Source organism: Streptomyces sp. HPF1205, assembly GCF_020400825.1.
Lineage (GTDB): Bacteria > Actinomycetota > Actinomycetes > Streptomycetales > Streptomycetaceae > Actinacidiphila.
Genome location: NZ_JAINVH010000016.1, coordinates 1 through 56822, shown reverse-complemented (window position 1 = coordinate 56822; position 56822 = coordinate 1). Strand labels below are relative to the sequence as shown.

Genomic DNA, 56822 nt, shown 5'->3' with positions numbered 1-56822 from the left:
TGGACGAACAAATCTGGCGTATGCACACAGTCATCCGACGCGGGCTCCGGGCGGACGAGAACTGGACGGACCTCCAACAGCCCGTCCTCGAAGCCCAAGGAGCCTTCATCAACACTGCTCGACTGCAGCTTGCCCGCGACGGCGTCGCCCTGGACCGGATGACGGGGAAGCCCGCTCCCGACGATCCCCTTTGGACGCGGTAGCCAGCCGCAGGACGCAAGTGCCCGGTTGCGGTCAAGCGTAAGCGTCAGCTCCCCCAATTTTTCCCGTTTGAGGGGAAAAGTCACTGAGCCTCTTTCATCCTGAGTTTTCGCAGGTGAGGAGGGTGTGGGCGGCGGCGATGAGTTTGCTGATGCGGCGGGGGCTGCAGCGGGCGGCGCGGTCAGCGGACCGGGCGCAGCACCATGTATCTGCGGCCGTAGGCGAAGAGCCTCGTTTCACCCACCCGATCACTGTCGGCCACCGCCGCACGGTACTTCACGCCGTCGACGTAGAGGTAGCTTCCGTTCTCGATGCCCGGGGTGTCGAACACCGACCGGGGAATGCCCGTGCCCCGGGTCCATGAGGCGCGTTCCTCGCGGGTGAGCCAGAAGACCGGCTCCTTCGGCGGCCATGCCGGGACGACCTTCACGTCCTCCAGGGTGCCGGTGGCGGCACCGGCACCGGTATTGCCGGCCTCCCAGGCGATCAGGCCCGGCACGCCGTGGTAAGTCAGGAAGAACGTCTGCTGGATCGGGTCGGTCAGCCCGAGGGGGCCTGCCTCGGCCAGGAGGGCGGGAACGATCCGGTGCCGGTAGAGGTCCAGCACACTGAGCACGGTTGCGCCGTGTGTCGTCCGCGCCTCGTCGATGATGTCGAGCGGGTCGACGCGCTGGAACGTCCTGAAGGCCACCAGCGTGGACAGGTCACCGTCGAAGGCGGGGCGGGCGCGGACCGCCGGCCGGGTCGGCAGTTGCGCCTGGAGAACGGCCTCGGGGCCATGGCTCCGAAGGGCGTCGACCAGGGCCGCCAGCCATTGCGCGCGTTCCACCGAGTTTGCCCCCCGGTTCGCCGGGGTGGTCTCGTAGGCCGCGAACTGCTCAAGGGCGTCCGCGCAGGCACCCGTCATCAGGCGGGCGCCCCAGTCCTGCACGGAACTCCCCACCGTCGCCATGCGAATCCGGGCCGCGCTGCGGACGTACTGCTCCTGGCGGTCGAGGGCGACGTGCTCGTCAGGGCGGCGCAGGTAGGCGAGGACCAACCCGAGTCGGGCGTCGTCGGACCGCACCTCCTGACTGATCCCCCTGAGCAGGTCACCGGCCGGTGCCACGTGGAGCTCCAGTTCGTGCAGCAGGGTGACCGCCGCCTGGCCCGGGTCCGTTCCCTGGCCCGCCATCACGGTCACCTTGATGAACGACTCGTGCGGCGCGAGTATCATCTGGGGCTTGAGCAGGAGCGCCTCCGCGATCAAGGTGCCCTGCGGGGCCCGGGGCGGACTCACGAACACACCGGTGGACCCGTGCACGTCGACGCCCGAAGCGAGTGCGTCGATGAATAGGTGGCAGGTGAGGTTTCCGTCGACCAGGTCGAAAAGTTCACGTAACTGCGGGCTGAACGATTTCCGATTGTCGATCAAGGACTGCAATGACGATTTGACGGCGGCGGGAACGGCAGGCTGCCCACTGAACTTCATCATTTTCCTGACAATAGCCTCGACCGGAGGCGCTGAACAGGCGGCCGACGCCGATGCGGCGAGAATACGGAAAAGCGGAGGCCACCCTTTCACTTCCGGCCCTGAGTGAGCCTCTTTCATCCTGAGTTACCGCAGGTGAGGAGGGTGTGGGTGGCGGGGATGAGTTACCTGATGCGGCGGGGGCTGCAGCGGGCGGCGCGGAAGAGCTTCCAGGTCTTGAGTTGTGCGAAGGCGCGTTCGCCTGGTGCTCGCAGGCGGGCGTGGTCGCGGTTGTACTGCTGGTAGTGGGCGGGGCTGTTCGCGGTGACGGTAGTAGGGGGTGCGGACGGTGGCGCCGGCGCCTTGGTAGGCGCGGTCGGCCAGGACTAGGAGCTCGCGTGTGAGGCAGGTCTGGATGATGTCGTGGGCGCGGGCTGCCGTCAGGTCGTGGGCGCGGCCAGGAAGAGCGCGCGAGAACCACAGCGGGGCGCCGTTTGGTGCGGCGATGACCTGCACGTTCATCCCGTGCCGACGGTGCTTTTGGGAGTAGTACGGTTCATCGGCTGCGAGGCGGCCGGTGGGTATCAAGGTGCCGTCCAGGATGACGAAGTCGCCCTCGCCCAGCCCGACCAGGGCTTCGCGCAGTCCCGGGGCCCGGGCGGCCAGGACCTCGACAGTCTCGTCGGCATAGCGCCAGGCCGTGGCTTCGGAAATATCGAACCCGGCCGCCAGTTGCGCGAACGTCTCGTTCTTGCGCAAATACGCGAGTGCCAGCAGTACCTGCTTGAAGCAGCTCAACTTGCGCCAGCATGAGCCAAGTTCACGCCTTCTGGCGTAGATGAGCCACGACACGTGCTCTACGAGTTCGTGCGGCACGTCGAGCACGGAAGGATACGGAACCAACGAGGCCCCCCGGTCGAAGCATGGTGCGTAGAGAACACCAACGCAACGACCAGGAGCCTCGCCTCGCCATCACACTCCCACCGACCTGCCCATTTCCCCCCTCAGGCACAGGTTGAAAGACCCTCGCTAAGGGGGCCGCCCTCATACGGTACGACCACCGAGTCACGTGCCCCTGCACTACGTCACAACCGGCAGCGATACGAGCCCGCGGACCAGGCGGGTGCGGCGCCAGGTCAGCTCGTCCGGAGGGACGGCGAGGCGGAGGTCGGGGAAGCGGGTCAGGACGGCCCGCAGGGCCAGCTCGGCTTCCGCCTTCGCCAGGGGTGCTCCGAGGCAGCGATGAACGCCATGGCCGAAGGCGAGATGGCCGGCGGCGTCCCGTTCCAACGCCAAGTGGTCCGGTGCGGGGTAACGAGCGGGGTCGCGGTTGGCCGCCCCGATCGCCACCTGGACCGGGACGCCCGCCGGGATGCGCGTGCCGCCGAGAGTGAGTGGCTGTGTGGTGTACCGGAAGGTGGCCGTACTCACCGGGGAGTCGTAGCGGAGCAGTTCGTCGAGCGCGCCCGGGATGTCGTTGGGGTTGGAGCGCAGGTGGGCCAGCTCCGCCGGGTGTTCGAGGAGGGCGAGCAGGGCGGTGCCGATGAAGTTGGCGGTGGTCTCGTGGCCTGCGACGAGCAGGAGACAGGCCAGGGAGACCAATTCGTCCTCGGTGAGATGGTCTTCGCCGTCGCGGGTCGCGATGAGGCGGTCCAGGAGCGAGTCGCCCGGACGCTGCCGTTTGCGGGCGATCAGGTCGATCATGTACTCCGCCAAGGCGTGCGAAGCCGCGTCGATACGGTCCGGGCGACCGTCGGCGAACAGGTCGGCCGACCAGCGCCGCACGTCAGCGCGCTCGGCCTCCGGGACGCCGAGCAGCTCGCAGATGACGATCACCGGCAGCGGGACGGCCAGCCCGGCAATGGCGTCGGCCGGGCCATCGGCGGGCCACTGGCCCAGCAGCGCATCGGCGGTGCGGGCGATGAAGTCGCGCAGTCCCGCCACGGCCCCGGTCGTGAACGCCCTGGTGACCAGCGCGCGCAGGCGGGTGTGCTCGGGCGGGTCCGTAGCCACCATGCTGCGCGCGACGGCGGGGTGAAGCCGGCGCTTGGAGTTCTTGTCGGCGAAGAAGGCGGCCGTGTCCTTCGACAGCCGGGGATCGGCCAGGGCCTGGCGGGCCTCGGCGTATCCGGTGACGAGGTAGCCGGCATGTCCGCCGGACCCTACGGCTACCTCCTGCACGGGACAGGCCGCGGCGACCGTACGGGAGGAGCCAGGGCTGCCCGGCGTGCGGGGAGCTGGCGCGGAGGTGGTCACGTCGTCACACTCCAACGTGGCGAATCGGCGTCGAGGACGGAGTACGGCCGGCGCCGCGGGCGTAAGCGTCGGCGACAGCCACGAGCCAGTCGGTCTCAGCCCGCAGGTCCCCCTCACGGGGGAAGGAGCTCGACATGGCCACGGCCTCGGCCGACTCGGCGCGTGGCCGACCGGAGCGCAGCCCGGCCAGTGCTGTCCTGGTCAGCTCCGCTTCTACGAAAGCGGCGCCGCGCCTCGTCCCGGCCTCGACGCTCACCTGCAGGGCCTCCAGAACCTCTTGCGAACGGTACGGGCGCAGAGCAAGCAGGCCGTCGCTGATCTCGACGACTCGTCGCTGCAAGAGGAAGCCGGGGTCGTTCATGTCACCACCATGATCGGACGCAGGCAGCACGATATGCGGCACGGCAGCCGTCAAGTCACTCCACAGAGGCTCCAGGGCGACAAACGAACGAGTCTCCCAGCGTCGTCGCCGGGCTTGGTTGATCGGATAGACCACAGCCGGCAGCGTCAGCCCGACGCCGATGAACAGAACGGCGAGCGCGGGCGCACTCACGCTGAACACGCATGGCGGAGCAACCAGGGAGGAGCAGTGCGGCTCGTCCCTCTGTACCAGATGCAGCCCGAGACCGAGTGACATCAGGACGGTCGCTTTGTAGGCGGAGTAGACCAACCCGAAGAAGCAGCCGGTCGCAGCCAGGCGGAGCCCGAACCGGATGCTGACGCGGCGAGTCGACCTCGACTGCCGCAACGCCTGGCGCAGGAAATCGACGATGGCCAGGCTCAGGTAGGAGATGAACAGTCCCAGGTACAACGCGTATGCCTTGCCTGAAGGGGCGGTCAGTCCTTCCCACATCACGAGCCCCGTCATTCCAGCGAGCAGGGCAGCGGCAACGATGAGCCGCAGCCGGATACGACGGCGGGCTTCATCAGGAGTCAGGTTGACCTGGAAGGAAGCAGCCACAATCGAGGTGGCAGCGCCCATCGAGGCGGAGTTGCTCATCAGCCGGGACAAATGCGGAAATGCTGCGTCGGCCGCCTGCGCAACGAATGGTGTGTAGACGAAGAAAGCAAGCGCACAGGAGAGCAGCAGCATTCCAATGGCCAGGCTTCCAGCAGGTCGTGGGCCACCACGACCCACAAACCAGTAGGTGGCGACCACAGACAAGAGGACAGCCATCGCAACAAACAGAGCGTTCACAAGCAACGATGACGCCCTTTCCTGAAGGGTTGCGCGAGCAGGGCATCCCAACTATCGGCGCCTTGTGCGGGTTCCCGCGACGGCGCGTCCCGTTCTTGATACATCCTGTGACGAACCAGGCTCGCGAGCAGCTCGGCCTCGCGTTCGTCAGTGGAGGAATAACTCGTGCGCCCCGACATACGAAGAACCAAGGTAGGGTCCACGCCGATGGCATGGGCCGTGGTCGCGTCCACCTCCAAGCTCCCCGGATGATCCATCAGCACATGCATCAACTCATGAGTGATGATGTGACGCTGGTGATGGATCGACGCGCTCCCCTCGTAGAAAACGAGGTCGGCATGAGGCGTCTCCAAGCGCACTCCACAGGGCGCCTCGGTCGCCCCCAAGGTGTCCAAGGGCTTCAGCACGATGAGTTTTCCGCGTCGCGCGGCGATGGCATCACGTAATTCACGAGTCGTGAACCCGTACGGCAGACGCAAGCGGTCAATCTGCCGTTCATACGATCCGCGCAGTCGGTTGCTGTCGAGCACGGTTCCGCCGACCTCTCACTACCTGAGAACTGACTCACGTTTGCCGGCGAGGATACGGTCACTGCCCATACTGGTCAGCGCGAGTCGCCCAGAAACAGTATCCGAACGTTCGGCATGGTCGTCGAACCGAAAGCAGAAGCACCACTCAGGCGGAGCAGTGGCAAGCTACAAGCTATTAATACAGGGATTATCTGACGTCAGCGGCAACGGTGGGTAGACGCGATGACTGTCACGGCCACCCCGAGCACCTCGACCTCACTGCGCGTGTCGCTTCGGCCGGTGGCGAGGGCTGGACTCCACCGTCGCGGAAGCGGTGGCCAAGACGTGCAGCTCGGCCTTCGGGACGGGACATGATGGACCTGCGTTCCCCGATGCTCCCTGCATGGTCACGAGTAGGCCCGCGTTCGCAGCGCGGGTCGGAAAGGAACACGTGCTCAGCGCAGTGAATGCCGATGGCGCCTCCGGCTCCACGAACCACCAAATCCTCCGCGAGGGCGCCCGCCGACTGCTCGCCGCCCTGTCGGAGGTGGAAGCCCACCAGTACATGGCCGAGTGGGCGGCCGGGGCATGAGCGACCGCGGGAGATGCCCGCTGCTGTTCCTGGACGTCGACGGGCCGCTCCTGCCGTTCGGTGACGGCCCGCAGTACGAGTCGGCGGGCCCCGCATCGAGTTCACACCTGGCACGGCTGGACCCGCGGACAGGACCACGGCTGGCGGCATTGCCGTGCGACCTGGTCTGGGCCACAACCTGGGGGGAAGAGGCGAACACCGAGATCGCACCGCCTCTCGGCCTACCGCGGCTTCCCGTCGTGAACTGGCCGGAACCCTCCGGCGCGGATGAACGCGAGGATCAGTGGTTCGGACTCCACTGGAAAACCCGGACCCTGGTTGCATGGGCGGGCGGACGCCCCTTCGCCTGGGTCGACGACGAGATCACCGACGCCGACCGGGACTGGGTGTCCACCCACCACCCCGCCCCCGCCCTCCTCCACCCCATCGCGTCGTCCCGAGGGCTCACCGACGAAGACTTCCGCATCCTCGACCAATGGCTACGGGCCGTTTGAGATTTCCGGTCGTCGTCGCCGACCGAGTTCTCAACCCGGCTGGCGCCACGGCCGGTCAAGGCACGCGGCCAGAGCCACCTCGCCCACTTCGCAGCGTGGCCGAAATGCGGTTGTCCGATAAAAGTTCTGGTCATGTGGGGGACCGACTGCTCCAGAGAGCGTCTCTTTCTGGCATAGCCTGATCACTGTAGGTATCTGGCGTGTCCTGTGGGGGGCTTGTGGCGATCGAGTTACCCGGGCCGGTGGTGTCGTTCCTGAGCGTCGTCGGGATCAGCTGGCCGAACGTGAACGAGGACAAGGTGCGGGAGTTCGCCTCCCACATCCGGGAGTTCGCCTCCGCGGTGGACACCACCCACCAGCAGGCCACGGCCACGGTCAACCAGCTCGGCGCCCACTACAAGGGGGCCTCGTACGAGGCGCTGCTGGCGGCGTGGGGCGAGAAGTCCAACACCCACATGGCCGAGCTGGTCAGCCTGTGCCACGGGGTGGCCACCGCCCTGGACGTCGCCGCGGGCGTGATCGTGACGATGAAGGGCGAGTGCATCGCCGAACTCATCGGCTTGGCCGCTGCGTTCGTCGCCGAACAGGCAGCCGCGGTGGAAACCCTCGGCCTGTCCGAGGCAGCGGCGGCGGCGACGGTGAAGCTGGCCGAGAAGGCCGTGCAGGTCTTGGAGGACCAGCTCACCCAGTACATCATCGCCGAGGTCATCGAAAAAGCCCTCGACCCCCTGGTCGAAGCCGTCGGCAAGGCCGCCAGCGGGCTGATGTTCAAGGCCGCCGAGGACGCCCTCGGGGTGGACACCGACGGCTGGGACGGCGGGCCCGGCTTCGAGATCCACCCCACGATGCTGACCTTCCACGCCACCACCATGCACGGCCACGCCGACACCGTCGCCGGCCACGCCAAAACCCTGCAGACCAAGCTGGCCGGGGTGAGCTTCCAGTGACCAACCGCATCGTCGGCGCCCTCGAACACGCCGCCACCAAACTCGGCAAGACCCTCGGCGAAGACGCCGGCAAAGCCGTCAAAGACCTTTACCACTCCACCGGCCACAACCTCACCGGCATCGCCGAGGACACCGCCGCCGCCGACCTCAAACACGAAACCAACCTGCGCAACCTCATGCGCGACAGCAAACAGCCCTCCGTCCACGCACCCCACGAAGTCAACGACCCAGCGCACCTGCCGCACGAGGACGGCCACGAGCCGCCGCTGGGCGGCGAGCACGCCCCCGGCCAGCCCTCGGAGGGCAACAGCGGCTGCACCACCGGCGGCGACCCCGTCGACGTCGTCTCCGGACAGATGATCACCTCCGCCACCGACATCGACCTGCCCGGCCTGCTGCCCCTGACCCTGCGCCGCGCCTACGCCTCCGGCTACACCGCAGGCCGCTGGTTCGGCCCCGGCTGGGCCTCCACCCTCGACCAGCGCGTCCAGATCGACACCGACGGCATCCACTACGCCGGCCCGGACGCCGAGATCCAGCACTACCCCCTGCCCACCGACACCACCCCGTCCGTCCTGCCCGAACGCGGCACCCAACACCCCCTGACGTGGGACCGCGACACCGACACCATCCGCATCCACGACACCGCCACCGGTGTCACCCGCCACTTCGGGCCGCCGGCGCACGACCCGTACGCCCACACCCGCAGCATCACCGCGCTGACCGACCGCAACGGCCACCGCATCGACTACATCCCCGGCCCCGACGGCCTCCCGGCCGAGGTCCGCCACTCCGGCGGCTACCGCATAGCCGTCGACACCACCACCCCCACCCCCGCCGGGCCCCGCATCGCCGGTCTGCGCCTGCTCCACGACGACACCAGCACCCAGATCCTCCAGTACGGCTACGACGGCCGCGGCCGCCTCACCGGTATCACCGACTCCACCGGCCTGCCCCTGACCTACGCCTACGACAACCACGACCGCATCACGTCCTGGACCGACCGCAACAACCACTGGTACGCCTACGAATACAGCCCCGACGGCCGCGTCACCCGCGGCCACGGCCCCCAAGGCGCCCTCGAAGCCCACTTCACCCACGACACCGCAGCCCGCACCACCACCGTGACCAACAGCCTCGGCCACACCACCACCTACCACTACGACCGCCACGGCCACCTCACCCAGACCGTGGACCCACTCGGCGGCACCGTCCACACCACCTACGATCCCTTCGGCCGACTGCTCTCCCGCACCGACCAACTCGGCCACACCACCCGCTACACCCTGGGTCCGAACGGTGAGCGGCTGCGCATCGACCGCCCCGACGCCACCTTCCTCGCCACCCGGTACGACGCCCACGGTCTGCCCGTCGAGATCATCGGTCCCGATGGTGCGGCATGGCAGCAGGCGTACGACGCGGTGGGCAACCGTACCGAGGTGACCGATCCCGCCGGCGCCGTCACCCGGTATGCCTACGACGAGTCCGGCCGGCTCACGGCCGTCACCAACGCGCTCGGCCACACCACCACCGTTGTCTGCGACCGGGCCGGCCTGCCCGTCCAGGTCACCGACCCCCTCGGCGCAAGCATTCACTACCACCGCGACGCGTTCGGCCGCATCACCCGCATCATCGATCCCCTGGGCAACGCCACCAGCCTCACCTGGACGACCGAAGGCAAGCCGCTCACCCGCACAAATCCCGACGACGGCATCGAGAGGCGCACCTACGACGCCGAGGGCAACTGCCTCGCCTACACCGACGCGGCAGGAGGCGTGACCCGGTACGAGTACACCCACTTCGCCCAGCCAGTGGCCCGCACCGGCCCGGACGGCGCACGATGGGTCTTCACCCACGACACCGAGCTTCGGCTGCGCAGCGTCGTCAACACGCAGGGCCTGTCATGGACGTACGACTACGATCCCGCAGGTCGCCTCACCGCCGAGACCGACTTCGACGGCCGCACGCTGGCCTACAGCTACGACGAGGCCGGCCGGCTCACCGCCCGGGCAGACCCTCTCGGCGACATCCGGTTCGGTTACGACGCGCTCGCCAGGCTCACCGCCCGGACCGCCGCGGGCACGCAGACCACATTCGCCTATGACGCCGCCAGCCGTCTCCTCCAGGCAACCGGCCCCGACGCCACGCTGACCTACCAGCGCGACAGTCTCGGCCGGGTCACCTCGGAAACCTGCAACGGGCGCACCCTGACTTATGCGTACGACGCGCTGGGCCGCTGCACCGCTCGTACCACCCCCACCGGGGTGACCAGCACATCCAGCTATGACGCGGCGGGCAACCGCACCGCGTTGGCAGCCGCAGGGCACCTGCTCCAGTTCACCTACGACGAGGCCGGCCGCGAGACCACCCGCCAATTCGGTGCCGCCACTGTCATGCACAGCGACTTCGACGCGCTCGGCCGCCTGAGCACCCAGTCGCTTACCAGCGACGGCCGGCGCATGCACCACCGCAGCTACACCTACCGGGCGGACAGCAATCTCCTGGCCGTCGAGGACGACTTCGGCGGCCTTCGCGCCTTCGACCTCGACCCGGCAGGACGTGTCAGCACCGTCCGCGCCGACGGCTGGACCGAGCGCTACGCCTACGACAGCGACGGCAACCAGACCGATGCCTCATGGCCCGCCGCGCACGGCGCCGAGGAAGCCACAGGCCTACGCACCTACAGCGGAACCCGCATCATCCAGGCCGGCCGCATCCGCTACGAACACGACGCCAACGGCCGCGTCACCCGGCGCCGCAAAGCCCGAATATCCCGCAGGCCCGACACCTGGACCTACGCCTGGGACGCCGAGGACCGCCTCACCCACGTCACCACCCCCGACGGCACCATCTGGCATTACCGCTACGACCCGCTGGGGCGCCGGATCGCCAAGGAGCGCCTGACAGCCGACGGCGAGGCAGCCGAAACGACACACTTCACCTGGGACGGCCCCACCCTGGTCGAGCAGACCTCCGTGGGCGGAAGCCTTGCCCAGCCCGTGACCCTCACCTGGGACCACGACGGTGTGCGCCCGCTCGTCCAGATCGAGCGAATATCGGCAGCCGACGCTCCTCAAGACGTCATCGACGAACGGTTCTTCGCCATCGTCAGCGACCTCGTCGGCACTCCCACCGAACTCGTCGACGACACCGGCCGGACCGCCTGGCGCGCCCGCTCCACCCTCTGGGGCGCCACCTCGTGGCCGCGTGACAGCACCGCCTACACACCCTTGCGGTTCCCCGGCCAGTACTTCGACGCCGAGAGCGGCCTCCACTACAACGTCTTCCGCCTCTACGACCCGGAAACCGCCCGCTACACCGCTCCGGATCCCCTGGGGCTGGCGCCGGCGCCCAACCCGGTCGCATACGTCGACAACCCGCACACCTCCGCCGACCCCCTGGGGCTGGCGTGCTACGACGTCGAACGAGTTCCCGAGGACGAACTCTCCACACTGTTCCACTACACCAACGAATCCGGACATGACGCAATTGTGGAAAGCGAGGAGCTGTGGCCCTCGCTCAAGGAGCACAACCCCAAGGACGCCCGGTTCGGCGACGGGCAGTACCTGAGCAACATCCAGCCGGGCAGCAAGACGTCCGGACAGCTTTCCTACGCCTTCCTGCGCGTGCCGTATGCGGGGCGGAAGTACACTCACTACGTGGAAATCGACGTGCGGGGTCTGGAAGTCATGAGGTCCGTGGAACGGCCGGATGTCTTCGTCATCCCGAACTCGGGAAATCTGGACCTGGCAGGGCGGATCGTCAACCACGGAAAGAACTGACCAATTGTCCATGGAATACTGGAAAGTAGAATGGCACCACGACTTCACCGAAGAGCCTGTCGTGCTGTTCAGCGAGATCGGTGACGACGGGTACGAGATCCGTAAAGTCCAGGTGTACCGTGACGGACGCATCCTGAAAGCGGACGAAGCACACGAGCACGCGCTCATCGGTCTCAGCGAGATCCCCGTCGGTGACATCGCCGACGTGGCAGCTCAAGCGGAGTTCTCCGCCTGGGTCATCTCCAAGTGCGAATTCGACAAGCTCTGGGACCAAGCCGTCTGGCCCGAGTCCGCCTCCCCCTCGTAGGAGTGTGCGTCCGAGTGCAACCGGCCTCGCTCTTGCATGAGGTCCGCAGGTAAGGCGACGGACTTGCATGCAAGATCGCGGCTAATCCCACCAGAACCACCAATCGGATCGCCCCACCAGACCGGTCGCGTAATCAGGAAACGTCGTCGGCGGGTCATCGACGATGCTGTGCGCGGTGGACAACACGTGCTCGCATGCGAGCAATTCTGCGTCCTGCAGACTTTGAGGCGGCCGGGCGACCGAGACATGCAGCGAGTTCCCGCAGGCCGACACCACTTGCGCACCGAACCGCTCCTCCCAACTGCGCAACAACGCACACACCAATGGCACCGGGGCTTGCGACGACCATTCCAGGAGCGCCGGGAGATCCGCACTGCGCCGGGCGGGAACAAGTGCGAGACGGCAGTCCTTGAACTCATGCCACCCCGTGGCGACCAGACGGCCGACAGTGCGCCCAGCCGCCTGTGCCGGCGTAAGGCTGTCAGCGGCCACCGCTACCGGCGGGGCCAGCCCCGGCCAGTCCTCGAAGGGCGGCCCAGGATCGCGCGGCCAAGCCTCGACGCCCTCCGGAACATCCTCGGCCGCGGGTACGGCGCCCGACCAGAGCGGCAGCCTGCGCCGGCGGTATTCGGCGAATGCCGCGGCCAGTACCGGTTCCAAGCGGATCGCATCCGCCTCGGCCAGGTACGACCGAGCCGGGGTACCAGGCCAGCACAACAGCGGGAACAGCCCCGTGACCTCCTGCTGATCCAGCAGGAGGCTCCACAGTCCTTCGATGTCCTCGGGCAGATCGTCCGAGATCCAGATGCCGGCTGAACCTGGAAGCTCGGAGCGGCCGGGGGGCAATCCGTCAGGCAAGGTGAAGGTCACGGCCTGACGGTAGACCTTGCCACTGACGCTCCGAGGAGGAAACCAAGATCCACTTGGCAACAGATCCCGGCTGCCCTCACCCGGGAGCTGTTCAGGATTCTTCGAAACTGCAGCCGTGACAGCGACTCGCTCTCACCACGTCTACCGGCCGCTGATCCCGAAGGGGTCGGTGATGTCGAAGGAGTGCGCTCCGGGGTGGCCGGCGAATTCGCAGCAGGGCTCGCGGCCGGGTGCGAGGCTGGTGACGTCGCAGTCCAGCAGCACTACGACGGCCGAGGGCTGGTGGCCGCGGATCCAGTTCGCCCACACCGCCCCGGAGCCGGTGCTGCCGACGTCCATGACCAACGCGTAATGATCGCCCGTGCTGTGGTGCTGGAGGGTGCAGCGCAGGTGCTGCTCGACGTCGGCGACCTCAGCGGTCCCAGCGGGCGCAAAGGCCAGGGCGGCTGCGGCAAGGTGGTGCGGAAGGCTGGTTCGTTCCCCGCAAATGGGAACCCGGAGAGCGGAGGGCCGCGGGCGAGGGGGCTGTGTTGCGTCGGTCATGGGTGCGGAGGCGTTCCTTCGAGGAGTCGGGCTGTCGGGTCCGAGGGCTTCACCGGTGATCGGGCCCCTCGGTGGCGCTGGTACCGCCGCGGTAGTGGTGGGCGAGGGCGTAGGCGTTGAGCGCGTGGCGGTGGGCGTTGGGCGTCGCCCAGTGGCGCCAGGCGCGTGCGAACGGGGTGGGTTCGCGGTGGATGTGCAGGTCGGGAGGTGCGGCGGCACGGGCGCCGGCACGCAGTGCTGAATCGTGCAAGGGGTAGAGGGCGTAGTCGCCCGTCGCCTGGGTGGCCGCGATTGCAGCCGGGCCGGGCCCGATCCCGGAGATACGAGCGAGCGCCACGGCGAGTTTGAGCGGTGGCATCGCCGGCCAAGCGGCGGGGTTGCGGCAGAAGGCGTCGGCTGCCGCATGAAGGGCACCGCGGTGGGCCAGTGCGCCGGCTGCGGCGAAATCCTCTGTGGCCAGCCGCGAGACCGTGTCAGGATCGGGGACGGTGGCCGCCGGACCGGTCGGGGTGGCGTACGTACGGCCGTGGGCGGTGGCCCAGCGTCGGTAAGCGTGGCGCGCCCGTATGCCGGGTGCCCCTCGGCTGAGCACTGCCGCAGTGATCGCGTCCCACGGGTCGGTGGGGACCAGAACGATCGTGCCCAGCATGGACAGGGAGCCGCTGAGCAGTGCGGGAGCGACGTCGGGCAGTTCGTCCGGCTCGATCCGCCTGGTCATGGGTGGCGGACCGTGTCCTTCGAGGAGCGTGAAGGCGAACGGTCGGCCGGCCTTCCAGGCGACGTGCCAGACGGACGTACTTCGCTTGATGAGTCGGCCGGTCGTACCGTCACTCTGCCGGTACCAAGCCGGGTGGTCGGCGAGCAGGGTGCAAGCCGTCTCGTCGAGCGGGTGCCGATCCTGCCTGGAACGCTTCGTGGGCCGGGGTTCGCTCTCGCGCGCGGAGCTCGTGTCGTGCTCCGCGCTCAGGACGGCCTCGATCTCATGGAGGACCGCCGCCAGCGAACTGATGACGGCTCGCGCGTGGCTCAGGTGCTCGTCCCCTTCGATCCCCGGACGCTCGGCCAGCGAATGCGCGGCATCGGACACCGCGACGCGGGCCCGGTCCAGAGCGGCTTCGGCGCCGCTGTCTACGAGGGCCGTGCCGTACGAGGGCCGCGTATCCGCTGCCCGATCGGTCAGTGGCCGGCCGGCATGGCTGGCCGGCCGGCTGGCCGCGGGAGTAATGGCGCGATCGGGAGGTCCGGTGCGCTGACGAGGCACGGGGAGAGGCACGCTGAGGCTTTCTGCGGGCGCGGGCGTATGGGTAATGGGGGTAATTGAGCCGGATCATGACGGTCCGTACGGAAGAGCTCGCCGCAGCGCTCCCCACTTCACGGCAATGCGCTCAGGCGCGCCCACACCGTCTTTCCGGAGCGATGCCGGATGACGCCCCATTGCCCGGCGGTGAAGGTGTTCACGAGCTGGAGGCCACGGCCGCCTTCCGCCTCGTCGCTGGGCACGTGCATGAGCGGCATCCCGGCCCCGGCGTCGTCGACCTCCAGGTGGAGCTCACCGTCGGGCCGGCGCTCGAAACGGGTCTCGATCCGCTCCTGATCGCCGCGGACGTGCACCACGGCGTTGGTCAGAAGTTCGGACAGCACAAGGCCCGCCTCGTGGGCCAGGTCGTGCATTCCCCAGCCGTCGAGAACGGCGAGGAGTGCTCGGCGGGCGTCCGGCACCGACTCCGGAACGTACGGCCAGCGGTGGACGACGGCCTTCGGCACGTCAGATGGGGGTGAGGTCATGGCAGGTGCCTCTGCAAAGGGTGGCGAAGATGCCGACGCGACTCGTTTCCGCGCGTCGGCCTTGTAATCACCCTCTACCTCTGCGTAATCGGCTCCAAGGACACTTCACCTGCTCCTTACTGCGCAAAGCAAGGACACTTTTCGTGGCTGACTCAGCGTGGCGGAGCCATTACTGTGCTGACATGCCCAGAAAGCGCAACCAGGTGCTGCGGGACCTCATGGCCAGGCGCGAGCTGACCCTGGAGAGGCTCGCCGAGGACCTGTGCGAAATGGCGCTCCTGCTCGGCCGCGAGCCGGTGACCGTATGGCCCAGGCACGTCGGGCGGTGGTTGTCCGGAGAGGTGACCTGGCCGTGGGACAAACACCGCGAGCTGCTGGAAGCGGTCTTCGGTCAGCCCGCGGAGGAACTCGGCTTCGTGCCGCCGCCCGGCTACGAGCGCAGTACGGTGCCCTTGCAGACCTCGTCGGACGGAACTCCAGTGCTACGCCGCCACTTCATCATCGGACTGGGTGCCGCCATCGCCCTCCCCTCCCTCCCGACCGCGGGCAGGCTGGGACACACCGACGTGGACGCGGTCCAGACCGCGATCACACAGCTCCACGCACTGGACGACCAGCACGGCGGGGCGGAGCTGGCGGAAGTCGCCGGCGCCTACGTGAGCCACGTCGAGCAGGCCGCGCGCACCTGCACGTACGGGGGCACCGTCCAGGCCCGCCTCCACCGGGCCGTGGGCGAACTCGCCGCCTCAGCGGGCTGGTTCGCTTACGACGGAGGCCGGCACGAGGACGCGCGCCGCTGGTGGGACCTGGGCATCCGGTACGCCACCCTCGCCTCCGACGCGATGCTGCAGGCCCGGATCTGGTCGTACATGGCCCGGCAGGCGTGCGATCTCGGACACGGCAGCGAAGCCGTGGCCCTCGCCCGCGTCGCCCTGGACCGTACCGGCACCCGGCGTGACCCCCGCCTGTCCGCTCTCCTGCATGCCCGCGTCGCCCTGGGGCACTCCCTCACCGGTGAGCGTTCGCGGACGGCCCGATCCCTCCACCGCGCCGACCTGGCCCTCGACCGGGCGCCCGATCAGACCATGCCGTGGCTCAGTTTCTGCGGGCCGGCGGAGCTGGCCGGTCAGGTAGCCCTGTGCGACTACAACCTGGGGCGCTACGAGGACGCCGCGCAGCGCGACGTCGACGCCCTCGGTCTGCTGCCCAAGGGCTTCGGCCGCAACAGTTTCGCCACGCAGGTCTCCCTGGCCCGCAACTGCCTCGCCGCCGGCCGCGCCGAGGAAGCCCTCGAAGCCGGCCACCGCGCCGTGGACCTGCTGCCCAGCGTCAAGAGCCCCCGCTGGGCACGGCACCTGGCGGACTTCGCCCACGCCGTCAGGCGGCAGGGTCCGACCCCGGCAGCGGCGGACTTCGCCGAGCGCTACCAGGCGGCGGTCGCATGACCACCCCGCGCGTCATGACCGTCACCCACTACACGCCCGCCGAGTTCCCAGGTATCCGCCAACAACTCCTGGACGTCTACGCCGAGGTGTACGCGGTGGAAGCGCGGACCGACCCGTTCTTCTCCCTGCCGCGCTTCGCCGCCCGCCTCGACGGACACGCCCGTCATCCCGGCTGGGCCTGCGCCATGGGCGAGATCGGCGACGAGGTCGTCGGCTACGCCTACGGCCGCCCCGATTCCGAGGACGAATGGCGCACCATGACCACCGTCACCGCACCCGAAGTACGCGACTACGGCGTCGGCGGGAACATGTTCGGCCTGTGCGAGATCATGGTCCGCGCCCCCTGGCGCGGCGCGGGCGCGGCCCGCACCATCCACGACGAACTGATGCGGGACCGCCCCGAACCCCGCGCCTCTCTCCTCGTCGAACAATCCCACCCTCGCGTCCGAGCGACCTACGAACGTTGGGGATACCAGGCGGTGGCCACCTCCCGGCCCTACCCCGACGCACCCGCCTACGACGCGATGGTCCTGGACCTCAGCGCCGCGCCGGCCGACTGACGGGCCGCCCCGTCAGGATCCGGTGCCGGATCGCGGGAGTACGCCTGCCTCCGCCGACTCGCAGCCGACCCCGTCCGGCGCCTGGGGTCCCACGCCGAGGAGCCTGAGCAGTTCGGCGGTCACCACCCGGTAGGCGTTGCCGAGCCGCAGGACCCGCACCGGGTAGGTCCCCCGCTTGGCGAGGGCGTACCCGGTGGAGCGCCCGAGCATCAGGGCGCGGTTGGCGGTGTCGAGATCGACCACCGCCGGAAGCGTGAGCAGTTGCTCGCCGGTGAGTCCGCGCCCCTCGTATCGCCGGATCGGTGTCGCCATGACGCCTCCACAACTCCTTCAGGTGACCGATTTGAGTGAATCTCTATCATGTATTCGCAGCCACACCTTTTGAATGCATATGGTGTCGTCATGACCCCTCAGCAATGGCCGGCCAAGCTGACCGCCCACATCGCCCGAGGAATGCGCGATGCGCGCAGGGCCGCGGGACTCACCATGGCGCGAGTCGCCCAGGGCTGCGCCGACCGCGGCATGCCGGAGATCAGCGAAAACTCCCTGAAGAACCTTGAATCGGGGCGGAAGACGAGCCTGTCCGTCGCGGACCTCTTCGTGCTGGCAGACGTCCTCGGCGTGCCGCCCATCACCCTCCTGTTCCCCCTCGGCTCCTTGGGGACGGTGGAGGTCCTGCCCGGACGAGTCGTGTCCACGTGGGACGCCCTTGCCTGGTTCACGGGCGAACTTCCTGCCGGTGAACCGGCCCCGGAGGGGAGCGCCAAGGCCGTGCTCGACGTCTTCCGCCACCACAGCGACCTGACGGCCGCAGCAGTGATCGCGAGGAATCTGGCCAAGGACCGGCGGCGAGCCGCGAACGCCACGCTCGACAAGGAACGCCGGAAAGCCCTGCTGGCCCGCGCCGCCGGCTACGAGGAACAAGCCTTCGAGGACTGCCGAGAGCTACGGACCTTCCGGGAGCTGATGCGGAACCGGGAGCTGGCGCCCCCGGCCCTGCCGGAGGAGCTGGCATTCGTCGACGACGCCCAGGAAGACATCCGCTCCGAAGATCGGCCGCACCCACCGGCCCCGAGGAAGGACGACGCATGAAGGGTTCGACGTTCCGCCGATGCGCCTGCCGTGACCCGGAGACCGGAAGGCAACTCGGCCAGTCCTGCCCGAAGCTCTCCCAGCGTCGGCACGGCACCTGGAACCTGCGTCAGGAGCTTCCACCGCGAGAGGACGGCACCCGACGCACCTTCCGCCGGGGCGGTTACGACTCCGCCAAGGACGCCCAGCAGGACCTGGACAAAGTCCGCGCCCTGCTCGCCATCGCCGACGCGGACGACCAGGACAACCGGGACAAGGTCGCCGAGCTGCTGGAGAACGTGGCCGCGGAAAAACTGCCGTTGCCGGGAGTCGACGCGATCCGCCGCAAACTGCACGCGGGCCAGCCGCTCACCTCGCACCTGACCGTGGGCGAATGGCTCGACACGTGGCTGGCGGCGAAGAAGACCCGCAGGACGACGACCAACGGCTACGCCTCTCACATCAGGGTCCACCTCAAGCCGCGAATCGGACACGTGCGCCTCGACCGGCTCAACGTCGGCCACGTTCAGACGATGTTCGACGCCATCGCGGACGAGAACGAAGTGATTCTCGCGGAGAACGCGGCCCGGAGGGAACAGGAGGCCCGAGCCACGTGGGGCAGGAGGTCACGGCCGCCGGGGCACGAGCGGGAGCAACTGGCCGCCGAGCGGGCCAAGCTGGCCGCAATGAAGCCCTACCGGAAGATCACCGGCCCGGCCACACGTCAGCGGATCCGCTCGACGCTGCGGGCCGCGCTGAACGCCGCCATCTCCCGGCAGCTCATCACCTTCAACCCGGCCGAGCACGTGGAGTTGGCTTCGGGGAAGCGGCCCAAGGGCCTGCTGTGGACGGACGAGCGCGTACGGCAGTGGGAGAAGACGGGCCAGAAGCCGTCCGCGGTCATGGTCTGGACGCCGAAGCAGCTCGGCCGCTTCCTGGACGCGGCCGAAGGCCACCGGCTGTACGCCCTCTTCCACCTCATCGCCTTCCGCGGCCTGCGTCGCGGCGAAGCGGTCGGCCAGGGCTGGGCGGACATCCATCTGGATCGCGCGGAGTTGACCGTGTCCGCGGAGATCGTGGTGGACGGCTGGACGCCGTACGAGTCGGAGCCCAAGACGGACGGCAGCGCCGCCACGATCCACCTGGACAGCGTCACCGTGGCGGTCCTGCGGGCGCACCGCCTCCGGCAGAACAAGGAACGCCTCAAGTGGGGTGAGGCCTGGAAGGAAACCGGCAAGGTCTTCACCCGCCAGGATGGAAGCTGGCTTCATCCGGAAGAGGTCTCGCAGGAGTTCAGGAAGATCAGCGACGCCGCCGGCCTGCCGCCCATCAACCTCCGCGACCTGCGCCACGTGGCCGCCACCCTGACCCACGCCGGAGGCGGAGACCTCCACACGATCAAGGAAGTGCTCCGCCACTCGACGATCACACTCACGTCCGACACCTACACAACCCTGCTCCCGGACATCAACCGGCGGGTAGCGGAGAAGGCCGCGCGGCTCGTGCCGAGGGCGGCCCGGAAGGTGGTCGGCGGAACCGCCGGGCTCACACCGGGCTCACCGAAGCCCGCCCGAACGGCCGCCGCCCCCTCCTCGGCAAGCGAGAAGGGGGCGGCGGCCCAGGTCAGCGCGGGTGTCCCTGCTGACCCATCAGGTAGGCCGTGTGGGACTCGAACCCACAACCAATGGATTAAAAGTCCACTGCTCTGCCAATTGAGCTAACGGCCCGCACACCGCAGCATAGCCGGGGATCGGGTCCGGGTAGGGACCATATCCCCGGTGGCCGCGGTCGGGTCGGGAAGGGGGCGCCCCCGAGGGCCGCGGGGGGCCGCGGGCCGCGGGGGCGGAGAGCGTTCGGGTCGGGAGGCGGTGGCCGGGTCAGCCGTTGCGCTTCCAGCGGGGCTTGCGCTCGAAGGAGGTCGCGCGGTCGCCGCGGTCCCGGTCGGCGAAGGACGGGCGGCGGTCCCGGTCACCGTACGAGGGCCGCGAGTCACGGCGGTCGCGGTTGAAGGGACGGTCGTCCCGGTGGCGGTCGTCGCGGCCGTACGACGGACGGGTGTCCCGCCGGTCCCGGTCGCCGTAGACGGGGCGGCGGTCCCGGTCACCGTACGACGGCCGCGAGTCGCGGTCACCGTACGACGGCCGCGAGTCGCGGTCACCGTACGAGGGGCGCGAGTCGCGGTCACCGTACGAGGGGCGCGAGTCGCGGCGGTCGTCGCGGTTGTACGACGGACGGGCGTCGCGGCGGTCACGGTCCCGGTCACGGTCGCCGTAGGACGGGCGGCGGTCCCGGTCACCGTACGACGGCCGCGAGTCGCGACGGTCCCGGTCGCGGTCCCTGTCCCGGTCGCCGTAGGACGGGCGGCGGTCCCGGTCACCGTACGACGGCCGCGAGTCGCGACGGTCGTCACGGCGGTCGTCGCGGCCGAAGGAGCGGTCGTCGCGGCGCTGCGGTGCGGCGGCACGCTCCTCGCGCGGCTCCGGTACGAAGGGCTTCTCCTCGGCCGCCGCGGCAGCGGCAGCGGCAGCCTCGGCCGCCTTCGCCGCGATCGCCTCGTCCGGGTCCTCGCCGCGTTCGCGGGCCGAGCGGGCGGTCAGGCGGTCGGCCTCCTCGCGCAGTTCGGCGGCGCGGCGCTGGAGGCGTTCGAGCTGGCGGGCGAGGTCGGCGACGTCGCGTTCGGCCTGGGCCGCCGCGTTCTCGGCGGCGTCGGCCTGGACGTCGGTGAGGGAACGGGCGCCGGTGATCCGCGCCACGTCCTCGTCGAAGACGCCGGCGCCGCCGATGATGTGGCGCGAGGCGTCCACGCCCGCGTCCTCCATCAGCCGGAAGATCTGCCGGCGCTGGTGCGGCAGCGCGAGCGAGACGACCGTGCCTGACTTGCCCGCGCGGGCGGTGCGGCCGCTGCGGTGCAGGTAGTCCTTGTGGTCGCCGGCCGGGTCGACGTTGAGGACCAGGTCGATGCCGTCGACGTGGATGCCGCGGGCGGCGACGTCGGTGGCGACCAGCACGCTCACGTGCCCGGCCTTGAAGTCCTCCAGGGTGCGGGTACGGGCGCCCTGGGTCATGCCGCCGTGCAGCGCGTCGGCGCGCACGCCGGTCTCCTGGAGCTGCTCGGCGACCCGGTCGGCACCCATCTGGGTACGGACGAAGATGATCGTACGGCCCTTGCGCGCGGCGATCGCGGCGGTCACCGGCGCCTTGTCCTTGGGCTTCACGATCAGGATGTGGTGGGTCATGGTGGTCACCGCGCCCTGGGCGGCGTCCACCTCGTGCGTGACCGGGTCGACCAGGTAGCGCTTGACCAGGGTGTCGATCTCGTTCTCCAGCGTCGCGGAGAACAGCAGCCGCTGGCCGCCGGCCGGGATGAGGTCGAGGATCTCGGTGACCTCGGGCAGGAAGCCCATGTCGGCCATCTGGTCGGCCTCGTCCAGGACGGCGATCTGTACGTTGTCCAGGACGGCGGCGCCGCGGTTGATCAGGTCGCGCAGCCGGCCGGGGGTGGCGACCAGGATGTCCACGCCGCGCTCCAGGGCGTAGATCTGGTTCTGCATGGAGGTGCCGCCGCAGACGACCTTCATCCTCAGGCCGAGGACGTCGCCGTACGGCTGGAGGGCGTCGGCGACCTGCATGGCCAGCTCGCGGGTCGGGGTGAGGATGACGCCGCGGGGGTGCTTCTTCTGCGTGTGGCCGCCGGCCAGCAGGGTCAGCAGCGGCAGGCCGAAGGAGAGCGTCTTGCCGGAGCCGGTACGGCCGCGGCCGAGGATGTCCCGGCCGCTCAGGGCGTCCGGAATGGTGGCGGCCTGGATCGGGAAGGGGGTCACCACGCCGTTGTGCGTGAGCTTGCGGACGATCTCCTCGGGCAGGCCGAGGTCGGCGAAGGTGACCTCGCCGGCGGCGGGTGTCCCGGATCCGGCGGCGGGCGCCTCGAATCCGGTGGTGGTGGCGGTGGCGGCGTCGGGGGCCGCGTCGGCGTTCTCGGGGTTCCCCGGGTTCCCGGGGTTCTCCAGGTTCTCCGGGTTCCCGGGCAGGACGGAACGGTCGACACTGTCAACGGACATGCGAAAACAAACCTCTCGGAGTCTTACGGCACGCGCCAGCTCCGCAGGTTGCTTACAACCGCCTCGATGCGGTCAGCCACAGGAGTCACGGAACGCGCCACGCGGCGCGTATCGGATCGGCGCCAGGCAAGTGGGAAAAACAGGACGTGGGATCAAACGATCTACCAGCATACGCACACCCCGCCGCATTCCCAAATCACCGCTCCGACCTGGCATTATGCGCCGCCGCCGCTGACGGGGACGCGGATCCGCCGGGGTCGGGGGTGGGGCTGACGGTGGGCGGATCGGTCGGCGGGGCCGTCGTGGGGGCCTCGGAGGGGGCGGACGAGGCCGGCGGCTGGACCGTCGGCGAGGGGCGTCCGCCGGGCCCGGACGCGCTCGGGGCGCCGGGCGGGGGCGGCACCGCGCGGCCACCGGGCGCCTTCCGGCCGGGGGTGGGGGCGGAGGGGGAGGCGGGGGCGGACGAGGCCGGCCCGGAGCCCGTCGGTGACGGGGACACGCCGCCGCGGCTGCGGCCGCCCCGGGGCGCGCCGCCGCCCTGACCGGCCCCGCGAGGCTGGGCCGCGACCTGGCCCGCGCCGGCCGGCACCCGGCCGCCGGGCGCCTTCTGATCGGGCACGCCCCCCGTACTGACGCATGACGCGGCACCGGCCGCCAGCAGCGTCACGAGCACGGCGGCACGCACCCCGGCGACGACCCGGCCCACGGGAACGGTACGGGCGGCCGGCCCGGCGCCGGCGCCACGGGCGGGCGCGGGGGTTCCCGCGGTACGGGCGGTACGGGCGGCCGACCCGGCGCCGGCGCCACGGGCGGGCGCGGGGGTTCCCGGACCGCGGGCACCTGCGGCGGCTCGGGCACTTCCGGTGGCTCCGGCGGCTCGGGCGGCTCCGGCACGGTCGTCGGTGTTCGCGGTCATGTCCTGTCCAACGCGGCGGCGTCCGGCAGGACACGCCCCGCGGCAGGCTCAGCCGTAACCCAAGGAGTGCAGCCGCGCGTCGTCGATGCCGAAGTGGTGGGCGATCTCGTGGACGACGGTGACCTCGGTCTCCTCGACGACCTCCTCGCGGGAGTCGCACATCCGCAGGGTGGGGCCGCGGTAGATGGTGATCCGGTCGGGCAGCACGCCCGCGTACCACTCACCGCGCTCGGTCAGCGGCGTCCCCTCGTACAGGCCCAGGAGCTGCGGCTCCCCGGCGGGCGGCTCGTCCTCGACGAACACGGCGACGTTGTCCATCAGGCGGGTCAGCTCGGCCGGGATCCGGTCCAGCGCCTCGCCGACCAGCTCCTCGAACTCCTCGCGGCTCATCTCCAGCACAGGCCCATTGTGACCCGCGCCCCGCCCGTCGTCCGGGAAACCGTTTTGGCGATCCCCCGGCCGATCCCATATGCTTCTCGCGTCCCCGACGTGCGCAGACAAGCGCCCACGGCGGGCCATTCAGCCCTCATCGTCTAGTGGCCCAGGACGCCGCCCTTTCAAGGCGGTAGCACGGGTTCGAATCCCGTTGGGGGCACCAACAGCGTCGGCACCTTCGGGTGCTTCCCCGCGGGGGAGCACCCGATGCGAGGTCGGCATGATCGTTTCGATCCTTTCCCCATGCTCGCGCCGGGTCGGCCGGCACGTCGCCCGGAAGCGCGACGGTGAGGGTCACATCATCCGAGTCCTGGCGCGGCCCTGCCGGCGCGGCGCAGCCGAAGCAGCTTGGCGAGACCGTCCGTGAGGGTGGCCGCCCCGTGTCCCCTGGGCCGGCCACCGCCGCCGGGAACTATCGGGCCGGCCGCCCGGTGCTCCGACGCACGACCAACTCCGTAGGGATCACGGCCTGGGCCGTCACACGTCCGGCGGAGTTGTCGATCTGTTCCAGCATCAGGTTCACGCTCCGCCGGCCGAGCGCGGCGAAGTCCTGCCGCAGTGTCGTCAGGGGTGGCGTGAGGAACGCCGCCTCGGGGATGTCGTCGAACCCGATGACGCTGACGTCGTCGGGCACCCGCCGTCCGGCCTCGTGCATTGCCCACAGCACGCCGAGGGCGATCTGGTCGTTGGCGGCGAACACGGCTGTCACGTCCGGATCGGCCGCGAGTACCCGGCCCCGCTCATGGCCTGACGCGGCGCTCCAGCCACCCGCCGTCGGCTCCGGGATCGGAACTCCGGCCGTGCTCAGTGCGTCGCGCCAGCCTCGGGCCCGCTCGCGCGCGTCCAGCCAGTCGGCGGGTCCCGGAACGTGGTGCACCGTACGGTGGCCGAGGTCGAGGAGATAACGGACGGCCGCCAGCGGCCCGTTGTACTGGTCGACCATGACGGCGGGCACGGTGTCGGCATGCCCCAGCGCGACGATCGGCATGTTGCCCGGCAGATGCTTGACCACGCGGTCGGCCGGGACGTGGCCGGGAATCAGGATGACCCCGTCCACGCCTTGGCCCCGAAGCCGGTCGGCGGCATCGGCGATCGAGTTCTGGCTCGCCGACTGCAGGCTTACCACGGATGTGAAGTACTCGGCCGCTCGCGCGCTGCGCTCGATCGCGCTGATCATCGCCGCCGGTCCCAACAGCGAGGTGTCTAAACTGACCACCCCCAAAGTCCGTGACGACCCCGTGGCCAGTGCCCGGGCGAAGGCGTTGGGCGTGAACTCCAGCTGCGCCGCGGCGGCCAGAACCTTCGCCCGGGTCTGCGGGCTGACCTTGGAATCCGGCTTGAACACCCGTGACACCGTCTGATGCGAGACTCCTGCCAGCCGAGCCACGTCCCGCAGCCCCGGCCGCGTCCCGGGCACGCGCGTGGGACGGGTTTGCCCCGCGGTCCGTTCCGCTGCCATGGCCTCCCCGTCTCCTCGCCGCGTTGTCCCGCGAATTCTAGTTGGCGGTGCCGGCGCGCCGCTTGGCCCATACGTCGAAGGCGACGGCGGCCAGCAGGATGAGGCCCTTGACCAGCATGACGCGTTCGCTCGGGGCGCCGAGCAGTGACATGCCGTTGTTGATGACGCCCATGATCAGCCCGCCGGTGATCGCGCCGATCACCTTGCCGACCCCGCCCTGGACCGCGGCCCCGCCGATGAACGCCGCGGCGATCGCGTCGAGTTCGAAGTTACCGCCCGCTGTGGGCCCGGCCTGGTTGAGCCGGCCGGCGAAGACGACGCCCGCGATGGCGGCCAGAACGCCCATGTTGACGAAGATCCAGAAGGTCACCCTCTTGACCTTGACGCCGGACAGCACCGCGGCCTGGGCACTGCCGCCGATCGCGTAGATGTGCCGGCCGAAGACGGTCCGGCCTGCCATCAGGCTGTAGCCGAGGACCAGCACCGTGAGGAGGACGAGCACCCAGGGCAGGTTCTTGAACCGGGCCAACTGGACCACGACGCCGAGGACCACGAAGGCCATGAGCGCCATCTTCCCCGCGAACGACGCAATCGGTTCGACGCTCTGCTTGTAGCTGATCCGGGCCTGCCGGGCGCGCCACTGGACGCCTATCGCGGCGATCACGGCGATGACCCCGACCAGCAGGGTGAACAGGTCCGCGCCGCCGAGCGGCCCCAGGCCCACGTTGCCGAACAGTGTGCCGATGAAGCCGGTGGACATCGTCCGGACGCCGTCCGGGAACGGCCCGATGCCCTGGTTGCCGAGAACCGTCATCGTCAGCGCCCGGAAGACGAGCATGCCGGCCAGCGTCACGATGAACGCCGGGATCCCGAAGTACGCGACCCAGTAGCCCTGCCACGCCCCGATCAGGGCCCCGACGACGATCGTGAGGAGCACGGCCAGCGGCCAGGGCACATGGTGGTTCACCATCAGCACCGCCGAAACGGCGCCGGTCACGGCGACCACCGATCCGGCCGACAGGTCGATGTGCCCGGCGATGATCACCAGGATCATCCCGATCGCCAGGATCAGGATGTAGGAGTTCTGGACGATCAGGTTGGAGATGTTCTCCGGCGTCAGCAGGATGCCGTTGGTCAGGATGTCGAAGAGTACGACGATCAGGGCGAAGGCGATGTAGATGCCGCTGGAGCGCAGGTTGAGTTCGAACCGGCGAGGGCCGACGGGGAGGGGGGCCCTGAGCCCTGTGTCGGGCGGAGCCTGTCCGCTGGGGGACGCGACACTGCTCATGTGGGGTTAACGCTCCTTTTCCTGGGTCATGAACCGCATGAGCTTCTCGGGGGTGGCCTCGGCACGCGACAACTCGCCGGTGATCCGGCCGGCGGACATCGCGTAGACGCGGTCGCAGATCCCGAGCAGCTCGGGTAGCTCGGAGGAGATGACGAGCACTGCCTTGCCCTCGTCGGCGAGCCGGTTGACGATCGTGTAGATATCGAACTTCGCGCCCACGTCGATGCCGCGGGTCGGCTCGTCGAGGATCAGAACGTCGGGGTCGGTGAACATCCACTTCGACAGCACGACCTTCTGCTGGTTGCCGCCGGAGAGCTTGCCGGTGACCGCGGTGACGGCGGGCGCCTTGATGCTCAATTCGGCGCGGTACCGGTCGGCGACGCTGAACTCCTCCTGCGCGTCGACGAGTCCGCGTTTGGCCAGCTTCCCGAGGGCCGCGGCCGAGACATTGCGCTTGATGTCGTCGATCAGGTTCAGCCCGTACCGCTTGCGGTCCTCGGTGGCATAGCCCAATCCGTGCTTGATCGCCTCGTCGACGCTGCGCAGGCGGATCTCTTTGCCGTCCTTGACGATTCGGCCGGAGATGCCGGTGCCGTAACTGCGGCCGAACACACTCATCGCCAGCTCGGTCCGGCCGGCGCCCATCAGCCCGGCCAGGCCGACGATCTCGCCTCGTCGCAGGGTGATGCAGGCCCCGTCGACGACCTTGCGGCCGCGCTGGGTCGGCGAGTAGACGGTCCAGTCCTCGATCCGCAGGACTTCGTCGCCGATGTTCGGTTCGTGGTCGGGGAAGCGGTGCTCCAGGTCGCGCCCCACCATGCCGGTGATGATCCGGTCCTGGGTGACCAGGTCCTGCCTCATGTCGAGCGTCTCGATCGTGCGGCCGTCGCGCAGGATCGTGGTCGAGTCGGCGATCGCCTCGATCTCGTTCAGCTTGTGCGAGATGATCACCGCGCTGAGGCCCTGGCCACGCAGCTCGCGCAGCAGATCGAGCAGATGCTCGGAGTCGTCGTCGTTGAGCGCCGCGGTCGGCTCGTCGAGGATCAGCAACCTGACCCGCTTCGCCAGCGCCTTCGCGATCTCGACCAACTGCTGCTTGCCGACGCCGAGGTCCTTCACCGCGGTGGTCGGATTCTCCCGCAGGCCGACCCGCTCAAGCAGCTCCGCGGCCTCGGCGTTGGTGCGGTGCCAGTCGATCAGGCCGCGGCGCACGCGCTCGTTGCCGAGAAAGATGTTCTCCGCGATCGACAGGTGCGGGGACAGCGCCAGCTCCTGGTGGATGATGACGATGCCGCGCTGTTCGCTGCTGCGGATGTCCGAGAACCGGCCCGGCTCGCCGTCGAACTCGATCTCGCCGTCGTAGGTGCCGTGCGGATACACGCCGGACAGCACCTTCATCAGCGTTGACTTGCCCGCGCCGTTCTCCCCGCAGATGGCGTGGATCTCGCCACGCCGCACCTCCAGGTGCACATCCTCCAGGGCCTTGACCCCGGGGAAGGTCTTGGTGATCCCGCTCATCCGCAGGATGACGTCGTCCGCCGGTGCTGCCATCTCAGGTTCCTTCTCGTGCTACTCACACCGGATAGGTAGGCCGCGTGGTGGCCCGGGCGGAGCAGCGGTGGGCTGCTCCTGCGCCCGGGGCACCTTTCGGGGAGCTACTGGAGCTGCGCGGCGGTGTAGTAGCCGCTGTCGACCAGGACCGACTTGTAGTTGTCCTTGTAGACGGTGGAGAAGGGCAGCACCTCGGTCGGGACGACCTTGGCGCCGTTGTTGTAGTCCGTGCTGTTCGTGGTGACCGGCTTGCCCTTGAGGACCTGGTCGGCCATGGTCACGGCCAGGGCGGCGAGCTTGCGGGTGTCCTTCCAGACGGTCGCGTACTGCTCACCGGCGATGATCGACTTCACCGAGGCGACCTCGGCGTCCTGCCCGGTCACGATCGGGTAGGGCTGGTTCGCGGTGCCGTACCCGGCCGACTTGAGCGCGGACAGGATGCCGATCGAGATCCCGTCGTACGGTGAGAGCACGCCGGCGATCTTGGCGCCGGTGTACGCCTTGGTCACGATGTCTTCCATCCGCTTCTGGGCGGTGGCCGGGTCCCAGCGCATGGTCGCGACGGTGTTGAAGTTCGTCTCGCCGCTCTTGACGACCAGCTTGCCGCTGGCGAGGTAGGGCTTCAGGGTGTCCATGGCGCCGCGGAAGAAGTACGGGGCGTTGTTGTCGTCGGGCGACCCCGCGAACAGCTCGATGTTGAACGGCCCGGCCGGAGCCGGGGAGACATCGGTGCCGTCCTCCTTCTTGATCCCGAGGCCGACCAGCAGCGAGGTCGCCTGCTGAACGCCGACCTTGTAGTTGTCGAAGCTGGCGTAGTAGTCGACGTTGGGCGACTTCATCAGCAGCCGGTCGTAGGAGATGACCTTGATGCCCTTGTCGTGGGCCTCTTGAAGCTGGTTGCTCAGCGCGGTGCCATCGATGGAGGCGATGATCAGGACCTTCGCGCCCTTGGTGATCTGGGTCTCGATCTGGTTCGCCTGGGTGGGGATGTCGTTGTTCGCGTACTCCAGGTCGACCTTGTAGCCGAGCTTCTCCAGCCCTGCCTTGACGTTGTCGCCGTCGTGGATCCACCGCTCGGAGGACTTGGTCGGCATGGTGACCCCGACCAGCGCGCCGGCGGTCGAACCGGTGCCGGCGTTCGCCTTGTCGACGGTCTTCGTCGCCGACCCGCACGCGGCCAGTGGCGCCGCGAGAGCGACGACCGTGACCGCGACGGCAAGTTTTCTGGACTTCATGTCTCTCCTCGGGGAGATGCCTGTGCGCGCCGCACGCGGTCGCGGATTCTGCGGAGCCGGTGTAACCAGCGGGTTTCCCACTGATGACAGCTCCGTAGGCCGAGAGTGTTACCGGTCACCTTGATGGTGTCAAGGGTGCTCCCCAGGCGAGCTGGGCACGATGCCTGAACCGATCGGGAGCGCGTCACCAAAGTGTTACCGTTCAGATTCCGGCCCGCGCTTCCGTCTCCGAACGGGTCGGGACAGATGCGACAGCGGCACGACCGTTCTTCGCGGCGTCCGCCCATCGGCTGTCACCGGCGCGGCGCGAACTGCCCGTCGGGCGCGGCCCGATCTGCCCGTTCCGCCGCGCCAGGTGTCGGGTTACGCCGCCGGGTCCGGTGACGGACGGGGGCCGGGGTCCGGGGCGGGGCCCGGCGGCGTGTCCGGGGTCGTGCCGCCCGTGGCGACTCGGCCCGCCTCGCGCAGGTCCTCGGGGTCGGACCGCCGCAGGACGAAGATGCGGGCCAGCGCCAGCATGCTGGGGCCGGACAGTGCCGCGGCCAGCCAGGGCTGCCCCGCCGTTCCGACGACGACCGCGCCGGTCAGCATGAACAGGGAGATCACCAGCCCCGCCCAGAGCCCGGACAGGTAGCGGATGTGCGCCCGGCGGTCGGCGCCCTCGCGCGCGGCGTTCTCGGCGAGTGCGACGTTCATCCGTTCCGCGGCGCGTTCCTGCTCCAGGCGCAGTTCGTGCTCGCGCGCCAGTTGGGGTTCGAGAGCCTTGAGCGCGATCCGCAGGTGCTCCGGCGGAAGGGACGCCCACTGGGTCGCCAGGTCCAGCGCACTCGGTTGCCGGTCGACGCTCCGGCCATGGGCACCGCCCTGCACGTCCAGCGCGCGGGAGTCGCCGTCGGTCATCGCCGGCCTCCGCCCATGCCGCCGCTGCCTCCGGTGACCGGGGCGAGGTCGTGGGCCGCGGCCTCGGGCGGCGGCCCGAGCGCGAGGAACAGACGGGTCAGCCCCGTCACGACCGTCTCGGCCGCGGACGGGAGATCCGGTTTCCCCGTCATGGCCAGCAAGGCCGCCACGGCGCTCCACTCGCCGCCGCCGTCCTCGTAGTCCCCGTCGTCCTCGCGGTCGTCGCGGTCCTCGCGGTCCTCGCGGTCGTCGAACGTGTACGGATGCGCGAACGGCTGCCCAGCAGTGCGGATGGCCGCGCGGAACGTGTCGTGGCGGAAAACGAAGCTTCCGCCGCCCGCCGTGGCCTCCGGCGTGACACGCAGCGTCTCGCCGTCACGGACACCTGTGTCGTGCAGGGTCGCTTCCGGGTCCAGGCGTTCGACGCTTCCGTCGGCGCGTTGACGGTCGGTCACCACGCGAGGAGGCCGGCCGTGCGGCGCTCCGCGGCCGTACTGCTCCAGCACCCCGTCGGCCACGTCACCCACACGGGTGATGGAGGGTACCTCGCTGATTTCGAACAGCTGCCGGTCCGGGCCCTGGACAAGCGTTCCCTGCAGCAGATAGGGCCGGTGGCTCGCCCTGGTCTGGCGGATTTCGGCGTCGTCTGGCGCACCGGCGGCACGCAGCGTACGCCGAAGGCGCTCGACCCGGCGTTCCGCCCAGGGTGCTGCCAGGATCACGGCGCTCTCGGCCGTCTCCGTCGAGCCGGTACGGTACGCCAGCCGCGCGCCCGGGTCCTCGTCCAGCACCGCACGCAGGAATTCCTCGTGGTGGCCGCTCGCGAGGTAGACCAGCACGGGATAGCCGTCCCGTGACTCCGCCTCGTTGCCCGCTGCTTGGGCGCTCAGACGGTCCACCATCGGCTGTGCGTCCCCGACGCTGACGTTGCCGGCCACGTCACCGACCTGGACGGCGCGGGCGCCCGCGGCCGGCGTCCCGCCCTGCCCCGCCACCGCGAGAACCCTGTCCTCCGCGGCCCTCAGCGCCCGGGCGAACACCCCGTCCCGCTCGACGGCGTCCTCCAGGGCCAACTCGACGCGCAGCCGGGTGCGCCGGGTCAACTCCCCACGTGCCGCGGCCTCCTCCCGCAACCGGACCAGCGCGGTGTCACCCGCCAGCCGCCGGAGGACCAGTTCGTGCAGCCGCTCCACCGCGGCGTCCAGCACACCATCGGGCCCCTGGTCCGGCCGTCCGGCGGTACCACCGGCCCTGCGCGACATCCACGCGAAAAGCTGCTCGACGACCAGCTCCACACCGACCACGGCCACCCCCAGGCGCAACCGACCACCACCGAACGTAACGCCATCCGCCCGAAGGCCGTGCCCAAACCGCCGAACGCGGTACCACTGCCGCCGAACAGGCCGCCGCGAGCGCCGTCACCGGGACCCGCGGCGGCCCATGGCTCACGCCGTCGCGGCCGCCCCGGTCCCCGCGCGCGCCGGCTCCCGGTACAGGTACCAGCGCTCGGCGGCCGTCCAGGCCGTGGTGGTGGGCAGGTAGAGCCCCGCCGCCAGAGGCACGAACGCCGCGAACACCACTGTGCCGAAGGGCAGGTACGGGGCGAGCCGGGCCGCCACCGCCGCGTACACGCCGAGGAAGAAAGCCACCTGCGCCGGGACCGCGGGCACCCGCCCGGCCCGCCCGGCGTACCCGGCGTACCCGTCAGCGCGGCCCGAAGGTGATGCCGCCCTGAATGTCGCGCGCCTGCACGAGGGTCGTGACGGTCCCGCTGTTGGTGTTGTGGACGTCGGGCCGGTCGGGTGGGGCGGGCAGGTGGCGTACGACGTCGAGCAGGGCCGGGCGCTCCGCGAGGACGGCGGCGAGGTAGCCGGCCCAGTACGCGCGCTGGACGGCCTCGTCCTCGCCCAGTCCTTCGGCCTGCTGGTGGGCGGTGTCCAGGCGGCGTTCGACGTCCGCGGGCGCCTCGCCGGTCTGCCGACTCCAGCGGCGTACGAGGGCGTCGCGCACCTGGGCCCAGCCGTCGGTGAGCATCGCCGTGACGAGGGACTGGGCACCGGGGATGAGCGCTGAGGTCACCGGATCCATGGGATGATCACGCACCTTTGCGGTCGGTTCCGACCATGATGACGGAACGCGGCGGGGCGGGTCCCGTCGCCCGCGGACCGCGACGAGGCGGCCGTCCCCGCCCGTTCGGCGCCCCTTCACCCGCACGCGCTCTCCACCGGCTTCGGACGGCCGCGGGGACGAAAATCCGTCAGCATTCGGAAACAGATGTTTCAACGGATGTTTGAACGGATGCTTCGACGGCTGCTTCAACGCATGCTCCAACGGATGTTTGAGCGGTACAACGGCGCGCCGAGCCGCGAATCGCTCACGGAATCGTCCCCGACCGGGCGATTACCGATCATGCGTAACGAAGAGAATGACGTCAATGATCCGAAGTCGGGCACCACGGAGGGGGAAGAGTGGCGGGAGATGAGCGTGACACGAACAACGAGTTGAGCGGAAAGGTGGAGGGGCCTGTCGTCCAGGCGCGGGTCGTGTACGGCGGGATCCATATCGGGAGCGCGCCGGAGCCGGCAGGCACCGGCGCACCGGCCGGCCGGGTCCCTTCCGGCCGGGTTCCGTGGCAGTTCCCGCCGTCGGCCCGTATCACCGACAGGGCCGCGGAGTTGGCGGCGCTGGAGCGGCACCGGGTCCGTGCCGCGGAGGAGGGGAACCCGGTACTGGCCGCGCTGAGCGGTCTGGGCGGGATCGGCAAGACGACCCTGGCCCTGGCCTGGTTGCGGTCGTTACGGTCCCACTTACCGGGCGGCCAGCTGTACGCGGACCTGGGCGCCCACTCGCCGGGCGGTCCGGAGGCGCCGGCCGCGGTGGTGAGCCGCTTCCTGCGGGCCCTGGGCGTACCTCCCGGTGAGGTGCCCTCGGCTCCGGCGGAACGGGTCGCGCTGTACCGCTCGCTGACGGCCGGCGGGCGGCTCGCCGTACTGCTCGACGACGCCGCCACCGCGGCCCAGGTCAGGCCGCTGCTGCCCGGTACCGGAAACGTGACCGTGGTGACGAGCCGCCGGCGGATGACGGGGCTGACGGTGGACGGCTGCTACCCGCTCCATCTCGAACCCCTCCCGCCCGCCGCCGCTTTGCAGTTGCTGGCGGACACGCTCGCCGACGACAGGGTGGCGACCCAGCCGGAGGACGCCCGGGCCCTGGTCGAGCTGTGTTCCGGGCTTCCGCTCGCCGTCCGGGTCGCCGGCGCCCGTCTCGCGGCACGCCCGCGGCGCGTCATCGCCACGATGGTGCGGTCGCTGGCCGAGGAGCGCGGCAGGCTGGAGGCGCTGGCGGTCGACGACGACCACGACGTCCGGGCGGCGCTGGATGTGTCGTACCAGGGCCTGAGGCCCGGCGCGGCCCGCCTCTACCGGCTGCTCGGGCTGCATCCGGGCACGGACTTCGAGGCTCCGGCCGCCGAGGCGGCGCTCGCCGGGGCCGGGGACGCGGCGGAACTGCTCGACACGCTGCACGACGCGAGTCTGCTCGCCGACATCGGGGACGAGCGCTACCGGTTCCACGATCTGGTGCGCCTGCACGCCGGGGAGAAGGCGGCGCAGGACGAGCCGGAGCACGAGCGCGCGGCCGCTTTCCGCCGCATCGCCGATCACTATCTCGCCACGGCGACCCGCGCGGAGGAGATACTCGACCCCCAGCACCGCACCATGGCCCGTGAATACGGTCCCGGCCCGGTACCGGTCGCGGAATTCGGCGACAGCGCGGAAGCGGCGCTCGACTGGCTGGAACGCGAACTCCCCAATGCGATAGCGGTGATTCGCGCGTGCCGTACGTCGGGTCTTCCCATGCTGAGCTGGCAGCTCGCCGATGCCCTGTGGCCGCTGTTCCCGCGACGCAAGTTCTACGAGGACTGGCGTACGGCCCATGCGGAGGGCCTGGCCGCGGCCCGGGAACTGGGGGACACGGCGGCCGAGGCGCGGATGCTCACCTCCGGCGGGATGGGCGAACTCGGCTCGGGCGACCATGAGCGGGCCCTGGCGATGTTCGCGGACGCGGCACGGATCTTCGCCGCCGCGGGTGACGCCCTCGGCCGCGCCCGCACCCTCAACTACCGCGGGCTCGCCCATCAGCGGCTCGGCGACGCGGACAGGGCGGCCGGTTTCTTCCGGCGCGCCGCCGAGGAACTGCCGGCCTGCGGCGACGAGCGGGCGGGCGCGCTGGCCAGGCTGAACCTGGCCGAAGTCGCCCTCGGGACGGGGAAGCCCGAGGAGGCGGACGCCGACGCCCGCACCGCCCACACCGTTCTCCTGCGGTCGGGGGACTCGTACAACGCGGCACGCGCCGCCATCGTCCTCGGGCGCGCGCTTCTCGCCCTGGACCGTCCCGACCAGGCGGAGCCGGCCTTCTCGGGGGCGTTGGCCACCTTGCGCCGGCTGTCCGCCGGCTACGAGGCGGCCCGCGCGCTGGAGGGTCTGGGCGAGGTGGCCGAGCGGCGCGGGCGGGGCGACCTCGCCCGGGTCCACTACCAGGAGGCCATGAGCAGGTACTCGGCGGCCGGCCGGCCGCGGCCGGCGGCCGGTGTGCGGGCCAGGCTCGACGGGTTGGGAGGCGACGGGTCGGCAGGTCCGGCCGCCGGGTGAACGCGGACGGCCGCCGAACTCAGCACCGGCCCCAGCCGCTCCACGGGCAGCCCGGCTCCCAGCCAGGCGTGGACGAGCGAGGCCAGGACTCCCCAGACCTGCCCCCCGGGTCCGGCGTCCTGCCGGTGGACCGCCGGCACCCGGGTGAGCCCCTGGCAGGTGAACCGGATCCAGCAGTCGTTCCCCCGGTGCACCGCCACGACCAGGGCCCCGGGGTGGGCGGCGGCCAGTTCCGCCGCCCGGGCGGGTCCTTGGCCGTCGGCGTGGCGCGGGTCGCCGTGAGGCAGGTCCGCGAGGAGTACGTCCGCGAGCGCGGCCGTACGCGCGGGGGCGGGAAGTCCCACCCGCAGGTGCTCGTCGACCACCTCCGCTCCGGACTCGGGGTGTACGAGGGTGACCCGGGTGAGGGTGAGCGGCCAGGGCCCGGACGTGACGTCCTGGACGTCCTGTACGACGGCGCCGACGGTCATGACATGCTGCCGGGCTCGCCGTGCCGGATGGTCAGCGGCAGCCGGGCCGGTTCCGCCTCCAGCCGCCGGGCCGGGGCTCGCAGCCGGAGCTTGCGGTACAGCAGCGCGCGCATCTTGGCAGCGTACTGACCGGGCTCCGAGGTGATCCGGGCCGCGACCCTTTCGTGGCGGCCGGCGCTGTATCTGGCGGCGCTGCGTTTGAGCTGCGGGACCAGGGGACGGTCGGCGTGCAGGCGCGGCGCGAAGGAGAGCAGTTCGGCGAGCGGCGAGCCGGGGTCCACCTGCGGCTCGGGCACGTCGGCCATCAGCACGGGGACCCCCGTCATCGCCCCGTACAGGGAGACGGAGCCGTGGTCGCCCACGACGTAGTCCGCGGCCGCGAGGGCGCCGACCCAGTCGCCGTACTGGCTCAGCAGCGTCAGTCCCGACCGCATGAGTCCGGCCAGCCAGCCGCGCACCTGCCATTCCCCGTGGGCGTTCCACACGTGCGGGTGGAGCAGCGCGGCCACGCGGTACTCGTCCCGCGGCAGCTCGGTGGCCAGGCGTTCCAGCAGTTCCCAGTCCCTGCCCAGCAGCGAGTCCGGCCCCCAGGTCGAGCACGCCACCACCAGCCGGTGCCGGGGTTTGGCGCCAAGAGCCTCCCGGTACAGGGCGCGTGAGGGCAGGCTGGCCGCGAGACGGTCGTAGCAGGGGTCCCCGACGACCTCCGTGACGGGAAGGGCCTCCGGGCACTCCTGGCCGAGGCGGGTCACCTCCTCCTGGTGCGCGAGGACGATCGCCTCGGGGATCACCACGCCGTCGCGCACCAGCCGCTGCCTGGTCAGGCCGTACGCGCCGCGCGGCCCGGCCTGGCGCCCGCGCCGGCCGACCGGGGTGAGCTTGTTGTGTCCCGCGCCGTGCGGCAGCACCACCACCGGCGCGTGCAGTTCGTGCAGACTGCCGTGGCTCGCGGCCAGTGCCAGGTCGAACGGTGTCTGCACGGCCTGGTGCCACGGCAGGACCAGGCCGCCCAGCTGCTCCATGAGCGTGCCCACCCCATGGCTGAACACGTCGGGCGCCGCCGTGAAGAACACCTGCACCCTGACGTCGCCCTCCAGCAGGCGCAGCGCGTCCAGCAGGCGCTGCGCGGACACCACGGTGTGCAGAACGGCCAGGATCCTCCTGCGTGTCCGGCGGGTCGCCCACTGCTCGACGTCGAGGCGCACCGGTATGTGACGCCAGTGCGTATCGTGTATTACCGCGTTCATCGAATTCCCCCCGGTTGTCCGGTCCGGCGTGCGACGGTCCGTGGCGGCGCGCCCAGGTCGGGCGCGCCGGCCGGCCGCATCGGCCGCTTCTGTTTCGCGACCCTGTTTCGCAAGTGCCCAACGGGGTTGGACGGCGGCCTTGCGGGAACCTTGCATTCCTCCTGCGGGCGGCGGCGCGCGTTTCCTCATACGCGGTGGCGACATCTCATCGGCTGTGCGCCCGCCGCGCTTCTTTGCGCCCCTACCTCTCCCCACAGCCCTACGGAGAGGCTGATGGGATGGCGCACGAATGCGCGGGCGGGCGCCACCGATGACGGCAAGATGCGGGAAGAGGACACCCTTCGGGGGTGATGGTGGAACTTCTTGTGCTGGGACCGCTCGAACTCTGGCACCACCAAAGGCAGCACGCCCTCGGCCCGGTGAAGGAACGCCTGGTCCTGGCCGTACTCCTGCACGCCCGCGGTGATCCGGTCACCGCCGACGCCCTGATGGACCGCCTCTGGGACGGCGAACCGCCGCGCACCGCCCCGGACACTCTGCAGAGCTATCTGTCCAGGCTCCGGAGCCGATTACGCGAGGCGGTCGGCGACCTGGTCCAACTGGACCGGCCGTCCCCGGGCATCTACCGGCTTGTCACGGATCCCGGCGCCGTCGACCTCTCGCGTTTCGAACGATTACGGGCGGCGGCGACCGCGGCGGCGGGCCGCGGCCGGACGGAGGCGGCGGTACGCCTGCTGGAGGACGCCGAATCCCTGTGGCGCGGCGATCCGCTGGCCGAATTCCCCGGCGGGTGGGCCGCGGGGTTGCGTACCCGCCTGGTGGAGGAACACCGCCGCGTGCGCGAACAGCGGATCGGCTGGGCACTGGAGCTGGGCCGCCACGCGGATCTCATCGGCGAACTGTACGAGATCGCCTCGCGCAATCCTTACGCCCAGAAGACCATCTCCTTATTGATGCTGGCCCTCTACCGCTCCGGCCGGCAGGACGAGGCCCTGGCCGTCTACCGCGACACGCGCCTGCGCATCCAGGAGAGCCAGGGCGCCGAGCCGGGAATCGAACTCCAGCAACTCCACCTGCGCATGCTGGAGCAGGACCCCGCGCTGATGGAAACGGGCGGGACCGGCTCCGCCCTCGTGACCCCCGCGCGGAAAGAGGCGTTCAACAACCTGCCGCGTGACACCAGGGACTTCACCGGACGCGCCGCCGAACTGCGGATACTGCTCGCCGACCCGCACGCGGACACGGCCACCGACCCGGCCACCGCGGCCGGCGCCGACGCGGGAACGGCCCTGCCGCTCACGGTCGTCCACGGCATGGCAGGCGTCGGGAAGACGGCCCTGGCCATCCACGCCGCCCACCGGCTGCGCGCTTCCTATCCGGGCGGGGCGTTCTACGTGGATCTGCGCGGTCACAGCGGTCAGCCGCCGCTCGACCCGAACGACGCGCTCGCCATCCTCCTGCACGCGACGGACCGGCCGGACGAACTTCCCGCCTCCCTCGACGAGCGCGCGGCCTTGTGGCGGGACTGGACGGCACGCCACAGCGTCCTCGTCGTGCTCGACAACGTCCACGACGCCGCTCAGGTCAAGCCGCTGCTCCCGGGTTCGTCCGCCTGCCGGGCGTTCGTGACCAGCCGGAGCCGCCTTCCCGGCCTGGAAGGCGCCACGTCGCTGTTCGTCGACGTGCTGTCCGGCGGGGAGGCCGCCACCCTGTTCACCCGCGTCGCCGGTCTCGTACGCGGGCCCGGGGACACCGCGGCCCTGCGGCGCGTGGTCGAGGCGTGCGGCGCCCACCCGCTGGCCATCCAGCTCCTCGCCGGCCGCTTCAGGCACCGCAGTTCGTGGAGCCTGGAGGACCTGCTCGAACGGCTGGCGCAGGCCGCGGACGCCCTTGAGGAGTTCGACGGGACCGCTGTCGAGTCCGCCTTCCGCTTCTCGTACGCCGAACTCAGCGATCCGGCGAAGCTCCTGTTCCGGCGGATCGCGCTGCACGCCGGCCCGGACCTCACCTCGGGCGCGGCGGCGGCACTGGCCGGGTACGCGGCGGCGGCCGGCACCAGGCGCCTGGGCTCGGCCATCGAGGAGCTGCTGGACGTGCACCTGCTGGAGGAACCGGTACGCAACCGCTACCGGCTGCACGATCTCGGTCGCGCCTTCGGCGTGCGGCAGTGCCGGCAGGCCGAGCCGGAGGCCGAACGCCGAACGGCGGTCGACCGGCTCCTCTCGTACTACCTGACGGCCGCCCACCGGGCCGACCGGCTCGTGCACCCCCACCGCCGCGCGCTCCCCCTCGACCCGCGGCACTGTTCGGTCCACGCGCCGGAGTTCCACGACGCGGACGAGGCATCGGTCTGGCTGAGCATCGAACGCGCCAATCTGCTGGCCGCGGCCCGCACCGCGGCCGCCGGAACCCATGAGCACAGGGCGTTGTTCCCGCACGTGTTGGCCAAATCGCTGAAGATATGGGGCTCCTCGGACATCGCGGTCGAGCTGTACGAGGCCGCGCTCCCCGCTCTCCGCGCCTTCGGCGACCGCGCCGCACTGGCCCGTACCCTCACCGACTACGCGGACCTGCTCGCGCAGAAGAACCACGCACAGGCCCTGCGGTGCGCCACCGAGGCGTTGTCGCTCTCCCGGGACCTGCGCGATCCGCACGGCTGCGCCGACGCCCTCTTCCAGTCGGGCCGCGCGCACTTGGCGGCCGGCCGCAGCAGCACGGCACTGAGCCGCCTGGAGGAGTCCCTGCTCCGGTACCGCGAGGTCGGCGACCGTTCCGGTGAAGCGGACTGCCTCAACGTACAAGGGGCGCTGCTGTATTACGCCGGCAGGTACGCCGAAGCACTGCACAAGGTGCGCACGATGCAGGACATCTACGACGCACTGGGAGACATGTACGGATTCGCGCGGTCACTCAACAACACGGGCGAAATGCTGCAATTGCAAGGCCGGTACGATGAGGCCCACGCCTACTACCAGAAATCCCGGGCCCTGATGCGCAAACACGGCGGCCCTCAGGAACTCGCGACCCTCGACGCCAACCTCGGCAACGTTTATCAAGCCACGGGGCAGACCGACAAGGCACTCATCAGCTTCGAGCGGGCCCTGAGGAACTACCGGGCCTGCGGGGACACCCTCGGAGAAGCCGATGTGCTCATCGGTATCGGCACCACCTACGCGAAAGGCGGACAGCGCGAAGAAGCGCTGTTCCACCTCAGCCGGGCGGAAAGCGTCGCCAGCAGCATCGACAACCCCTTCGAGCGGCAGCGTGCGTTGGTGGGCGTCGCCGACGTCCACCGCCAATCGGGGCACCTGGACACCGCACGGGAGATCTACGAGCAGGCCCTGAACCTCGCCGAGCGCGTCGAATTCGCCATGGGATCCGCCGACGCGCTCTCAGGACTCGCGCTGACGGCCCTTTCCGCCGGCCAGTCCGGGCCGGCCCTTCTCCACGGGCAAAAGGCGATCTCCCTGTACCAACGCCTCGGCGCCAAGGAGCAGGAGGAGAACCTCAAGCGCCTGCTCGCGGAGCAAGGACCGACCCGCCCCTGACCGTCACTCAGGGGCGGTTCCGCCGCGTTTCGCTGCCGCGTTGTCCCGTCACCACATCCAGCGGTCGGGAGCCGATTCGGGGGCGGAGGCCGCGGCGGTCACGCGGGACTGCGTCACCGTTGCGCCACCGCTATCGGCCGAAGCTGTCAGGGCGGCAGGGATCGCGGTGACGACCGCCACAGCGAAGAGGAGGCCGGGGACCACCTTCGTGGCAGCGCGCCCACCACGCCGAGCAGCCATGACTATCAGAGGTTGCATGCAACGGATATTGGACCCGACAAACCGATCTTGGCAAATCCTTGATCATCAAGTAAGCCTAGATTTGGCATATGCCTCTGCTATGAAGAATTGGAATATGCCATCATCCTATTCCGTCACGAACGCCGCTGCGAGCCCCATTTAGGGCGACCGCCGCGGTCTCAGAAACCGATCGCCTCCCGCAGCAGCAGGACCGTGCCGCGGCCCTGTTCGTGTTCGGCGTTGAGGATGAGGACGCGGTTGGGGGCGCTGGGGACGCCGTACGCCTGCATGGCGCGTTCGTTCTCCAGCGGGAGGCAGTGGTCTTCGAGGCGGTGGAACGCGGTGTCCAGGTCGGGGACGACCTTCTGGGCCCCGATGATCCAGATGGCGCTGGGGGCGGCGCCCGCGAAGCCGGGGAGCTGGCTGCCGCTGGCCGAGGCGATCACCATGGAGCCGGTCTCGGTGACGGCGGCGACGCTGCCGATGATGACGTCGGGGACCGACAGCGCGCGCCAGATCTCGTTCCTCTGCGTGGCCCGGTCGAAGTCGTGGGCCCGCGCCCTCACGGAGTCGTACCGTCCGCTCTCGTTGAGGTCCTCGTCGATGCCGGACAGGCGAAGCGTTTCGCTGGCCCCGGTCAGCACGACGGCGCCCTCGGGGATCAGCTCCTTGACGCGGGCGCGCGCCGCGGCGGCGTCGTCCAGGATCTCGACGGCGAAGCCGCCCTCCGTCAGTGCGGCGGCCGTCCGCTCCAGGCTGCGTTCGGACGCCGGGTCGGTGAACCGCGATGCCGTGATCGACGTGGTCATGAGTGCCTCCTGCTCGGCGGATGATGTGCTTGTAGCTGCTTGTAGGTGCTTGTACGACGGGTTCGACAACGCAGCCCTCCGGAATGTGAGGCGGGCACTCGCCTCACATTCGCGTGCGCTGTCCTGTCGAAGGGATGAGGGCGGATTCGACCGAAGGAGCCTGCGCCACCATGACCACCCCCCATTCCGAGCCGGACGCCGCTGATGCGGGGCGGCGGGGCCGACCCGTTCAGGACCTGGACGCGGTCATCGGCGAACGACGGCACCTGATCAACCTCACCTACCGGCTGCTGGGCTCGCTGGCCGAGGCCGAGGACGCCGTGCAGGAGACCTACGCCCGCTGGTACGCCATGTCGCCGCGGCAGCAGGACGCCATCGAGTCCCCCGGCGCCTGGCTGACCACGGTCGCCACCCGCGTCTGCCTCAACCTGCTCGGCTCGGCACGGGCCCGGCGGGAAACCTACGTGGGCGACTGGCTCCCCGAGCCGCTGCCCGGGCCCGCCGAGGGCGCCGGCCTGCAGCCGGCCGGACCGGCCGGTGACCCGGCCGACACGGTGACCCTGGACGAGTCGGTCGGCTTCGCCTTCCTCGTCGTACTCGAATCGATGACCCCGGCCGAGCGCGTCGCGTTCGTCCTGCACGACGTCTTCCGCTACCCCTTCGCCGAGGTGGCCGAGATCACCGGCCGCACGCCGGCGGCCTGCCGCCAACTGGCGTCATCCGCCCGCCGCCGCGTCCGCGCGGCCCGGACGCCCGCGGCCCCGGCCGTCCGGCAGGACGGTGTCGTCAAGGCCTTCAAGGCGGCGTGGGAGGCCAAGGACATCGCGGCCATCATCGGCCTGCTGGACCCCGACGCCGTCGCGACCGCCGACGGCGGCGGCCTCGCGGTGACCTTCGTGAGCCCCATCGAGGGCGCCGAGCAAATCGCCCGCGCCTGGATGGAGATCGCCAAGCGAGGCATGGACGCCGTCCTGGTTCAGCGCACGGTCAACGGCCGGCCCGGCCTGGTGGCCCAGCAGAACGGCGTCACGGTGACGGTGTTCGCCTTCGACATCGCGGACGACCGGATCCAGCGCATCTGGGTCATGCGCAACCCGGAGAAGCTGCGCCGCTGGACGACCGGCTGACGCACACGACCCGCGGATACGGGGGGACGCGGGAACGGGGGCCCGGGAACGGGGGAGCCGCGGGCCGGGGGGCCGCGGTGCGGCCCCGGTCAGCCGTCACCGGTTGGCCGGGGCCCGACCGACGGCGCCGCTCCGCGGCTCAGGGGATCCGGCAGTGGACCTCACGGCGGTTGCCGACGGCCAGGACCCACACGATCAGCTGACCGTTCTCGACGGTGTAGACGACGCGGTAGTCACCCACCCTGAGCCGCCACCGGGCGCTGTGACCCTGGAGGGCCTTGATGTCGAGCGCCGCGGTCTCACCGGCGTCCAGCGCCTTCTGCAATTCCGTAAGGCGGTACAGGATCCGCAGGGCGTCCTGGCGCGGGATCTTGAGCAGGTCCCGCTGGGCGGGCGAGGTGAAGCGCGTGACGTACCCCATACGGTCAGCCGTGCCGGGCGCGGAGCAGGGCGGCCATCTCCTCCAGGGAGACCGAGCCTTCCGTGCCCTCTGCCTCGGCCTCGTCGGCCAGCCCGTTCAGCCATGCCTCCTCGGCGTCCTCGGCGATCCGACGCAGGCGCTGGTACTCCTCGATATCGATCACGACGGCTTCCTGCTTGCCGCGCCTGGTGATGATCGTCGGGGTCTCCTCCCGGTGCGCGCGGTCGATGACGTCGGCGAGGTGGTTGCGAACCTCGGCCATGGACTCGACTACCGGCTCACTCATGTCACCAATGTAGCGGATGTACATCTTGCCGTCCTCACGTGAAGCGCCCGCGCCCGTGCCCCGTCACCCACCGAAGCCGCTTTCAGGGGGTTACAGGGGGATCGGACGAGGTGCGGTGGAGGGCGGCGGTCCGCACGATCCGGAACGTCGGGTTCGGCCCGAAGGGGCCTTCACGGCCGGAGGTCGATGACTCGTACGGACAGCCCCTTCCACGTGTCGGGAACGGTGGTCGCGACCACGGCCCCGTTCGGCCGGTCCGCCGTCGGTTCGGCGGCGTATCGCGTGTGGGCGGTGGCCCAGGACGTCTCCCGGGCCACCGCGAGCGCGGCGGGCAGGTCCAGGTCGAGTACGGTGACAGCGGGAAGCGCGCCGAGATGTTCGGCCGTACCGGGCCTCGCCCGGTCCGCCTCGACCAAAGCGCATGCCGGGGCGTAGAGGAACCAGCCCGCCTCGGCATGCGCGCGATGGATCAGCCGCGAGGCGAGCACATTGCCCTGTCCGGCCGCGATCATCGCCGTGTCGTCCAGGACGATGTGCACGGCCTCCATCACTGTGCTCCCGCCCGGCCCAGCCGCCGGTCCAACTCGGCGTCCGCAGCCGCCTGTTCACCGGCACTCAGGTCGTAGCCGCTCCACTCCCGCAGTGCCACGCGCGCCTGCTCGGCCCGCGCGACGCGCTCCTCGGGAGTGAGCAGTATCCCGGCGAGGTGGGACAGGTAGCCCCGCAGGGACATGCCCTCGGCGGACGCTACCCGGGCCAGCCTGTCGCGGGCTTCGGCGGGAATGCGGATATTGGCGTCGGACACACGGACCTCCTCGTACAGGTCCCGCAAGGATACGGGTACGGGTACGTATCCCTCCATGAAACCGGGGACTGGCCGGAGGGGCCTCACCGCGCGGCACCCGGCGCGCACACGTACTCCGCCCATACCGTCTTGCCCGGGCCGTCCGGGCGGGGGTGCCAGTCCCAGCGGGCGGCCAGGCGCGCTACGAGGACGAGACCGCGGCCCGACTCCGCCGTCCCCTCTTCGTCCGCCGCGGCCGGCCGCTCGGGTACGCGCTCCCCACGCGTGTCGGTGACCTCGACCCGCACGCTCCCCGCCCCCGGCGCCAAGGACATCCGCAGCCGGAAGTCCCGGCCGGGGACGCGCCCGTGCCGCACGGCGTTCGCGCTCAGCTCCGCGATGATCAGTACGAGGTCGTCGTGCGGCTCGCTGCCGTACGCGAACCCCCAGGCGTCCAGCCGCACGGCCGCCATGCGCCGGGCCAGGCGGGCCCCGCGCGGAGTGGAACTGAAGCACATCTCGAAGGTGCGGTCCGCCCCCGGCCCGGCGGCGCCGGTCAACTGAGCGATGACAGTGGTGTGTTGGGTGGCGCCGGCGGGCCCGGCGGACTTGCGCGTCATACGGTCGACGGTGGCGGCCCGCCACACCTGGTGACCAGGGGTAACGCTCCGACGCCCACCGGTTGTACGTGCGCGGTCCGCGCCGGTACGCGCGACGCGGCGTGACGGTTTGCCCACAGGGCCGTTGTCCAGGGGAGGAGGTGGCCGACATGGAGCGTACGGACGCGGTGACGGGGGCCGAGGGGGTCCCGGACGACAACGACGGCGACAGCGGGGAGGGAACGGCCGTCGTGAGCCTGGGCGACGGCTGGGACAACGGCGACGCCACCGGGCGCCGCCCGGAGGACGACGCGGGGCGGGGAGTGGTCGCCGCGTTCGGCCAGACCATGAAGACGTTGCGGCAGCGGGAGGGCCTGGAACGGGAGGAGTTGGGCAGGCGGCTGGGCTACTCGGCCTCCACGATCGCGTCGTTCGAGCAGGGCAGGCGCATCCCGTCCCCAAGGACGATCGACCGCACGGACCACGTCCTGCACGCGGAGGGCCTGCTCAGCGTATGGAAGGAACAGGTCGAACGGGCGCAGTACCCGGTGTTCTTCCAGGGGATGGCGGCGCTGGAGAAGGAGGCGTTGGAACTGCTCTCGTTCAGCATGCCTGTGCTCAACGGCCTGCTGCAGACCGAGGAGTACATGCGAGCGCTGCTCGCGATGAGGCGTCCCCTCCTGGACGACGAGATCATCGAGCAACGAGTGGCGGCCAGGTTGGCCAGGCAGGACATCTTCGATCGTAGGCCGCTCCCGTTGCTCAGCTTCGTGGTGGACGAATCGCTGCTGCGACGCCCGTACGGCGGCAAAGGCGTCCTGCGCGGGCAGTTGGAGCAATTGCTTCTGATTGCCCAGAAGCGCAACGTCCAGCTACAGGTCATGCCGCTGGACCGGGAGGAAAATGCTGGCGTGAACGGGCCATTCACGGTCGTCACGCGCAGAGACGGCAGGCAGTTCGTCTACGCCGAGGCGCAGGGCATCGGCAACCTGCAGACTGACCCGGAACAGGGGGTCCTCGCGGCCGCCCGCTATGGGATTATCCGATCACAGGCTCTCAGGCCACGAGAGTCGATGGAATTCATCGAGAGGTTGCTGGGATCGCTATGAACAACGCTGAGTCATCGACCGTCGCCACCGGCCTCGCCTGGTTCAAGAGCAGCTACAGCGGAACCGAAGGCGGCGAATGCGTCGAGGTCGCGGCCGGGATAGCCGCCGTACACGTCCGGGACTCCAAGAACGCCACCGGACCCGTACTCACGATCCCCCGCGAGGCATGGGCACAGTTCATCGAAACGCTGTAGGAGGAGCCGTGATCACCGCCGAGAGCTCGACCGTCGCCACCGGCCTCGCCTGGTTCAAGAGCAGCTACAGCGGAACCGAAGGCGGCCAGTGCGTCGAGGTCGCGGCCGGGATAACCGCCATACACATCCGGGACTCCAAGAACGCCACCGGGCCCGTTCTCACGATCCCCCGCGAGGCATGGGCACAGTTCATCGAGACGCTGTAGGAGGAGCCGTGATCACCGCCGAGTCCTCGACCGTCGCCACCAACCTCGCCTGGTTCAAAAGCAGCTACAGCGGGACCGAGGGCGGCGATTGCGTGGAGGTCGCGGCTGCTCCGGCATCCGTACACGTCCGGGACTCCAAGAACGCCACCGGACCCGTACTCACCGTCTCCCGCGAGGCGTGGGCGCAGTTCGTCGGCCTGGCCGTGTCGGAGCGGAACGTCTGACACCCACCCGTAAGACCACGAGAGCCCTGCCCGTTCCCCACGGACGGCAGGGCTCGCGTGTACACGGGCGGTACGGTCGGGCCGCGGCAACTGCGGCGCGATCAGCGGCCGACCCGTCCGTCGGCGGGCCAGCCGTTCTCGGTGAGCGGGCCGGCGGAGTCGCGGTAACCGCGGAGCCCCGCCGCCGGGTACTCGATCAGGTCATCGGGAAGGTCGTGTACGGCGAACCACTCCAGCGCGAGGCACTTGGACGGCTCGCGGTTGACCGGATCGCCGGTCCAGGCGAGGGCTTCGAAGAAGAACCCGATCCGCTCGGTCTCGGCCGCTTGGCGGTGGTGCACGACGTGGACCAGGCGCAGGTCGGCGGGATCCACGACGAGGCCCGTCTCCTCCAGCAACTCCCGTGCCGCGCAGGCCGTCAGGGTCTCGCCGTGATCGAGCTTCCCGGACGGCATGTGCCACCTGCCGTATCCGTAGGGTCCGCCCCGCTGCGAGAGAAGGATCTTGTCACCGTCGCGGACGATGACGTGCGTGTCGATGACGGGCTGTGCCGGCGATGCGCTCATGGTTCCCGGGTCATGTCGGATCGGCGTCGGAGACGACCGAGGCTATCGGCTGCGCCACCAACCGCGTGGGTGCTTCCCGCCGGACCCCCCGATGGGGTGGCGCCACGAGCGTCCAGTACCGCAGCGGCGCCAGGGACCAGGCCGTCTTCACGCCAGGCCCTCCTTGAAGCCCTGGCGCCAGGACGGGTAGCGCGGCTCCCAGCCGAGTTCGCGCTTGGCCTTGGCGTTGGAGAAGCCGCGGCCCTCGGTCATCATCGTCACCACGACCTCGCCGGCCAGCAGCCGCGCCAGCCACTTCGGCAGGCGCATCGGCTTCTTCGCGCCCGCGCACCGCGCCAGGTACGGGAGCCACTCGCTCTCCGGGGCGGGTTCGTCGTCGACGATGTTGAACACGCCCTTCGCCTTCTGCTCCACGGCCAGGGCGGTCGCGGTCGCCGCGTCGTCCAGGTGGATCCAGGAGGCGTAGCCGGTGCCGTCACCGACAAGCGGGAACTGCCGCTTGCGGACGAGGACGAGCTGGTCGTCGGTGGCGCCGGGGCCGTAGAAGCCGCCGTACCGCAGCACCGCGCCGCCGGCCTTGACGACCGTGTCCTCGACGTGGCGCAGGGCGGCCATCGCGGGGTACGCGGCCGTCCCCTCGTGCAGGTCCAGGGGGTCGTCCTCGGTCTTGACCCAGCCGCCCTCGCGGATGCCGTTCCAGTTGGCGTAGCCCTGCGCGACGACGTGCGGGACGCCGGACGCCTCGGCCGCGGCCAGCAGGTGGTCGGTGCCCTCCGTACGCAGCCGGATGGTCGGGACGGACCAGCGGTCGAAGTGCTTGAGGTCGGGCTTGCCGGCGTGCGCGAGGCTGATGCCGGTCATCTGGTGCACGATCACGTTGGGCTCGGCCGCGGCCACCGCCTCGCCGACGGACAGCGCGTCCAGGCCGTCCATCACCACCGCCCGCGCGCCCAGCGCCTCCAGCGCGCCCAGCTTGTCCGCGCTCGTCGTCGTCGCCGTCACCTGGTGCCCCCGGGCCACGAGCAGCGGCACCAGCCGCCGTCCCAGCACCCCGGATCCACCCGCCACGAACACCCGCATGACTGCCACCTCTCACGTTCCAAGGCCCTTTCATGCCTTGTGACGAGACAGCTCCGGCCGCTGTGACACCGGGGGGGCGGACGGCGGCGGACGGCTCAGCGGGCGGGCGGCGGGGCCGTGCTGTCGCGGACGACCAGGTGGGTGGGGACGAGGGTCGTGCCCTTCTCCACGGTGTCGGTACGGATCTGGCGCAGCACGTCCTGCACGCAGCGCCGCCCGACCTCCGCGAAGTCCTGGTGCACGGTGGTCAGCGGCGGCAGGTACGAGGCCGCCTCCGGGATGTCGTCGAAGCCGACGACGCTGACCTCCTCGGGCACCCGCCTGCCGTACTCGTGCAGCGCGCGCAGGACGCCGAGCGCCATCTGGTCGTTGGCCACGAAGACCGCGGTGCAGTCCGGGTCGGCGGCCAGCCGCTTCCCGGCCTCGTACCCGGACTGCGCCGACCAGTCGCCGCGCAGCAGTTCCGGCACCTCCCGCCCGGCCGCCCGCAGGGCCGACCGCCAGCCGTCGACGCGGCGTTCGGCGGCGAAGGACTCCTCGGGGCCCGCCACGTGCCGGACCGTGCGGTGGCCCAGGTCCAGCAGGTGCCCGACGGCCGCGCGGGCGCCGCCGACCTGGTCGGTGTCCACCACGCAGTACCGGTCGCCGGCGTCGGAGTCCGCGACCACGAGCTGGACGTGCGGCGGCAGCGTCACCGTTGCCGCGTCCAGGAGGTGCACCTCCATGATGATGACCACGCCGTCCACCGCCAGCTCGCCGAGCCGGGTGAACGCGCCGCGCACCTGGCCCTGCGTCGGCGCGGTGACCGGGATCAGGGTCGTCGCGTACCCCTCCAGCGCCGCCGAGACGGAGACGGCCTCCAGCGTGCGCATGTTGCCCGTGGTCGACAGGGTGAACAGGATGACGCCGAGGGTGCGGAACTCGCCGCGCTTCAGGGCGCGGGCCGCGCTGTTGGGCCGGTAGCCCAGCTCCCGCATCGCCGCGACGACCTGCTGCCGGGTGGACTCCACCACACCCGGGTGGCCGTTGGAGACCCGGGAGACGGTCTGCGCGGAGACGCCGGCCAGCCGGGCGACGTCCGCCATGGACGCCCCGCGCCTGCGCCGCGCGGGCGGTCCGCCCGGCCCCTCCGACGGCCCGCGCGAAGGCCCGTCCGGGGGTCCGCCCGGGGGCCCGCCCTGGGGCTCGTCCCGCGGCTCGTCCGGGGGCCGGGTCTCAGCCGTGCTCACCACGGTCGTGCACCTCGCTGCGGTTGCGGCCGGCCGTGGCGGCCGGCCCGTCGATCGCCTGGAGCCCAGGCATGGTTCGTGTGCGTACGGCCGCCCGTCCGCGCCGCCCTCCCCTGATGAGGGCCGGCGCGGACGGACGAGCCGTCTGCCGTGCGGCCCGGTGGAGGCACCACCGGCCGGCCCGCACGGCGCTCTTTCCGGCGTCGGCATCGGCGTCGGCATCGGCGTCGGCGTCGGCGCTCATGTCGCCCGAGCGCCGCGCCGTGCCTCACAGCAGGTCAGCGCGCACCGCGCATGAGCGCCGCGCCGCGCTTCCGCGCACGTCAGCGCGCCGCGCGCCTCAGCGCTCATGCCGCACGACGGCCACGCCCCGCGGGGCGAGCAGCACCGCGCCCGTGTCGCCCCCTTCCGCCGGGGCCTGCTCCCCCACCAGCAGTTTCCCGGCGCCCAGCGGTACCTGGACCGGGCGGTCGGTGCGGTTGACGAGGAACCAGAAGTCGCCGCCGCCGTCCGTGCGCACCACCAGCTCCACCTCGCCGGCGACCTCCGCCGGGAGGTCGCCGCGTATCCCGGCCGCGTCCAGCAGCCTTGCCAGCAGCGGGCCGAGGCCCTGGGGTCCGAGCCGGGTGGACACGTAGGTGGCCGATCCGCCGCCGGGCAGCGGGCGCCGGGTCACCGCCGGTCCCCCGGCGAGGTCGCCGGCGGCATAGGAGGCGACAACGCTCACGGAAGGGTCGGTCACCTTGACGCGGTCGGTCCACAGCGTCCCCGTACCGCCGTCGTCCAGCGGCACCGACTCGCCGTCCAGCAGCGGCGCCATCTCCTCGACGCGGATGCCGAGCAGGTCGCGCAGGGCGCCCGGGTGGCCGCCGAGCCACACGTGGTCGTTCTCGTCCACGATCCCGGAGAAGTACGTGGTCACGAGGTGGCCGCCGCCTTCGGCGAACGCCGTGAGCCGGTCGGCCAGCGCCCGCGGCACGACGTGCAGGACCGGCGCGACCACCAGGTCGTACCCGGTCAGGTCGGCGCGGGTGGTGATCACGTCGGCGCGCACACCGAGGTCCAGGAAGGCGGAGTACCAGTCCAGCGCCTCCTGGCGGTAGCGCAGCCGCGAGGTGGGGTGCGAGTCGAGTTCCGCGGTCCACCACGACTCCCAGTCGAACAGGATCGCCGCGCGGGCCGGGCGGCGCACCGACCCGGCGACGGGCGCGAGGTCCGCCAGGGTCCGGCCGAGGGCGGTGACCGCGCGGAAGACGTCGCTGTCGGCGCCCGCGTGCGGGACCATCGCCGAGTGGTACTTCTCGGCGCCGCCGGCCGACTGCCGCCACTGGAAGAAGCAGACGGCGTCCGCCCCGTGGGCCACGTGCAGCAGCGAGTCGCGGGCCAGCTCGCCCGGCCGCTTGGCCACGTTGACCTGCTGCCAGTTGACCGCGCTGGTGGAGTGCTCCATCAGGAACCACGGCCGGCCGCCGGCGATGCCGCTGGTGAGGTTGGCCGAGAAGGACAGCTCGTCCAGCGCCTGCGGGCCGGGGACGACGTAGTGGTCGTTGGCGACGAAGTCGACCTCGGCCGCCCAGTCCGCGTAGTCCATCGCGTCCTGCCCGCCACCCATGACCATGAAGTTGGTGGTCACCGGGATGTCCGGGGTGAGCCGCCGCAGCAGGTCGCGCTCGGCGCGCAGGTGGTCCTTGAGGGCGTCGGAGGAGAAGCGTTTGAAGTCGAGCTGCTGGGTGGGGTTGACCGGCGCCGCCGCGAGCCGGGGCGGCAGGATCTGCTGCCAGTCGCCGTACACCTGGGACCAGAAGCTGGTCGACCAGGCGTGGTTGAGGGCGTCCAGGGTGCCGTAGCGGGCGCGCAGCCAGGTACGGAAGGCGCGGGCGGCGTCGTCGGAGTAGTCGTGGACGTTGTGGCAGCCCAGCTCGTTGTTCACGTGCCAGGCGGCGAGGGCCGGGTGGCCGCCGTAGCGGGTCGCCAGCTTCTCCACCAGGCGCAGCGCGTACGCGCGGAAGACCGGCGAGGTGGGCCGCCAGTGCTGGCGGCCGCCGGGCCACAGGGTCTGGCCGGACGCGTTCACAGGCAGGATCTCCGGGTGCCGCTCGGCCAGCCACGGCGGCGGGGAGGCGGTCGCCGTGGCCAGGTCCACCGAGATCCCGGCCTCGTGCAGGAGGTCCATGACCTCGTCGAGCCAGCCGAAGTCCCACCGCCCCTCGGCCGGTTCCAGCCGGGCCCAGGAGAAGACGGCGAGAGTGACGACGGTGACCCCGGCCTCGCGCATCAGCCGGATGTCCTGCGGCCACACCTCGCGCGGCCACTGCTCCGGGTTGTAGTCGGCGCCGTAGCCGAGGCCGGGCGCGTCGCCGGCGGCCCGCTGCGGCCAGCGGTGGTGCGGGGAGGGGGGGTTCATCGTGGTCCTTTCGGGGCGTGCGGGGTGAGGCGGGGCGGGGGGCGGCGGGTACGGGTCCCGGACGGAGCCGGTCCGCGGGATCCGGGCGTTACGGGTCCGCGGGCGCACGGGCGTTGCGGGTCCGCGGGACCGGCGGGCGGTACGGCCGCCCCCCTTGGCGCGGGCGTCAGTTCCCCATGCTGAAGCCCTGCTGCTTGCCGTAGTCGACGGACTTGTCCTGCCACGCCTGCAGGCCGGACGTCAGGGTGGTGGAGGAGACGTACGCCTTGCCGACCGTGTCGTTGAAGATCGAGTTGGCGTAGACCTGGTACGGCAGGTAGCTCCAGCCGGGCAGGACGTCCTTGGCCGACTCGGAGAAGATCTTGTTGGCCTGCTGGCCGCCGAAGTACGGGAACGGCGCGTTCAGGAAGGCCGGCGAGTTCAGGTCGGCGGTCGTCGCCGGGAAGGCGCCGCCCTTGATGCGGGTCTGCACGCCCGCGCCCTGGGCCGCGTACTGCAGGAAGGCGTAGGCGAGTTCCTTGTTCTTGCCGGCCTTCATCACGGCCAGCGAGCTGCCGCCGTTCTCGGCGCTGGCGTGCTGCCCGGCCTGCCACTGCGGCAGCGGGGCCGCGCGCCAGTCACCGGAGGCCGCCGCCACACCGGTGGTGAAGTTGGCCGGCATCCAGGCGCCGGTGGCCAGGGTGGCGATGGTGCCGTCGGCCAGGCCCTTGTACCACTGGTCGCTCCAGCCGGGCACGGGCGCCAGCAGGTGCTCGGAGACGAGCTGCTGCCACACCTTGGTGTACGTGGCGGTACCCGGGTCGCTGCCGAAGTTCACCGTGACCTTGGTGCCGTCGACCTTGTACGGATGCCCGCCGGCCTGCCAGATCAGGCTGGTGGTCATGCCGGCGTCACCGGTGTCGCTGGTGATGTACGCCTTCGGGTCCGCCTTGTGCAGCTTGCGGGCGTCGTCCAGGTACTGGTCCCAGGTGGTGGGCACCGGGAGCTTGTACTTGTCGAAGACCTTCTTGTTGTAGAACAGCGCCATCGGGCCCGAGTCCATCGGCAGGCCGTAGATGCCGCCGTTGACGTTCACCGAGTTCCACGGGCCCGGGGAGTACGTGGCGGCGAGGCTCTTGGCGCCGTAGTCCGACAGGTCGGCGACCGACTTGCCGAGGGCGAACTGGCTGAGCGCGTAGTACTCGATCTGCGCGGCGTCCGGGCCGCCCTTGCCCGCGTCGATCGCGTTCTGCAGCGCCTTGTACTGGTCGTTGCCGGTACCGGCGTTGACCAGCTTGACGTGCACCTTCGGGTACTTGGCCTGGAAGTCCGCGACGACCTGCTTGAGGGTGGGCTCCCAGGCCCACACGGTGATCGAGCCGCCCTTGTCCAGAGCGGCGGAGACCGAGCTCGCTCCCGAGCTCTTGCCGCCGGAACCGGAACCGGAGTCGGAGCCGGAGCCCGAACCGCCGGAGGAGCCGCACGCGGTCAGCCCCAGGGTGGCGGCGCACAGCACCGCGGCGCCCTGTGCCCAGCGGCGAAGGGTCTTGTTTCTCATCTCGTTCCACTCCGTTGTGCGTGATGATCTGCGGCCGGCCCCGCCGTACGGGACAGGTGCGGCGCGGCGCGGCGCGCAGGGGGACATGGGGGGGAGTCGCGGCGCCGCGGGCGCCGCGCGGTCACTCCTTGACGCTTCCGGCGGCCAGGCCCGACTGCCAGTAGCGCTGCAGGAGCAGGAAGGCCGCGATCAGCGGGAGGATGGTCAGCAGCGAACCGGTGATCACGAGGTTGAACACCGGCTGGCCGCCGGCGGTGGCCGCCTGGGCGTTCCAGGAGTTGAGGCCGATGGTGAGCGGGTACCAGTCCGGGTTCTTGATCATGATCAGCGGCAGGAAGTAGTTGTTCCAGGTCGCGACCACGGTGAAGAGCAGGACCGTGACGATTCCGGGGGCCAGCAGCGGCAGCGAGATCCGGAAGAAGGTGCGGATCTCCCCCGAGCCGTCCATGCGGGCGGCCTCCAGCAGCTCGTCGGGGATCGCCTCGGAGGCGAACACCCACATCAGGTACAGGCCGAAGGGCGAGACCAGGGACGGGACGATCACCGCCCAGGGCGTGTCGGTCAGGCCCATCCTGCTGAACATGAGGAAGGTGGGCACCGCGAGCGCCGCGCCGGGCACGGCGACCGCGCCGATGACGACGGCGAACACCCCGCGCCTGCCGGGGAAGTCGAACTTCGCCAGCCCGTACCCGCCCAGCACCGCGAGGAAGGTGGCGCCGCCCGCGCCCAGCACCACGTACAGCAGTGTGTTGAGCAGCCAGCGCACGAAGATGTGGTCGTTGTACGTGAGCGTCTGGTGGACGTTGTCCCACAGCGCGAACCTGCCGCTGAACCACAGCCCGAAGGAGCTCAGCAGCTTCGGCTGGGTCTTGGTCGCGTTGATGAACAGCCAGGCCAGCGGGATGAGGGTGTAGACCACGACGAGGCCGGTCAGGACCGTCAGCAGTACGCTGCGGCGCGGGCGGGACGAGGTCGTACGGCGGCGGGCGCGCGCGGGGCGCGGGACCGGGCGGGTACGGGCGGGCGGCGGGGTGGCGGTCGTGCCGGCGGCTCCGGTGGCGGCCATCGCTCACGCCTCCTTTCGCATGCCGCGCAGCTGGACGGCGTAGGCGACGATCATGGTGACGACGCCCATGACGATCGCGACGGTCGCGGCGTAGTTGTGCTGCTGGCCGGAGAAGGACAGCGAGTACGTGTAGAGGTTCGGGGTGAAGTAGGTGGTGATCGAGTTCTTCGCCAGCGGCTGCAGGATGCTGGGCTCGCTGAACAGCTGGAAGCTGCCGATGATCGAGAAGACCGTCGCGATGACCAGGGCGCCGCGGATCGCCGGGAGCTTGATGGACGCGATGACGCGCCACTGGCCGGCGCCGTCGATCTCGGCCGCCTCGTACAGCGACTCGGGGATCACGCGCAGCGCCGCGTAGAAGATCAGCATGTTGTAGCCGACGAACTCCCAGGTCACGATGTTGCCGATGCTCACCAGCACCCAGTGCGGCCCCAGCGGGTCGGGGATGGAGGTGTGCAGGTGCTGGTTGATGCTCGCCACCAGGCCGAACTGCTTGCCGTACATGAAGCCCCACATGAGGGTGGCGACGACGGCCGGGACCGCGTACGGCAGGAAGACCGAGATCCGGAAGAAGGCGCGGCCGTGCAGCCGGCCGCTGTCCAGCGCGAGCGCCACCAGCAGGGCGATGCCCAGCATGACCGGGACCTGGACGGCCAGGAAGAGCGCGACCCGGCCCAGGCCCGACCAGAACTCGTGGTCGCGCAGGGCCTGCTTGTAGTTGTCCAGGCCGACGAAGTGGTTGCCGCCGATCAGCTGGTCGCGGAACAGGCTGAGGTAGATCGAGTACCCGATCGGCGCGAGGAAGACCAGCGCGAAGAACGCGAGGAACGGGGCGACGAAGCCCAGGCCGGTCCAGCGGCGCCTGCCGCCCGGCGACCGCGGTGACCGCGGCGAGCGCCGCGACGCGGCCCGCCCGGCCGCGGATGGGGGTGAAACGACTGCCATGACCCTGTCCCTCACGTCACTCGTGCCCTGGCCCGGACCTGCCCGGCGCAGAGCGTGATGGTTACGTAAACATAACGGGCCGGACCGACTCAGGTTTACGTAAACATTTTGCGGTGCGGCGATGTTCACACCGTTGCCCCGCGGCCGTCAAGACGCGGGAGGGGGCAAAGAAGGTGAGGGGCCCCGGCGCCGATGGGGGCCCTGCGGGGTGCGGCGGGAGGGGCGGGCCGGGGCCCCGGGTGCGGCGCGGGGGCGGGCCGGTTCGCGGGCCGCACCCCGTACGACCGGCCGGGCGACATGATGTTGAAACGCTTCGAATCCGATACGGCGACGCGCTTGCGCCGGCACCCGCCCGAGCTCGCCCCCGCACGCGCCGAACGCCGGGCCTACCAGGCACCAGCTTCGCACCGTCAGGTCTTCGAGCAGGGCGTTCTTCGAGGCTGCTGGGCCGGTCCCGCCCTTCACGGCCCGCGCCGAAAACTTGTTGCCGCACCTCTTGTCGAAGCGTTAACGCGTCGCTAGTGTCGCCGCAACATTGAAGCGCTTCGACTAACCGCTTCGACGGACCCTCGACACACCCTTTCGACACACCCCCGGCAGGATTCCGACTGGAGGCAGGCCCGTCATGGCCATGGAGCTGAACCGCAGAGCCTTTGTCCAAGCAAGCGTCGCGGTCGCCGGTACGGCGGCCCTGTCCCCACTGCTGAGCGCGTGCGGCGGGGGCGGCAAGGCAGCCAAGGCCGCCAAGGGCGGCGCCAACAGCAAGAAGGGCATGGCCGCCGCTCTGCCGTCGTACGTGCCCAACTCCGCGGTCCAGGCCGACATCCCCTCGGCGACCGGCGCGGCCGGCTCCATCACCGACGCCGGCTTCCTGAAGTACCCCGACAGCCCGGTCAAGACCGTCAGCGAGGTCCCGGGGGCCGGTGGGCACTACACCACGCTGACCCCGCTGTGGGGCACGGTGCCGTCGGCGAACAACTCGTTCTACCAGGCGATGGCCAAGGCGCTGGGCGCCACGCTGACGATGAAGCCCGCCAACGGCGTCACGTACAACACGACCATCCCCACCCTCACCGCCGCCCACAAGCTGCCCGACTGGGTCCAGCTCCCCGGCTGGTGGAACGCCAACTTCAACGTCGGCGAGCTGGCCGGGACGCAGCTTGCGGACCTCACCCCGTACCTCGCCGGCGACAAGATCAAGCAGTACCCGAACCTGGCCGCGCTGCCCACCGGCGCCTGGCAGGCGGGCGTCTGGCAGGACCGCCTGTACGGCATACCCACGTTCCCCAGCGGCTTCGCCCTGCCGGGCCAGTACTTCTACCGCGGCGACATCCTTGAGGCGAAGGGCATCAATCCCGACGAGATCACCTCCGCCGACGCCTTCTTCAACCTCGGCAAGGAACTCACCAACGCCAAGGGCGGCGTGTGGGCGTTCGACGACATGTGGCCCTACGCGTTCCAGATCTTCGACTACGCGCAGAAGTTCACCGTCACCGACGGCAAGCTGGTCCACAAGTACGAGCAGCCGCAGTTCATCGAGGCCCTGAACTGGTGCTACAAGCTCGCCAAGTCCGGGATGGTGCACCCCGACGCGCTGGCCGGCAACAACAACGACGCCAAGACCCGCTTCTACGCCGGCAAGGTGCTCATCACCGGCGACGGCCAGGGCGCGTGGAACGAGGCCGACGCCCAGTCCGGCATCGCGGCCAGCAAGAACTACCGCCGCCTGTCGTTCAAGCCGTTCTCCGCCGACGGCAAGGCCGCCCCCCGGCTGTTCCTCAACAACTCGGCCGGGATGTTCAGCTACCTCAACGCCGGGCTCAAGCCCGCCCAGATCGAGGAATGCCTGCGCATCGCCAACTACCTGGCCGCGCCCTACGGTTCGGCGGAGTACCTGCTGGTCAACTTCGGCGTCGAGGGCACCGACTGGACCAAGGGCGCCAACGGGCCGACCCCCACCAAGGCCGGCCAGTCCGACGTGCAGGCCCAGACGTTCCCGTTCCTCGCCACTCCGGCCAACGTCATCAACAACCCCGACTTCCCGCAGCTCACCAAGGACCGCTGCGCCTGGAACGCCGAGGCCGCCAAGTACGCCTACAAGCCGGTGTTCTGGAACATGAACATCACCGTGCCCTCCCGCTACGCCACCGCCGACGCCGCCCAGGCCGTGGAGGACACCATCAAGGACGTCTCGCACGGCATCAAGCCGGTCTCCGCCTTCCAGGACGCC

General features: G+C 70.4%; 52 protein-coding genes, 2 tRNA genes and 2 pseudogenes (1 of these 56 running past the window's edge). 19 read left to right on the top strand and 37 right to left on the bottom strand.

Features of this window, described 5'->3' with window-relative positions:
* Positions 1–203, top strand: partial view of a hypothetical protein gene (locus K7G61_RS19755; RefSeq protein WP_225848219.1) — the 3' portion only. The gene continues 157 nt to the left of window position 1, outside the view; the window shows 203 of its 360 coding nt (coding positions 158–360); its start codon lies beyond the left edge, outside the window; it ends in the stop codon at positions 201–203.
* A 179-nt stretch (positions 204–382) separates the two neighbouring features.
* Here the strand turns inward: K7G61_RS19755 and K7G61_RS19750 are convergent, their stop codons facing one another.
* The 5 genes and pseudogenes from K7G61_RS19750 to K7G61_RS19730 form a co-directional block, all read right to left on the bottom strand.
* Positions 383–1675: a hypothetical protein gene (locus tag K7G61_RS19750; protein WP_225848218.1), complete on the bottom strand. Its 1293-nt coding sequence runs from the start codon at positions 1673–1675 to the stop codon at positions 383–385.
* Positions 1676–1836: 161 nt separating this feature from the next.
* Positions 1837–2554 (bottom strand): annotated as a pseudogene (locus tag K7G61_RS19745) (transposase family protein).
* A 177-nt stretch (positions 2555–2731) separates the two neighbouring features.
* A complete protein-coding gene (locus tag K7G61_RS19740; RefSeq protein ID WP_225848217.1) occupies positions 2732–3907 on the bottom strand; it encodes a cytochrome P450 in 1176 nt (391 codons plus the stop codon).
* Between the two features lie 4 nt (positions 3908–3911).
* Entirely contained in the window at positions 3912–5084 is a 1173-nt protein-coding gene (locus tag K7G61_RS19735; RefSeq protein ID WP_263984600.1) for an MAB_1171c family putative transporter, read from the bottom strand.
* 17 nt (positions 5085–5101) lie between these two features.
* Complete coding sequence (locus tag K7G61_RS19730) at positions 5102–5635, bottom strand: regulator component (RefSeq protein ID WP_225848215.1); 534 nt, start codon at positions 5633–5635, stop codon at positions 5102–5104.
* Positions 5636–6065: 430 nt separating this feature from the next.
* On the opposite strand from K7G61_RS19730, the gene K7G61_RS19725 reads away from it, so the two are divergent.
* The 5 genes from K7G61_RS19725 to K7G61_RS19695 all read left to right on the top strand — a co-directional run bounded on the left by K7G61_RS19725 (position 6066) and on the right by K7G61_RS19695 (position 11736).
* The gene (locus K7G61_RS19725; RefSeq protein WP_225848214.1) at positions 6066–6206 is read left to right on the top strand and encodes a hypothetical protein; all 141 of its coding nucleotides are present in this window, start codon (positions 6066–6068) and stop codon (positions 6204–6206) included.
* A complete protein-coding gene (locus K7G61_RS19720; RefSeq protein WP_225848213.1) occupies positions 6203–6700 on the top strand; it encodes an HAD domain-containing protein in 498 nt (165 codons plus the stop codon). The genes K7G61_RS19725 and K7G61_RS19720 overlap by 4 nt, the downstream gene beginning before the upstream one ends.
* A gap of 218 nt (positions 6701–6918) precedes the next feature.
* Positions 6919–7647, top strand: coding sequence for a WXG100 family type VII secretion target (locus K7G61_RS19715; RefSeq protein ID WP_225848212.1), 729 nt, complete (start codon positions 6919–6921; stop codon positions 7645–7647).
* A complete protein-coding gene (locus tag K7G61_RS19700; protein WP_308190668.1) occupies positions 7644–11429 on the top strand; it encodes an HYD1 signature containing ADP-ribosyltransferase family protein in 3786 nt (1261 codons plus the stop codon). Before K7G61_RS19715 ends, K7G61_RS19700 begins: the two co-directional genes overlap by 4 nt.
* Before the next feature lie 10 nt (positions 11430–11439).
* Positions 11440–11736: a hypothetical protein gene (locus tag K7G61_RS19695; RefSeq protein WP_225848211.1), complete on the top strand. Its 297-nt coding sequence runs from the start codon at positions 11440–11442 to the stop codon at positions 11734–11736.
* A gap of 81 nt (positions 11737–11817) precedes the next feature.
* Here K7G61_RS19695 and K7G61_RS19690 read toward each other — a convergent pair whose 3' ends face one another.
* From K7G61_RS19690 to K7G61_RS19675, 4 genes are all read right to left on the bottom strand, one after another.
* Entirely contained in the window at positions 11818–12606 is a 789-nt protein-coding gene (locus K7G61_RS19690; RefSeq protein ID WP_225848210.1) for a DUF4253 domain-containing protein, read from the bottom strand.
* Between the two features lie 141 nt (positions 12607–12747).
* Positions 12748–12945, bottom strand: a complete 198-nt coding sequence (locus tag K7G61_RS19685; protein ID WP_225848209.1) for a hypothetical protein — start codon at positions 12943–12945, stop codon at positions 12748–12750.
* A gap of 253 nt (positions 12946–13198) precedes the next feature.
* Positions 13199–14236 (bottom strand): hypothetical protein, encoded by a 1038-nt coding sequence (locus tag K7G61_RS19680; protein WP_225848208.1) that lies wholly within the window; start codon positions 14234–14236, stop codon positions 13199–13201.
* Between the two features lie 284 nt (positions 14237–14520).
* The gene (locus K7G61_RS19675) at positions 14521–14934 is read right to left on the bottom strand and encodes an ATP-binding protein (protein WP_225848207.1); all 414 of its coding nucleotides are present in this window, start codon (positions 14932–14934) and stop codon (positions 14521–14523) included.
* A 182-nt stretch (positions 14935–15116) separates the two neighbouring features.
* On the opposite strand from K7G61_RS19675, the gene K7G61_RS19670 reads away from it, so the two are divergent.
* Both K7G61_RS19670 and K7G61_RS19665 read left to right on the top strand, forming a co-directional pair.
* On the top strand, positions 15117–16379 hold the full coding sequence (locus tag K7G61_RS19670; protein ID WP_225848206.1) for a hypothetical protein: 1263 nt from the start codon (positions 15117–15119) through the stop codon (positions 16377–16379).
* On the top strand, positions 16376–16939 hold the full coding sequence (locus tag K7G61_RS19665; protein WP_225848205.1) for a GNAT family N-acetyltransferase: 564 nt from the start codon (positions 16376–16378) through the stop codon (positions 16937–16939). The genes K7G61_RS19670 and K7G61_RS19665 overlap by 4 nt, the downstream gene beginning before the upstream one ends.
* Before the next feature lie 12 nt (positions 16940–16951).
* Here K7G61_RS19665 and K7G61_RS19660 read toward each other — a convergent pair whose 3' ends face one another.
* Positions 16952–17251, bottom strand: a complete 300-nt coding sequence (locus K7G61_RS19660) for a hypothetical protein (protein WP_225848204.1) — start codon at positions 17249–17251, stop codon at positions 16952–16954.
* 90 nt (positions 17252–17341) lie between these two features.
* Between K7G61_RS19660 and K7G61_RS19655 the strand changes: the two genes are divergently transcribed.
* Entirely contained in the window at positions 17342–18031 is a 690-nt protein-coding gene (locus K7G61_RS19655; RefSeq protein ID WP_225848203.1) for a helix-turn-helix domain-containing protein, read from the top strand.
* A pseudogene (gene xerC, locus K7G61_RS37330) lies at positions 18028–19407 on the top strand (tyrosine recombinase XerC); the annotation flags it as partial. The gene K7G61_RS19655 and the pseudogene xerC, both read left to right, overlap by 4 nt.
* 257 nt (positions 19408–19664) lie before the next feature.
* Here xerC and K7G61_RS19645 read toward each other — a convergent pair.
* From K7G61_RS19645 to K7G61_RS19635, 3 genes are all read right to left on the bottom strand, one after another.
* Positions 19665–19737: transfer RNA gene (locus K7G61_RS19645), tRNA-Lys, on the bottom strand.
* A 150-nt stretch (positions 19738–19887) separates the two neighbouring features.
* Positions 19888–22068: a DEAD/DEAH box helicase gene (locus K7G61_RS19640; protein WP_225848202.1), complete on the bottom strand. Its 2181-nt coding sequence runs from the start codon at positions 22066–22068 to the stop codon at positions 19888–19890.
* Between the two features lie 964 nt (positions 22069–23032).
* Complete coding sequence (locus K7G61_RS19635) at positions 23033–23383, bottom strand: metallopeptidase family protein (RefSeq protein ID WP_225848201.1); 351 nt, start codon at positions 23381–23383, stop codon at positions 23033–23035.
* Between the two features lie 123 nt (positions 23384–23506).
* Here K7G61_RS19635 and K7G61_RS19630 point away from each other — a divergent pair.
* Positions 23507–23582, top strand: a tRNA-Glu gene (locus tag K7G61_RS19630).
* Positions 23583–23831: 249 nt separating this feature from the next.
* Here K7G61_RS19630 and K7G61_RS19625 read toward each other — a convergent pair.
* The 8 genes from K7G61_RS19625 to K7G61_RS19590 form a co-directional block, all read right to left on the bottom strand.
* Complete coding sequence (locus K7G61_RS19625; RefSeq protein WP_225848200.1) at positions 23832–24878, bottom strand: LacI family DNA-binding transcriptional regulator; 1047 nt, start codon at positions 24876–24878, stop codon at positions 23832–23834.
* Positions 24879–24915: 37 nt separating this feature from the next.
* Complete coding sequence (gene mmsB, locus K7G61_RS19620; protein ID WP_225848199.1) at positions 24916–26166, bottom strand: multiple monosaccharide ABC transporter permease; 1251 nt, start codon at positions 26164–26166, stop codon at positions 24916–24918.
* A 6-nt stretch (positions 26167–26172) separates the two neighbouring features.
* Complete coding sequence (gene mmsA / locus K7G61_RS19615) at positions 26173–27717, bottom strand: multiple monosaccharide ABC transporter ATP-binding protein (RefSeq protein ID WP_225848198.1); 1545 nt, start codon at positions 27715–27717, stop codon at positions 26173–26175.
* A 104-nt stretch (positions 27718–27821) separates the two neighbouring features.
* Complete coding sequence (chvE, locus tag K7G61_RS19610) at positions 27822–28952, bottom strand: multiple monosaccharide ABC transporter substrate-binding protein (protein ID WP_225848197.1); 1131 nt, start codon at positions 28950–28952, stop codon at positions 27822–27824.
* Positions 28953–29315: 363 nt separating this feature from the next.
* A complete protein-coding gene (locus tag K7G61_RS19605) occupies positions 29316–29852 on the bottom strand; it encodes a hypothetical protein (RefSeq protein ID WP_225848196.1) in 537 nt (178 codons plus the stop codon).
* Positions 29849–31174 carry an EsaB/YukD family protein gene (locus tag K7G61_RS19600; RefSeq protein WP_225848195.1) on the bottom strand — a complete coding sequence of 442 codons (1326 nt, stop codon included), beginning with the start codon at positions 31172–31174 and terminating at the stop codon, positions 29849–29851. The genes K7G61_RS19605 and K7G61_RS19600 overlap by 4 nt, the downstream gene beginning before the upstream one ends.
* A gap of 123 nt (positions 31175–31297) precedes the next feature.
* A complete protein-coding gene (locus K7G61_RS19595; protein WP_225848194.1) occupies positions 31298–31501 on the bottom strand; it encodes a hypothetical protein in 204 nt (67 codons plus the stop codon).
* A gap of 55 nt (positions 31502–31556) precedes the next feature.
* Complete coding sequence (locus K7G61_RS19590) at positions 31557–31931, bottom strand: hypothetical protein (protein WP_225848193.1); 375 nt, start codon at positions 31929–31931, stop codon at positions 31557–31559.
* 389 nt (positions 31932–32320) lie between these two features.
* Here K7G61_RS19590 and K7G61_RS19585 point away from each other — a divergent pair, with 389 nt between their 5' ends.
* A complete protein-coding gene (locus K7G61_RS19585) occupies positions 32321–34501 on the top strand; it encodes a tetratricopeptide repeat protein (protein WP_225848192.1) in 2181 nt (726 codons plus the stop codon).
* Here the strand turns inward: K7G61_RS19585 and K7G61_RS19580 are convergent.
* On the bottom strand, positions 34384–34971 hold the full coding sequence (locus tag K7G61_RS19580) for a transcriptional regulator (protein ID WP_225848191.1): 588 nt from the start codon (positions 34969–34971) through the stop codon (positions 34384–34386). The two genes, K7G61_RS19585 and K7G61_RS19580, sit on opposite strands and share 118 nt — an antisense overlap.
* Positions 34968–36218 carry a hypothetical protein gene (locus K7G61_RS19575; RefSeq protein WP_225848190.1) on the bottom strand — a complete coding sequence of 417 codons (1251 nt, stop codon included), beginning with the start codon at positions 36216–36218 and terminating at the stop codon, positions 34968–34970. Before K7G61_RS19575 ends, K7G61_RS19580 begins: the two co-directional genes overlap by 4 nt.
* 350 nt (positions 36219–36568) lie before the next feature.
* Here K7G61_RS19575 and K7G61_RS19570 point away from each other — a divergent pair, with 350 nt between their 5' ends.
* Positions 36569–39766, top strand: coding sequence for a tetratricopeptide repeat protein (locus K7G61_RS19570; protein WP_225848189.1), 3198 nt, complete (start codon positions 36569–36571; stop codon positions 39764–39766).
* A 419-nt stretch (positions 39767–40185) separates the two neighbouring features.
* On the opposite strand, the gene K7G61_RS19565 is transcribed toward K7G61_RS19570, so the two are convergent.
* Positions 40186–40815 carry an LUD domain-containing protein gene (locus tag K7G61_RS19565; protein WP_225848188.1) on the bottom strand — a complete coding sequence of 210 codons (630 nt, stop codon included), beginning with the start codon at positions 40813–40815 and terminating at the stop codon, positions 40186–40188.
* A 170-nt stretch (positions 40816–40985) separates the two neighbouring features.
* On the opposite strand from K7G61_RS19565, the gene sigJ reads away from it, so the two are divergent.
* Positions 40986–41942, top strand: coding sequence for an RNA polymerase sigma factor SigJ (gene sigJ, locus K7G61_RS19560; protein WP_225848187.1), 957 nt, complete (start codon positions 40986–40988; stop codon positions 41940–41942).
* Positions 41943–42081: 139 nt separating this feature from the next.
* Here sigJ and K7G61_RS19555 read toward each other — a convergent pair whose 3' ends face one another.
* From K7G61_RS19555 to K7G61_RS19535, 5 genes are all read right to left on the bottom strand, one after another.
* Entirely contained in the window at positions 42082–42363 is a 282-nt protein-coding gene (locus K7G61_RS19555) for a type II toxin-antitoxin system RelE/ParE family toxin (RefSeq protein ID WP_225848186.1), read from the bottom strand.
* Between the two features lie 4 nt (positions 42364–42367).
* The gene (locus K7G61_RS19550; protein WP_225848185.1) at positions 42368–42649 is read right to left on the bottom strand and encodes a type II toxin-antitoxin system Phd/YefM family antitoxin; all 282 of its coding nucleotides are present in this window, start codon (positions 42647–42649) and stop codon (positions 42368–42370) included.
* Positions 42650–42819: 170 nt separating this feature from the next.
* Positions 42820–43200 carry a hypothetical protein gene (locus K7G61_RS19545; protein WP_225848184.1) on the bottom strand — a complete coding sequence of 127 codons (381 nt, stop codon included), beginning with the start codon at positions 43198–43200 and terminating at the stop codon, positions 42820–42822.
* A complete protein-coding gene (locus K7G61_RS19540; RefSeq protein WP_225848183.1) occupies positions 43197–43454 on the bottom strand; it encodes a hypothetical protein in 258 nt (85 codons plus the stop codon). Before K7G61_RS19540 ends, K7G61_RS19545 begins: the two co-directional genes overlap by 4 nt.
* Positions 43455–43537: 83 nt before the next feature.
* Complete coding sequence (locus K7G61_RS19535) at positions 43538–44053, bottom strand: ATP-binding protein (protein ID WP_225848182.1); 516 nt, start codon at positions 44051–44053, stop codon at positions 43538–43540.
* Between the two features lie 149 nt (positions 44054–44202).
* On the opposite strand from K7G61_RS19535, the gene K7G61_RS19530 reads away from it, so the two are divergent.
* The 4 genes from K7G61_RS19530 to K7G61_RS19515 are packed head-to-tail and all read left to right on the top strand — an operon-like array spanning position 44203 to position 45765.
* The gene (locus tag K7G61_RS19530; protein ID WP_263984589.1) at positions 44203–45141 is read left to right on the top strand and encodes a helix-turn-helix transcriptional regulator; all 939 of its coding nucleotides are present in this window, start codon (positions 44203–44205) and stop codon (positions 45139–45141) included.
* Positions 45138–45335, top strand: coding sequence for a DUF397 domain-containing protein (locus K7G61_RS19525; protein ID WP_225848181.1), 198 nt, complete (start codon positions 45138–45140; stop codon positions 45333–45335). Before K7G61_RS19530 ends, K7G61_RS19525 begins: the two co-directional genes overlap by 4 nt.
* An 8-nt stretch (positions 45336–45343) precedes the next feature.
* Positions 45344–45541, top strand: a complete 198-nt coding sequence (locus tag K7G61_RS19520) for a DUF397 domain-containing protein (RefSeq protein ID WP_225848180.1) — start codon at positions 45344–45346, stop codon at positions 45539–45541.
* An 8-nt stretch (positions 45542–45549) separates the two neighbouring features.
* Positions 45550–45765 carry a DUF397 domain-containing protein gene (locus K7G61_RS19515; protein ID WP_225848179.1) on the top strand — a complete coding sequence of 72 codons (216 nt, stop codon included), beginning with the start codon at positions 45550–45552 and terminating at the stop codon, positions 45763–45765.
* Positions 45766–45866: 101 nt separating this feature from the next.
* Here K7G61_RS19515 and K7G61_RS19510 read toward each other — a convergent pair whose 3' ends face one another.
* The 8 genes from K7G61_RS19510 to K7G61_RS19475 all read right to left on the bottom strand — a co-directional run bounded on the left by K7G61_RS19510 (position 45867) and on the right by K7G61_RS19475 (position 54592).
* A complete protein-coding gene (locus K7G61_RS19510) occupies positions 45867–46331 on the bottom strand; it encodes an NUDIX domain-containing protein (RefSeq protein ID WP_225848178.1) in 465 nt (154 codons plus the stop codon).
* Between the two features lie 10 nt (positions 46332–46341).
* Positions 46342–46482, bottom strand: coding sequence for a hypothetical protein (locus tag K7G61_RS19505; RefSeq protein ID WP_225848177.1), 141 nt, complete (start codon positions 46480–46482; stop codon positions 46342–46344).
* Entirely contained in the window at positions 46479–47411 is a 933-nt protein-coding gene (locus tag K7G61_RS19500; protein ID WP_225848176.1) for an NAD(P)-dependent oxidoreductase, read from the bottom strand. The genes K7G61_RS19505 and K7G61_RS19500 overlap by 4 nt, the downstream gene beginning before the upstream one ends.
* A gap of 95 nt (positions 47412–47506) precedes the next feature.
* The gene (locus tag K7G61_RS19495) at positions 47507–48496 is read right to left on the bottom strand and encodes a LacI family DNA-binding transcriptional regulator (protein WP_225848175.1); all 990 of its coding nucleotides are present in this window, start codon (positions 48494–48496) and stop codon (positions 47507–47509) included.
* A gap of 484 nt (positions 48497–48980) precedes the next feature.
* Complete coding sequence (locus K7G61_RS19490) at positions 48981–51044, bottom strand: beta-galactosidase (protein ID WP_225848174.1); 2064 nt, start codon at positions 51042–51044, stop codon at positions 48981–48983.
* 166 nt (positions 51045–51210) lie between these two features.
* Entirely contained in the window at positions 51211–52581 is a 1371-nt protein-coding gene (locus K7G61_RS19485; RefSeq protein ID WP_225848173.1) for an ABC transporter substrate-binding protein, read from the bottom strand.
* A gap of 121 nt (positions 52582–52702) precedes the next feature.
* Positions 52703–53647: a carbohydrate ABC transporter permease gene (locus K7G61_RS19480; RefSeq protein WP_225848172.1), complete on the bottom strand. Its 945-nt coding sequence runs from the start codon at positions 53645–53647 to the stop codon at positions 52703–52705.
* A 3-nt stretch (positions 53648–53650) separates the two neighbouring features.
* The gene (locus K7G61_RS19475) at positions 53651–54592 is read right to left on the bottom strand and encodes a carbohydrate ABC transporter permease (protein ID WP_225848171.1); all 942 of its coding nucleotides are present in this window, start codon (positions 54590–54592) and stop codon (positions 53651–53653) included.
* A gap of 625 nt (positions 54593–55217) precedes the next feature.
* On the opposite strand from K7G61_RS19475, the gene K7G61_RS19470 reads away from it, so the two are divergent.
* The coding region (locus K7G61_RS19470) for a Tat pathway signal sequence domain protein (RefSeq protein WP_225848170.1) at positions 55218–56822 on the top strand (1605 nt) is incomplete at its 3' end.

Coding starts and splice junctions, on each gene's coding strand:
- K7G61_RS19750 (WP_225848218.1), bottom strand. CDS start 1,675: ATGATGAAGTTCAGTGGGCAGCCTGCCGTTCCCGCCGCCGTCAAATCG.
- K7G61_RS19735 (WP_263984600.1), bottom strand. CDS start 5,084: ATGGCTGTCCTCTTGTCTGTGGTCGCCACCTACTGGTTTGTGGGTCGT.
- K7G61_RS19720 (WP_225848213.1), top strand. CDS start 6,203: ATGAGCGACCGCGGGAGATGCCCGCTGCTGTTCCTGGACGTCGACGGG.
- K7G61_RS19695 (WP_225848211.1), top strand. CDS start 11,440: ATGGAATACTGGAAAGTAGAATGGCACCACGACTTCACCGAAGAGCCT.
- K7G61_RS19685 (WP_225848209.1), bottom strand. CDS start 12,945: ATGGACGTCGGCAGCACCGGCTCCGGGGCGGTGTGGGCGAACTGGATC.
- K7G61_RS19675 (WP_225848207.1), bottom strand. CDS start 14,934: ATGACCTCACCCCCATCTGACGTGCCGAAGGCCGTCGTCCACCGCTGG.
- K7G61_RS19670 (WP_225848206.1), top strand. CDS start 15,117: ATGCCCAGAAAGCGCAACCAGGTGCTGCGGGACCTCATGGCCAGGCGC.
- K7G61_RS19665 (WP_225848205.1), top strand. CDS start 16,376: ATGACCACCCCGCGCGTCATGACCGTCACCCACTACACGCCCGCCGAG.
- K7G61_RS19660 (WP_225848204.1), bottom strand. CDS start 17,251: ATGGCGACACCGATCCGGCGATACGAGGGGCGCGGACTCACCGGCGAG.
- K7G61_RS19655 (WP_225848203.1), top strand. CDS start 17,342: ATGACCCCTCAGCAATGGCCGGCCAAGCTGACCGCCCACATCGCCCGA.
- K7G61_RS19640 (WP_225848202.1), bottom strand. CDS start 22,068: ATGTCCGTTGACAGTGTCGACCGTTCCGTCCTGCCCGGGAACCCGGAG.
- K7G61_RS19625 (WP_225848200.1), bottom strand. CDS start 24,878: ATGGCAGCGGAACGGACCGCGGGGCAAACCCGTCCCACGCGCGTGCCC.
- mmsB (WP_225848199.1), bottom strand. CDS start 26,166: ATGAGCAGTGTCGCGTCCCCCAGCGGACAGGCTCCGCCCGACACAGGG.
- mmsA (WP_225848198.1), bottom strand. CDS start 27,717: ATGGCAGCACCGGCGGACGACGTCATCCTGCGGATGAGCGGGATCACC.
- chvE (WP_225848197.1), bottom strand. CDS start 28,952: ATGAAGTCCAGAAAACTTGCCGTCGCGGTCACGGTCGTCGCTCTCGCG.
- K7G61_RS19605 (WP_225848196.1), bottom strand. CDS start 29,852: ATGACCGACGGCGACTCCCGCGCGCTGGACGTGCAGGGCGGTGCCCAT.
- K7G61_RS19580 (WP_225848191.1), bottom strand. CDS start 34,971: ATGACCGTCGGCGCCGTCGTACAGGACGTCCAGGACGTCACGTCCGGG.
- K7G61_RS19575 (WP_225848190.1), bottom strand. CDS start 36,218: ATGAACGCGGTAATACACGATACGCACTGGCGTCACATACCGGTGCGC.
- K7G61_RS19570 (WP_225848189.1), top strand. CDS start 36,569: ATGGTGGAACTTCTTGTGCTGGGACCGCTCGAACTCTGGCACCACCAA.
- K7G61_RS19565 (WP_225848188.1), bottom strand. CDS start 40,815: ATGACCACGTCGATCACGGCATCGCGGTTCACCGACCCGGCGTCCGAA.
- sigJ (WP_225848187.1), top strand. CDS start 40,986: ATGACCACCCCCCATTCCGAGCCGGACGCCGCTGATGCGGGGCGGCGG.
- K7G61_RS19555 (WP_225848186.1), bottom strand. CDS start 42,363: ATGGGGTACGTCACGCGCTTCACCTCGCCCGCCCAGCGGGACCTGCTC.
- K7G61_RS19550 (WP_225848185.1), bottom strand. CDS start 42,649: ATGAGTGAGCCGGTAGTCGAGTCCATGGCCGAGGTTCGCAACCACCTC.
- K7G61_RS19535 (WP_225848182.1), bottom strand. CDS start 44,053: ATGACGCGCAAGTCCGCCGGGCCCGCCGGCGCCACCCAACACACCACT.
- K7G61_RS19530 (WP_263984589.1), top strand. CDS start 44,203: ATGGAGCGTACGGACGCGGTGACGGGGGCCGAGGGGGTCCCGGACGAC.
- K7G61_RS19525 (WP_225848181.1), top strand. CDS start 45,138: ATGAACAACGCTGAGTCATCGACCGTCGCCACCGGCCTCGCCTGGTTC.
- K7G61_RS19510 (WP_225848178.1), bottom strand. CDS start 46,331: ATGAGCGCATCGCCGGCACAGCCCGTCATCGACACGCACGTCATCGTC.
- K7G61_RS19500 (WP_225848176.1), bottom strand. CDS start 47,411: ATGCGGGTGTTCGTGGCGGGTGGATCCGGGGTGCTGGGACGGCGGCTG.
- K7G61_RS19495 (WP_225848175.1), bottom strand. CDS start 48,496: ATGGCGGACGTCGCCCGGCTGGCCGGCGTCTCCGCGCAGACCGTCTCC.
- K7G61_RS19490 (WP_225848174.1), bottom strand. CDS start 51,044: ATGAACCCCCCCTCCCCGCACCACCGCTGGCCGCAGCGGGCCGCCGGC.
- K7G61_RS19485 (WP_225848173.1), bottom strand. CDS start 52,581: ATGAGAAACAAGACCCTTCGCCGCTGGGCACAGGGCGCCGCGGTGCTG.
- K7G61_RS19480 (WP_225848172.1), bottom strand. CDS start 53,647: ATGGCCGCCACCGGAGCCGCCGGCACGACCGCCACCCCGCCGCCCGCC.
- K7G61_RS19475 (WP_225848171.1), bottom strand. CDS start 54,592: ATGGCAGTCGTTTCACCCCCATCCGCGGCCGGGCGGGCCGCGTCGCGG.